Source organism: Haloarcula rara (assembly GCF_029338235.1).
GTDB lineage: Archaea > Halobacteriota > Halobacteria > Halobacteriales > Haloarculaceae > Haloarcula > Haloarcula rara.
In genome coordinates, this window is the sequence record NZ_CP119785.1 from 556,201 (window position 1) to 610,322 (window position 54,122).

The window sequence follows — 54,122 nt, forward strand, 5'->3', positions numbered from 1 at the left end:
GAAGAGAAGAATCAGGAGTGAATTTATAACGAGCCGATTGGTCCGTTGTTCTCTTTGGGCTTACGCCTATACCCCGCGAGGTAGCCGAACCGTAGAAGCTTTCTTCCTTTCGTTGCCGACCGACTCACTGGCGTTCTGCAGGTAATCGGCAGTGGATTTGGTGGTCTTCCACTGTACAGTCGACTGTCTCCTCGAAATTCCAGGCACTTCGGGTTGGAGAGACACCGGTGAGTCCCACGGAGACCTCTTCGTCGATTTTCACCTGGTCTACGTCACCGAGATAGTACGGATCGTCATCTGGGCGACTCGGAGAATGCAGTTCACAGGAGAGGTGCTTCTTCTGCCCGAGGAAAATCGCTTTCTTGTCACACCCGATCTTGTCTACGTCCATACCGAACCATACGGGCTACGTCGAAGTAAACGATCCTTGGAATCTAGTTACGGGGGCGTAACTACTTTGGATAAGTCTAGTTGTAGCGTAGTCTTCTAGTATGAACGTGGTCGGCTACGGTCGAGTGAGCACAGACGACGATGGACAGGAAAGTAGCCTTCCCAATCAACAAGGTACAGTCAAGCAATTCTGTGATGAGACGGACGAAAAAGAATACGGTGGTACTCACGATTTCTGTGGATGGTACGAAGAAGAGGTCTCTGGATCAGTGCGACCTGTTGAACGAGACCAGTTCTCTGAGTTAGTTGAACATCTCAACGAAGACAAATCGATAGATGCGATCGTCGTCAAGAACTTCAAACGACTCGGCCGTGACCCAATTGATCAGATCACGATCAAACGAGACCTGGAACTTCATCACGTCGGTCGAGAGATAGAGATACTCCAGGCGTCTCCGTGGGAAGGAGACCGACGTTCGTTGATGGACCCGCGAACCAAGAACATCCTCAAATCGAATGATCCCCGTGGTGAGTTGAATCGGGCGATGGTTTTCATCATGAACGGAATTATGGCACAGAACGATATCATCCAATCTTCAGAAGATACACGGGAAGGATTAAAATCGAAGAAGGAACGAGGTGAACATATCGGGAATACGCCGTGGGGTATCACAACGGACAAAGTCTACTACGAAGACGAGACACAATCGAAATATCGGCTTCCCGGAGAGAAGTTCCACGTGGCGATCGAGGTACTCAATCGGCAGTCCCAATTGGGAGACCCAAATGAGAAAGGTACAGCTGATGGACTCTGGTCTTATGCCGACGGCAAAGGGATGGGATCACCGTCGTCAACGATCAAACGGATGTGGGAGAACAGAGACGACTACCGGAAGGCACTAGAAAATGCGCAACGAGACGAGTTCGCCGATGACTTCACCGTTGACGATATCGAACTCGAATTCTTTGATTGAATAGTTGGACACGGGGTTCTGTACCCTTCGTCGACGGACTTCTCAAGCTCTCTCCAGTGGGGTGTTTCGCCGGGGTATAGGGCTAACGACTTCTACACCGAATCATCTAACTTCTCATTATAAATTCGATTCTGTAGTAATGGATCCATCACCCTGGGGAAGTCACTTGATGGAGTAACGGAGTACAGGTTGGGGTTGGGGCGGTATCGCGTACCGTCGCCCCGGCGCTGGGCCCTGAAAAGTACTTCTTGACTTGAAGAAGTAGTTCAACCCCCTGATACGGGCGGTTACGGGGGTAGTAGGAGTACTTCTTCTACTTCTAAAGAGGTAGTAGAGGAGTTGAAGTACTTCTAAAGAAGTAGTTCGGGAGTTCAATGGGTTCGGAAGAGTTCGTCACTCCTTCAGGTACGCTCGTTAGTACAAATACCCACCGTACCGCATACCCCGGCCCTTCCAATCGCGCGAGAAGGGGTCGGTACTATGGACTCGGGTAAAGTTTCTCACCCTGTAGTTCGAACCGATCAGGCCAGTTCGCCTCATGTGTACTATCCTCGAAGTAGGTCTCGTTCGGTGCCATCCCCAAGACCGGGATGATTCGGACATCGGGTTCCTCGTTCGGAGAGGCTCTATCTTCCAACTTGACACCATTGAGGTCATGGTCTGCTTCGAGGCAGAACTCATGGAATTTCTTCAAGTTACGGAAGGTGGCATCAGCTGACGGCTCGTTCTGCATCCGAAGCCGATACTCTCGTAGGAAGTCTTTCCACTCCATCCCGTCAGGGTCGGTGCTGATCGGTCCCTCGATTTCGAGTTCATCCTCAATAGCCTGGACTGGATTACTCAGGTCATCGAACGTTCGAGTCTCCTCGGAAGATTGGGTCTCCGACGTCTCCTGGGTCGGAGACCCATCCTCAGTGGATTCATCGTCGGAAGACCGAGGTTCAGTCCCTTCGAGGAGATCTTCCTTCATGTAGTGGGCGAGGTGAATCAGACCACGGACAGACTTCTCTAGTTCCTCAACTTGGTTCGGATACGACATCTCCTGAGCCTGTCGCTTGGGGTTCCCTTCTATCAGCGGTTCCAGGTTAGTCGTCGTCAACGCCCATCGCTTCGCGTCGATACGATTCTGGATTATGTTCTTCTTCTTAGTGGGGTGGTATTCTTCGGGGAGGTCGTTGTCTTTGACCATGGGGGAGATGACCCACCAGTTACTCACGGAGACGAAACATTTGGAGGAGAGACTCTTCAGTACCGTCCAGAAGTCATTGAGTGAGCGTTGGAGTTCCTGAAGTTCCTCACGGATGGACTTGATGTACTCGGTCTTCTCGTCCTCGTAGAGCTCAACTCCGTACTCTTGCTCTTCTTCGAGTTCTTTGGCATACTCGAAGCGGAGATCGTAGACCTCAGTGAGAGTCTCCATAATGTCCTTGATGTACTCGAAGAGACCGATGATATCGTCCTCGTTCTTGTGACCGAACCAGTCCCTCGGATCGGTACTTGTCTGGTTGAAAGTAGTCGCCTCCCAGAGACTACGTTCACGTAACTTCTCCATCTCCCAATCGTAGACCCACTCGTGACCACCGTCGGCCATCGCTTCTGGGTTGGAGAACCGTGACTGGGTAAGTCGACGACGCTTGGGACTAGATTTCGAGGTCTCCGTGGCCCAACCCTTCTTCTCGTATGTCCGTGTCGCCTTCTTGATTGTCTCGTAGTTCTCGTTCGTCAGGTCTTCGACGTCGTCATTAGTCCAATCATCGGCACCGGGTCCGTATCCCCACTCCTTCTCTATTTCGACGAAGATACCCTGTTGCTTCGGGGAGAACTCGTTCTCGAAACTCGGGTCAATCTCCGAGTTGGATTTCTCCACCTTCTCGTCCTCACCGTTGTGAGGGACTTGGGAGAGGAACGGTTGGAAGTTATCCGGAATACTTCCATCGTAGTATGAGGAGGGACGGATCTTCTGTTCCCATGGGTTCGACTCTTGCCAGAAGTCGATGAGTATCGTGGCGAACTTGTCGTTATACGGGTAGAGCGGAGCGACCTCACTCTCATCGGGCATATCTTCCACCGTAACTGTTTGCGCCATCAGAAGTACACCTCCTTGATGCCGGGCAAGAGAACACCGAACAACGCCGGGAGTGAGAGAAAGAGGATGAGTTCCGGCCAGACACCCAGGGAGAATCGGAGTATCTCGTAACCGACGCTTAACGACCCGACGATCGTCCCCATCAGGAAAACATAGACAAGCGTATCATAGTCGTCGAACCACTCACCGAAGGACTCGTACCTGACTGTCTGGATCTCGGTCTCCGTGATCCGTTCCGGTTGAGGGTGATATTGGGCAGTCACGTACCAGTGGTCGGCTTTGTTCTGTTGTTCAGTCCGTTCGACGTCGACGATGCCTTTCTCCTTGAGCTCGTTAAGATACTTGGAGATAGCTCCTCTGTTGTTGAGGTCGTTATCGCCTTCCAAGATCTCCCGTTGAGTCGCGTACTCGCGTTCGCACAGTTCCCGCCAGAGTGCCTTCCGTGGTTTACTGTCGTTAACCAGTTGCCCGACTCGGTAGTCGGCAGATGGTTCACGCGAGCTCCGGCTCTCTCGCTTTTGTGAAGGCATTCAACCACCTCCGTTCCTGGAATCCGTCGTCGTGGTCATCGATTCGAGGGACAATCATCCGGTCTTGGTGACCGAGATGGCGTTGCTCCAACTCGTCCGGTCGGCGACGGAGTTGTGCTTCGGCTTCCATCGGAAGTTTCGTCTCGTAACGACAGTAGAACCGATGAATCCGGTCGAGAATTAGATGACTTCCGTACTCCGGTCGATCCGTTACGATGTATCCTTCTTCCACTCCGTCCGGAACGAGGTCAGCTAGGAAGAACGAGTCTCGGTTATTCCCGGATTCGACGAGGAACATCGGCGTTCCTAGTGCCCCATCGATTCGTTCACTGTAGTACTCGACACCACCACCGACGTTCTGTCTCCGCTCCGAGAGCTGACCGTCTTTCACCGTGAGTGTGCCCCTCTCCTCATAGGGTTTCGCCGGGTGTTCCATCTTCCCGACGACTCTCTGGATGTAGGAGACGTCCGGGAGCGCTCTGATGACGTAGTAGAGGTGATCGAGGATTCCGTATTGTTTGATCTGCTTACAGAGTGGACAGTCCGACGCGGTGAGGACGTTCACCTTCATTGGTTGAACAGCCCCTTGATTCGGTCGAGGAGACCTCGGTCGTTAGGGCTTCTGTGTCCCGTCCGATGGCTCTTCTCGACACGAGCTGCCTCTTGTTTCTTGTCGATGATCGGTCGAGCAATGATACCAACTATGAGTGCGACAACGACGCCAGTCCCGGTCATTCCGAGGTTACCGAGGTTCGACTGTTGAATCGTCGACTGAAGTTTCTGAGATTCCCAGCGACTGTACGCAGCGATTCCACCCTGGTCGTTGAGTTCTTCTGCGACTGCTTTCAATTCGCCCTCGGTCCGAGCTTTGAACGTGCTATTCATTCCCGGTTCGGAGTAGTGGAGATCGAATTTGTAGGTCGGAAATCCCTTTGATGTCCTCGCTTCTTGGTACGTGACTTCGCAGTACTCTTTCTCGCCGTCGTTGTTGAGGTCGAACCCTTCGGCGCCGACGGCTGCGGGATTACATCGCTGGAAGAGGATCGCGTTGTTAGACTGTAGACTCGTGTTTATCGAGTCTTCTTCGTTTCTCAGGATGAGGGTCTTCGGTTCTCCGTCTCCGGAGTCGGGGTCCTCACCCCAGATGAATCCCATCTCTTCTGCGAGGCCACGGACACTCTGTGTATTGTTGACCTCATATCGGAGAGTTGCGATTTCACCCGTGAGTTCAGTATTATTCTGTTCTAACTCGTTGTTCGACTCTTGAGCCGACTCCAGCCGATCGCAGAGGTCTTGGAGACTTGCGTTAGTAGCGTTCCCCGTACATTCGTCGGGCGTCTCCTGCGCCGCTCCAACGCCTGTGAGGAAGAGTAGGCAGGCGAGGAGTAGGAGTGCCCGTTTCATGCTGGGCCTCCGTTCTTGACCTGCTCAGGATTGTCCAGTTGCCGCTTCAGGTTCTTTGCGGCTTTGGGGAGCTCGTCATCATCGGTATTCCGGAATTCCCGGATGAAGTCGACATGGTCGTACTCGTAGTCGTCTTCGGAGAGTCGAGTATGGTCGATTTCGTCGGAGACCCAGAACTCCCGAATCTTCTCCACTTTCTCAATCCGTTCCTGCTCTTTCTCGGACTTGGCCTCTTCCTCGGTAACGTGGGTACTGGACCCATTCCCAGAGGCAAGGGCTTTCTCTGCCTCACCAACCCGGTCATCGAGTATCGCTCTCTTCTGCTTTTCTCGGTGAAGTTCTTTCCCGAGAATCTCTTTCTGGTCGTTCTGGACGTGTTGTGTATGTTCGTTTGCGGCTTGCCCTTCGAGCGCTGTCCGTTCGTTCTGTCGCGCTTGTTCGAGTCGGTTTTTGAGGTTTTTGTTTTCTTTTTTAAGTAGATCGATTTTTTGGTTGAGGTCTGTTATGTGCTCTTGTTGTTCCTCGAAGTGATGATTAAGTTGATTAAACTTTCTCTCCAGATCATTGGCTTTGTTTTTGAGGACTTGTCGTTTCTCGAATCCACTATGGTGCCCACGAAGTGGAACCGGATTCCCATTGATATCGATGCCACAATCGATACTGACTTTCACATAATCGGTATCGGGTGAAACTGTCTTCCTCCGAAGTTCCTCTGCATCACCGAGGTGACCATGAATAAGGGCATTTTTGCTTGGTTCAAATTCGGGGTGTCCCGTATGTTGGAATTCGATTTTTTGGTTAATTGCCTCGTCGGGGTTCTCCCAAGGGAAATACCCCTCAATCTTTCTGATGTCGTCAAGATCCATTTGATCGGGAACAGAACCCTTCATACTCTCAATCGTCTGCTTTTCATATCCACCAACAGGAAGTGGTATATCTCCGAGAGTGTCGTGGGCGTACCAAGTGAAACCCATCGCGTAGAACGACACATTTCCAGCTTTATCCTGGTTCTCGCAGGCTGGAATGTTAATTTCCCACACTACATCTGGATCGGCTTTACCTGAAACGGGTATTACGCTAGAGGCGTTCTGATATCCTTCGACCGTGGCTTCAAGATCTTCTATACGTTCGTCTTTCCTCTCTGCTTTACTCTTCCAGTGCTTCTTCTGACTCCGTAGATCTTCTTTTTCACTTTTGATCTTCATTTTCTCATCCCAATGCTCCTCGATTCTGTCGCTGAATCCTTCTTCAGTCATAATTTCTGTGTCATCGGTTGATACCGCAGTTTCGACAGAGAGTTCCTCTTTTGCCGAATTAGAAGGCTTAAGATCGTCGCCGTATCCCCGAGCATGGGCCGTTATCCCGATTCCAAGTTTCGAAAAGAACCATTCTACCTTTGGACCAAAGGCAGGCCCCAATGTTGGGAAATATCCCTTGAGTCGGACTTTCTTGTGGAAATTCCACCAGACAGGAATTCCACCGAGAAAACCGAGGACAGCTCCTATTCCAGTGACAATCCCAATGAATCCACCATAGAGGAAGTACTCAACTCCGGCCCCGGCGACGGTGACGAGAGACATAATAGCCAAGCCCATGACGAGTGCTCCGGTCTCACCCATCCGATAACAGAAATTACAGAAGTCACCATCAAACTCTGATGCCGGACCATAGTTGTCCGGCATTGCCTCATTGAGTTCTTCCTGTGTTTTTGCCTCGTAAATAGCCCTCTCGTCCTCCGTGAGTTCTTCACCTTTCTCTTCATACTTCTCATGAATTTCACCACGAAGGTTGACATCACAAGCTGGCATGATTAGTAGAGGTCGCTCTCTTTGACCAGAGTCGTCTCTATCCCTTTCATGATATCCAGCGCCGACTCAGGTTCTAACTGGATTCCACCGTTCCGACTCGGCGTGGTCTCGTCAACGAATGGCTGGAGCCGAATGTACTCTAACTCCTCCTGTGTTTCGTCGGTGAACTCGCCTGAAACGACGATGTATTTCTCATTCCCAGACCCACTCCGTTCTGTCCGGCCGTATTCTTTGAAACGTGACACTCCGGTAACACCAAATTAGACTACCCGGCTACCGGACTTATACGGAAACTCCAATTGGACTACGCAAGAAAGAGTGCAACGAGGATAATCTCCGAACCAGACATCGCTACAGTCACCATTCGTGCTCGGTCGTCGTCAACGGTGACACCGCCTTTGGACTGGTACTCGGACTTCGACACCGGGTAGAAGAAGGCAATACCACGACGGGAACAGAGTGCGTCTAAGAGGTAGTGTGAGGCGACTCCAATTGGGAAGTAGACAAACAACGGATAGACGACGGCTCCGATACAGAAGAACAAGAGGAGGAATCCGTTGTGGAAGGTCTTCCGATGCGTTCCAACGTGGGTATCGAGGTCTGGAAAGAGTGCACCAGCAATTCCGAGTGGGACTGCAACCAAGAGATTAAGCGGCGAAATCAGAAATGCAATTGCACCGGCGACGAGCGCTCCGTTGATAACGTGGTCAATTGGGTTCATTGAGGTGCTCTATGGCTTTGTTCCAGGTGTCGAAGTCTGCCCCACAGTCACACTGGTATGAGAACAGTTCATCCGAGAGATCCGGGTGTTCCTTGTCTTTGGACCATCGTTGGACGGCCTGTCCATTTTCATACTCCCACCGCGACTTCTGCATCACCGGTTCTCTCGCGATGATTCCGTGACGAGTCATCGGTTCTCCTTGATCTTCGCGTAGGTCTTCCGGATGCTGACGACACTGACCTCAAAGATCTCGGCCAGGTCATCCTGCGTAATCGAGTCGATTCCTAGCTTTGTTGCGACAAAGTAAACCGCTCCACCGACAACGACGAGTGGTCTCCGGCCTGTGTGTATGCCCTTCTGCTTGGCGAACTCGAGAATCCGCTCGGTGAGGGTGTGGAACTCTTGATAGTCGATACCGGCTTTGGCAATCCGTCGTCGGAGATATTTGAGTTTCGGATGGATATGGTCAACGGGATCAGGTGGCGGGACTTCCAGATTGAGCTGTCGGCGGAGGTACTTCATCGCACTGGAGAGTCGCTTTTGTTCGATACGAGAGACCTCATCGACTTGGCTGATGAGAAGGGGATTCTCACCGATACGCGAGTGGATAACCAACGCCGCCGATGCGATCCCTTCGAATGACCGGCCCTTGAGGAGGTCTTCGTCAGAGGCTCGACGACAGAGTTTCGCGGCACCCTCATGGATATGGTCGGGGACATCCAGTTCCGACGTCATCCGTTGGAGTTCACCCAACATCTGCTGGAGTCCTCGTTCCTTCGAGGACCCCATATTCACCCGGGTGTCCCATTCTTTCATCCGTTCGAGCCGTTCCTTCTTTTCGGCGCCCATATCTTTTGTAGAGATGTTGCCGATGACGGTGGAGAGTCCCTTGTCGTGTAACGTCTGGGTCGAGGCTCTACCGACACGAGACTTCGTATCCTCTTCCTGAGCGCTGTACGCTCGCCACTCGGGACCGGGATCGATCTTGTCGTCTTTCGTGACGAGACCACACTCGTCACAGTACGTCTCCGAGGATGTGTTAACAAGCGTCCCGTCGCACTCTGGGCATTCGGAAATAAGGTCGGCATCATTAGTCTCTTCGGTCGATTCAGCTGTCGCTGTCCGTTGGTTCTCTTTCATGGCTGACATCGGCGTGTTAGAAGTCGACTTGTCGGTACGCAGTCTCGGGGATGCAGTTACTCATCGCCCATCACTCCGAATTCTTCGAGAATCGCTTCACGCCAGGTCCGGTCGCCCTTGACCTCTTTCAGTCGCTGATGCTCCTCGTCTTCGAATCTCTCATTAAGCTGCTTCACTGGTTACTACCCCTACATACCTACTTAGTAGCCTACTAACTTATCCGTTTCCCTACATATCTTTCGGGCGCTTTGTTCGCTCGTATTCTAGGTTGGATTCTTTGATCTTCTTCGCCAGTTCTATCTGGTCATTTTCGACGAGAATCCCATAGGCCTGAATCGTGTGATCACGGCTACACGGCTGGATATCCTTCCAATCTGCGTTGAGTCGACCGGCGAGTGTCGGCTCCGTGTCTTCGATGGTGAAAGTGGCGCTATCGATCTCGTCGGGAGTCAGTCGAAACAGTCGGAATCCCATGCATTGTCTAGGATTCCTGTCAATTTAACAATACTGGTCAAAGTAGTTACGGGGGCGTAACTAGATTTATAATCTGCAACGTGGTGACTCGGTTCGAGTTGGGTTAGCCCTATACCCCGTGATATTTCGGGACTGCTCGGACCTGTTGAGGGAGTAGAGAAGGGTTGTGAGAAGGGGAATCTTAGTTACTCAGTCACCAGTCGACGCTCTTTGACTCCGTCACCAGTGCCGACCTCAGTAGCGAGTCCTTCTTTGTCTAATATTCGCGTCACTTTCTTGATCGTATTGTAACAACCTGATCCATCCGTGACCTCCATGACCTCGTCGTTGGTCCAGGTCTCCGCGTCTGGTCCTACTCCCCATCGGTCCTGGATGTCTTGGTAGATCTCTCGTTGATATGATTCCAGTAATCCAAGTTTCACCTTTCTGGCGGCCTCTCGGTGTTCTGGGTTCGACTCGTCTGCTCCATCGACGATCTCGATATCGTGAGGAGAAATCACTGTAGCGACTCCGTCTTCGTATTCGACACAATAGACGGGGATATCGAATACGTGACGAAGCATTTCCTCAATAGCTTCTTCTGGTGAGTCATCGTCTCGTGGAGAGACCTCTATCTCACTTCGGTAGAGCGTTTGGGACATACAATATCGAATACGGTTTAGACCGACGTAAGGCGATTATCCCATACGGTCGAGGGCCTCTCGTCGGTCTTCCACAGGAGTCTGGTCGTATTTCATCGTCGTGTGACTCGATTTGTGTCGCAACTGGCTCTGCGCTGCGGCCAATCCTTCTTCCCGAGTCATGTACGTCCCGACGGAGTGACGGATGGAGTACCAACTCATCTGGCGATTCTCCACCGGGATCCCGGCCTCACCACAGAGTCGTTTGAGGAGACGGGAGAGTGATTTGCTGGCGTAGGGATTGCCGTGTGTGGTGAGCCAGAGTGCATCCGTGTCCTCGTATCGGTCGTAGTGCTCTCGTTCGGCGAGCCAGCGATCGAGTGCGTTGGCCGTTCGGTCTGTGAGGGAGACGGTCCAGTTCTCTTTATTCTTACTCGATTCCTCCCGTGGAATCCGGAGGACTCCGTTGTTGATATCGACCCAGGTGGTCTTTGCGCGACCTACTTCGATGGGACGGAGACCAGCATCGAGTGAAGTCCAGACCATACTGGTGATCTTCCACCCGTCGACTTTCTCCCAATCCTCTCGTGATGGGTTCCGAGTATCGGTGACGCGAGCGACGTAGGATTTCCATCGTGCTCGGTCGTCGGCATCGAGGTACTCGTAGGATGGGATGGAGCCGTGGTCGAGTGCCGCTTGGCGAATCTTCCGTCGTTCGTCGACAGTGAGGAAGTCTCTCGGTGCGTTACTCCCGGAGGATTGGAAGGAGAACTCCGGCTCCCACTCACTATGTCCATACTTGTGTTGGAGCCAGCGATAATAGCGACGGAGCATCTCCTCGACTTTCCCTTTCGTCGCCTGCGCCATATCGTTGTAGGCGGTCTCCTGGAGGTACGCATCCGCGTGGTCTCTGGTGGGTGGGACAGTGTAGGTCTCCTCGGTCTCCCAGACCCATCTATCGAATGCCGCTGCGCGATAGCCGGACTCGAAGACGGTGTAGGGTGAGTAGCCTTGTGCGCTCTCCGGATCTTTCCCGAGGTGGTAGAGCCAGTTGAGGAATGACTCGCGATAGGAGCGGTAATCGACTCGTTGTTTTTCGGAGAGCTGGGCATCGTTGTCTCCTGGTATGAGAACGATGTTGCGCTCGAAATCGACACCTAAGATATTGTCGTTGCTTTCTGGGTCGGGTGGTGACATGGGCTGTGGGGCAGCCCGGAATCGCAAGACGGCAGAGGGTTTGACATGCGCGGGACCGGATTTGAACCGGCGGACCCCTACGGGATAGCGTCCTAAGCGCTACGCCTTTTCCTGGCTTGGCTACCCGCGCGCACTCCCTCGTATCCGGGAGTGGTCTAAAAACCCGTCGCTTGCGGGCGAGTGTTTACAGTCCCTGGGACCCATCTCCGGGTATGTACCGCGCGAGCGACCGAATCGAACAGGACGAGTGGCTGGGCGAGATTGAGGCCACGGCGGAGACACTGGACCTGGGGACGCAGGCGCGCTCGCACGCGGTGGACCTGTTTCTCTCTACGCTGCCCGACGAGGAGCGCTCCAAGCGAGCGTCGATGGCGGCGAGCATCTACGTCGGCGCGCTGGTCGCAGGCGAGGAGCGCTCGCAGACGGCCGTCGCCGACGCCGCCGGGGTCTCGCGGCTGACGATACAAAAGCGCTGGAAGGACCTCGTCGAACGCGTCGGGCTGGACGCGCCGGACTGGTAGCCGGTAAAACTACGTTGGCTTCTCGCGACCGTCGCGCTCGGGGGTGAGGGTGCCGTGTTCGTCGATTTCGCCGTTGACGATACGCGTCGAGGAGATGATGTCGCCGTCGTCGGCCAGCACGTGGGGAACGACTTCCAGCTCCAGCGGGTCGAGGCCGCGGTCGCGGCGGATTTCATTGATGCGTTTGCCGCCGGTCTCTGTCTCGGGCGAGACGACGAGCACGTCGAACTGCGGTTCGGTCGCGATGCCGGTCGGTTCGGCCAGTTCGCGGATGTCCCACGACCGGTTCTGGCTCTCGGCCAGCCGCTCCAGTTCGGCCGAGAGGTCGGCGCGGCGCTTTGCGAACGAGCGGACGTGGCGCTCGTCGTGTCGGGTGTTCGGCGCGAGCTCGTCGCTGGTGAGTCCCACAGTCACGTCGCCGAGTTCGAACGCGCGCTCGAACAGCGCCCGGTGTCCGTCGTGGACGGGGTCGAACGTACCCCCCAGCGCCACATTCATACCCGCGCTAAAGGCGGCGCCTGATTTAGTGGTGTCGTCTCACGCAACTCGCGGTAGCGCGTCACACGAGGCCGTCGGTGGCCGGTACTCGGCTACTCGTCGTCGTCGGTCGCGTCTTCGACCGAGATGGTGACCGGCTCGTCCGCACCCTCATCCGGTCCGACGTCCCCGAGATGTGCGTCCAGGTTGAACACCGTGTTCAGCTCGGCCTGGACGTCGCCCACGATGGTCTCGACGAGTTCGCTGGGCGCGATAGCGCTGTACTCGTAGGGGTTGTTGCCGGCGCCGTCGCTCTCGCGTTTCTCCCGGGTCACCTTCCCTTCCTCGTGGAGCGCGGCCAGGGCCTCCCGGACCGTACTGGGGTACAGTCCCGTCGCATCGGCGATCTCGTCGCTCGTGCTGCCCGGATGCTGACGGAGGCTCACGTAGATACGCGCTCGGGTCTCCGTGTCGAGTACCCAGGCGAGCATCTCCACGATGCCCTCGTCGAACTGCTCGACCGCGCGGTCGGCCTCCTCTTCCAGCCGATTCCGTACGTCCTCCGCGTCCTCGAGTGGGTCGTCGTCGTCCTTCGGGTCGTCTGCGGACATATGTTGTCTCTGTGGGGACGAAAGTGACTGGCAAATAAAAACCTTGGCTCGGACCGACCGCAGGACGTCACGTCCCCGAGCGGCGCGGCCGTTCCCGTCACCAGCATATAAATTAACTCACGCCATGCAGATTTAAATATGTAGTATTTAAACGACGGGCAAAACCCGGGTCCACTATCGCCCGTGAGAGCGACCCTCTGGTATTTTACTGTAGTACCCTCTACGAATGAGTGTCGCTTGGCGGGCTGTGAGGCCGCCTACATACGATATCCGAAGCTGGGCGCGGTCGCCGTCTGGGGGCGGCGCCGCAGTCGGTCTGAGACGACCCGCGAACGGGATACGGAAGGGGAACACCGATTAGCGGGAGGGGAGGTAGTGGCAGCCAGAGCTTTCGTCGCCGCCGTCGTGGCGGATTCGTTTCAGTACTGCAATTCCAGCGCCGCGGCGAGTGATTGTGCTCCATCGTCGCGGAGCCGCCGTTGCCGTTCGGCGCCGCTCTCGGCCGCGAGTAGCGTCCGAATCCCGTCGATATCCAGCCGGTCGCAGTCGGCCTCGACGATGTCGCCCAGCGCCAGCGCCTCCTCGCCGTCGCGCGACAGGAACGACGCCGACTGGCCGTTGCGAATCGCGCGCCACTTGTTCTCGTCGAGCAGTTCCCGTCTGAGGTCGGTCCCAGACTCGCCGTCCTCGTAGCGGGCCGCGAGGTCCTCTACGAGCGCGTGGACGTATTCGACGAAAGCGAGCACGCGGTCGGGGTCGGCCTGGCCGTCCGGCGCCCGTACCTCGACGGTGCCGTGGCCAGAGTGGGGGCGCACGTCGAACCACAGCTCGCCGCGGTCGTCGATGCTCCCGTTATCGACCATGCGGCGCTCGAACCGCTCGAAGGCCGCGTAGTCCTCGAACGCCGTCGGGATGCCGGTGTTGGGTAACGCCTCAAAAATCTTCGCCCGTGCGGACTGCAGCCCGGTGTCGAAGCCGTTCCAGTACGGCGAGTTCGCCGACAGCGCCAGCATGACGGGGACGTGCCAGCGCAGCTCGTTGGCCACCCACACCGCCTTGTCCGGGTCGTCCACGCCGACGTGGACGTGCAGCCCCGCGGTGGTGTTGCGGTGCTGTGGGTACTGGATTCGGTCCAGCTGCGCTCGATAGCGGGGTTTCTCTGCGTGTTCGAGTTCCCGCCACTTCGCAAGGGGGTGGAGCCCGGCCGCGGCGATGCCAAAGCCCTCGCTCGCGGCGTACTCGACCAGCGCCTCCCGCACCGCAAGCAGCTGCTCGCGTGCGTCCGCCGGGTCCTCGATGAGCGGCGTCTGCGTCTCGATGACACACTTGAAAAGCTCGTGGTCCAGCCGGTCCTGGAGTAACTCCGGCGGCTCGCGCTCGTAGACGAGTTCGTCCGTGCCCGACGTGGGTCGGCCGTGCGCGTCGACGACGTAACACTCCTCCTCGATACCGAGCGTGCCCATCCGGGTGAAGTTCTCGGGAGACCCCGTCTCGTCCATCGACCGGAACGTCGCAATCGACCCGGTAAAGCCTTCCGTCCGCTGGCTAGGAAACTTGGGCATAACCAGGAGTGTCGACAGCCAGTCCACCGCGACTGACAACGACGACGAGAACAGTCTGAAAGCCCCCGCGCTCTCGACTACTGCGACTCGCTGCGCCCTTCGTTCGCTCCGCTCACTCCAGTGCTTGCGTCGTCTCGAACGTCGAGAGCGCGGCCCCTTTCAGTCCCACCCGTAGCGGTTGGTCAACGAACTACACGCTGCACGGAAAGCCGCCCTCCGCCAGATGTTCTACTCCAGCGGCCGCGCGACAACACCGAGGTGGTCGTCGTGGTAGGGGTCGAGTGGCTCGGTCTCCAGTACCTCGTAGTGTTCCTCCAGTTCGGCCACCACGTCCGCGAAGACGGCCTCGGGGTCGGCGGTGACGTCCTCGCTGCGGGCCTTGACCGCGGCGAGCAGGCGGCCGTCACCGTCGAGGAACCGGCGATTCAGCGCCGCGACGCGGGCCTGTCCGCGGGTGGCGACGTCCTGGACGACGACGTCGACGGGTTCGACGACGTGGGCGTAGGTCTCGGGCTTGCGGGCGTCCTTGAGCAGCGGGAACAGGTTCTCGCGGTGGTCGGCCACGTCGAGTAAGTCCCGCGCGGGCCGGGGTGCGAACTCGACGGCGTAGGTCGGGCCGCCGAAATCCGCGACGTGGCTCACCGTCGTGCCGGCGGCGGCACCGAGGTAGAGGGTTTTCTGCCCGTTTTCCAGGCCGGTATCCATCCCCAGGGCCAGCATCGCGCCGAGCTTCGAGCGGTTCGGGTCCCACCGGCGCCACTCGCCGTCGGTCGCCTCGCCGTACTCGGGGTGGCCTCGCGTGGCGATGCTGGTCGTGCCGTCGAAGTCGTGGCGGGCGACGCCGTCGGGGAGCGCAGTCATTGGTCACCTCCGCGCGAGCGGATGCGCTCGATGCGCTCGTCGAGGTCACGCTCCAGGTCGGGCCGGCGGTCGCCGCTGTAGTGGTCGATGCGAGCGGCGATGGAGAGTTTGCCGGCGAGCGCGCGGGCAGCCGACCCCCGCTCCCCACGCCGGGTGCCGCTGACGTACTCGTGGGTGAAGATGATGCCGTGCTTGGGCGAGGGCGCACCCCCGCGGAGGTGGGCGAACAGGGCGTCCTCGGCGCCCAGCACCTGAAGGGTGCCGCTTGGCTTCTTCGCGAGCGACTCCAGCCCGCCGGCCAGCGAGACCAGCCGCGCGGCGAGTACCGGCCCGGCAAGCGCCGAGAGGTTCGGCGCGACGGCTGGCGCGGTCCGTTCGATGTACGCCCGGAGCTCGTCGGCCTCCTCGGCGACCGCCACGACGCGCTCGGCCAGCGAGCGAAGGGCCCGGTCGCCGCCCTCGTCACCCTCCCCTACGTCGCCCTCGGCGATGCGCCGAGCGTAGCCGACGCCGCTGCCGGCCTCGCCGTAGCGACTGCCGCCCCACTCGGCGACCCGCTCGGCCAGCTCGTTTGCGGTGCGCTCGCAGTCGGCCATGGCCCGCACCGCGTGGACGAGCTGCTGGTCGTCGGCCCGCTCGCGCTCGGTGACGGCCGCCTCGGTAGCCGCCGTCGTCGCCGCGTGGAGCCGCTCGTAGTACGACTCGGTGTCTTCGGCAAAGCCCGCATCGACGGCCCGGGCGGGCCAGTCGTCGGGGGACTCGGCCCGCCCACTCGCGATGCGCTCGGCCGCAGCTGCCTCGTCGTCGGGGTCCAGCCCGGCGAACCACCCGTCTGTCATACTCGCGGGTGCGCGCCCGACGCGAAAAAGCCCCGTGGTTGGCCGGGCAGGCGGTCGGGGACGACAACCGCCACCCTGCTATCACACGTCCATATCTGTTTATATCTATGCTCGTCCAATATAAGGCCGTTATGAGAGAACAGCGATACCCCTTCGACGGCATGGACCGGTTCTTCGACCAGATGCGCCGGGAGATGTTCGGCGAGTGGCGTCCACAGGGACGCCGACTCGGCGACGGGCAGTACGGCGACGGGGCCGTAGAGACCGCCCACCACGACGTGGGCGGCTGGGACGCGCGCGTCTCCGTCGAGGAGACCGACGACGGCTTCGTGGTCCTCGCTGACCTCCCGGGCTTCGACCGGGACGAGCTCTCCATTCGCCTCCACGACGACGTCCTCCACCTCAGCGGCGAACACGAGGTCGGTGAGGGCGCGAGCTACCGGAGCCGACGGGTCAGCGAGCGGATTACGCTCCCGGCCCACGTCGACCCCGAGGACGTGAGCGCGAGCTACCACAACGGCGTGCTCGAAGTGCGCTTCGTGGTGGTATCCGAAGACGATGACTCCGGCACGGAAATCCACATCGAGTAGGTCATAGACTGCTCGCTGTCCGGAACGGTTGCTATCCGGTTTTCAAACGGTTTACAACGCGTCTAGTGTTAACATCCATTACATACTTGTCCGTCCTCGGTGAACGTCCATGTAATGGGTTCGCCACCGAGCTGGTTCGAGGCGGAGGCCGCCTACAGCGACGACGTCACAGAGATGGACACGCTCGGTGAACTGTTCGCGGCGACCGCGACACGCAACGCCGAACGGGACGCCCAGCAGTACAAGGGCGGCGTCTACGACCGCTCGCTGACGGGCGAGATACTGGCGAGCCCGCCCGACGGTGCGTACGGGCGGCTCAGCTACGAGCGGATGGGCGAGCTGGTGCGGTATCTCGCCGCCGGATTCCGTGAGCTCGGCGTGACCGCCGACACCCGCGTGGGCATCTTCGCGTCGACGCGGATGGAGTGGGCGCTGACCGATTTCGCCGTGCTGTCGGCCGGCGGGGTCGTGACGACGGTGTACACCGACTCCTCGGCCCAGCAGGTCCGGTATCTGCTCGACGACCCGGACGCCGAGCTGGCGGTCGTGGGCACCGACGACCAGCTAGAGCGGGTGTTGTCGGTCGAGGACGACCTCGACCTCGAGGCCGTCGTCACGATGGACGACTGTGCGCCCGAGCGCGAGGACGTCCTGACGCTTTCCGACGTCTACGACCGGGGCGAGGCCGCCTTCGAGGCCAGCGAGTACGAGTCCTGGCTCGCCGACCGGTCGCTGGACGACCTCGCGAGCATCATCTACACCTCGGGGACCACCGGCCAACCGAAGGGCGTCGAGCTGACACACCGGAACTTCCGCTCGAACGTCAACCAGACACGGCGGCGGCTGGGCCCCCGTCCGGACAAGGCCCCGGGGCTCCCGACGGTCGCGGCCGGGAAGCGCTCTATCGCCTTCCTCCCGCTGGCCCACGTCTTCGAACGGCTTGCGGGTCACTTCTTCATGTACGCCTCCGGCGTCACCGTCTGCTACGCCGAGAGTCCGGACACACTGGCTGAGGACCTCGAACAGGTGCGCCCGCACTTTGGCGCCAGCGTCCCTCGCGTCTACGAGCGCATCTTCCGACGGATGCGCGAGCAGGCCAGCGCCTCGCCGGTCAAAGAGCGTATCTTCGAGTGGGCGCTGGGCGTCGCCAGAGAGCACGCCCGTACCGACGACCCGGGGTCGCTGTTGACGCTCCAGCACCGGCTGGCCGACCGCCTCGTCTACAGCACCGTCAGAGAGGGGCTCGGCGGCGAGGTAGAGTTCATGGTCAGTGGCGGCGGGAGCCTCTCGAAAGAGCTGTGCGAGACGTTCATCGGGATGGGTATCGACATCGTCGAGGGGTACGGGCTCACCGAGACGGCCCCGGTCATCTCCGTCAATCCGCCGGAGGACCTCCGGCCGGGGACGCTCGGCTACCCGGTCACCGAAATCGACGTCCACATCGACGAACACGTCGTCGACGAGACGGAGTCCGACGACGCCAGCGGTCGGCTGGGCGAGCTGCTCGTCGCCGGCCCCAACGTCACCGAGGGCTACTGGGGGAACCCGGGCGAGACGACCCGCGGGTTCACCGAACTGGAGGGGCGGCGCTGGTTCCGGACCGGCGACGTGGTCGAGCTGACCGACGACGGCTTTCTGGTGTATCACGACCGAATCAAACAGCTCCTGGTGCTCTCGACGGGGAAGAACGTCGCCCCACAGCCAATCGAGGACCTGTTTGCGACGGTCGACCGGGTCGACCAGATAATGGTCGTCGGCGACGACGAGAAGTTCGTCGGGGCGCTCATCGTCCCCGACTTCGAGGAGATGGAACGGCTCGCGGCCAGGGAGGGTATCGACCTGCCCGACGACCCGGCTGCCCAGTGTGCACATGATGCCGTTCGCGGCTGGATTCAGGCCGCCGTCGACGAGGCCAACGCGGAGCTAGAGCGCACCGAGCGCATCAAGGCCTTCGAGCTGGTCCCCGAGGAGTGGACTGCGCGCAACGACCTCCTCACGCCGTCGATGAAGAAGAAGCGCCGCAACATCCGTCAGGAGTTCGAGGACGCCGTCGACGCGATATACGCCGAGGAGTAGTATGATTGCTGATAACTGGCCCGCGGTGTTGAAGTAGCTACTCCGCTACAGTTAGGCAATGGCAGACGGGACTCCCCGGGTCACGACCGACGGTGGCCGGTCGCATGACACCGGTCGGCCGGACCCGCTGTTCGATGTTCTCCCCGACCCAGCGGTGCTCGTGGATTTCGGTGCAGACGAGCCGCGTGTTTGTCGCATCAACGAGGCGTTCGCCCGGACGTTCGGGCACGACGCCGAATCGGTCGTCGGGGAACCGCTCGGGGAACTGCTCGCGGCACCGTCGTCCAAGGCCGTGCGTGCGGCACTCACCGGCCCGGCAGACGGCGCCTGCGAGGTGCGACGCGAGACAGCCCACGGCCGGGAGCGCGAGTACCAGTTCCGGGGCGTCCGCACCGACGACTCGGACCGGGTGTACGGGCTCTACACCGACATCACCGAACGGACAGCTCACGAGGCAAACCTGACGGCGCTGCACGAGACGGCCCGGGAGCTGATGGTTGCCGAGTCCACCGACGAGGTGGTCGACATCGGCGTCCACGCCGCCAGGGACGTCCTGGGGTACGAAATGGCGGCAATATACCGCTACGACGAGGTGACGGGCTCGCTGGTGCCCGCGGTGACGACCGACCGCACGGCGGCAATCCTGGGCGACGTGCCGACGCTCCCCGGCGGCGAGAGCATCGCGTGGCGGGCCTTCGAGACGGGCGAGGCAGTCGTCTGTGACGACGTCCGCCAGGAACCGGACGTGTTCAACGACGCGACACCGGTCCGCTCGGAGATGTTGTTCCCGCTGGGTGACCACGGCGTGTTACTGGTGTTTGCCACCGAACCGGCCGCCTTCGACGAGACGGACCGCTCGCTGGGACAGGTGCTGGCCGCGAACATCCAGTCGGGACTCCAGCAGGCCGCTCGCGAGGAGACGCTCCGAGAACGCGAACAGGCGTTGTCCCGCCAGAACGAGCGCTTAGAGGAGTTCGCCTCCATCGTCTCACACGACCTTCGGACGCCGCTCGACCTCGCGGGCGCCCACCTCGAACTGGCCGCCGAGGGCAGCCAGGCCGGCGACCACCTCGAGAACGTCGCCGCGGCCCACCGCCGGATGTCCGAACTCATCGACGACGTGCTCACGTGGGCTCGCGAGGGCGACGCCGTCGAGTCGACCGAACCCGTGTCGCTGCCCGCGCTGCTCTCGGCGTGCTGGGCCGACCGCCAGCCCGACGGGGCGACCCTCGAGGTCACGACCGAACGCACGGTTCAGGCCGACCGAAGCCGGCTCAGACAGCTCTTCGACAACCTGCTGGACAACGCCGTCACCCACGCCGGGCCGGCGGCGACGATACGCGTCGGCGACATCGACGGCGGCGTCTACGTCGCCGACGACGGGCCCGGCATTCCGCCAGTGGAACGGGACGCCGTCTTCGACTTCGGCCACGCGCTCGCCGCCGAAAGCACCGGCTTCGGACTCGCTATCGTCGGCGAGATCGTCGAGGCCCACGGCTGGTCGATTTCCCTCACGGAGAGCGAGCACGGCGGCGCGCGCTTCGAGATACGATTCTGAGCGCGGTCGTGTCCGAACCGGCCACACGACCGCCGCACTGAAACCGCTCGCGCGGGTAGGGCGCCCATGACCGACGACTACGCCGAGGAACTCCGCCGGAATCGCGCCGAGAAAGACGACTTCTTCGCCGAGCACCCGCAGTCGCCCATCCCGCCGGAAGAACGGGCGGCGTTCGACGGGCTGTCGTACTTCGACCCCGACCCGGACTACCGCGTCGAGGCGTCGGTGACCCGCCACGCCGACCCCGAGCCCGTCGAGATGGAGACGACCGACGGCCGCGTGGTCAGGTACCTGCACGTCGTCACCTTCGAGTTCGACGTCGACGGCGAGGCCGCCACCCTCCAGGGGTACCGGCAGGCCGGGGACGACCCCGGACAGCTCTTCGTCCCGTTCCGGGACAAGACGACGGGCCAACAGACGTACAAACGGGGCCGGTACATGGAGCTGGAACACGACGGCAAACTGACCGACGGGGAAGCTATCACGCTCGATTTTAACCTCGCGTACGCCCCCTTCTGTGCCTACAGCGACACCTTCTCTTGTCCGCTCCCGCCCGAGGCGAACTGGCTGGACGTGGCCGTCGAGGCCGGCGAACGGACGGACTGACCGGCCGAGAGGGAACGGCTTTTCAGGGTGTCGTTGCTACTGAGAGGTATGTCAACCGCGTCACGCGAGCGTCCGCGCCTCCAGTCGGCCATCGCGCTGGTCTCCGCGCTGGGTCTCGGGGCCGGTGGGCTCGCCCTCGGGTTCGCGCTGCTCATCCTGACGGTCGCAGGTATCGGGCTCGTCACCGGGGCGGGACTGTCGACCTTCGGCTTCCTCGTACTCAGTCTCGTCCTCGTCCAGGGTATCGGCTGTGGCGGCGTCGCGCTGAGCTACTACAAGCTCAGACCGGTCATCGGGCCGCGTGTGCGGTCCGCGCTCGACATCGGCGGCGACGGGCCGACGTTCGGAATCCCCGTCTCGGTCCCGAGTCTGCGCCAGGTAGGTATCGTCATCGCCGGCTACGCCGCGGCCATCGTCTGGGTGATGGTCTCCGGCATCATCCTGACCGTCGTCCAAGAGATTCGCGGCCAGCCACTCAACACGGGGGAAAACGCCGCCGCGGAACTCGGGCGGACGAACCCGGAACTACTCCTGTTGCTGATTCCGGCCTCGATTCTCGTCATCGGCCCGGGCGAGGAGCTGCTCTTCCGCGGCGTCGTCCAGGCGCGCATCCGGGAGCGGTTCAGCCGCGTGCCCGGTATCGCCATCGCGAGCCTCTTCTTTGCGGCGCTGCACATCGTCGCGCTCGTGGGCGGCTCGCTGGTGGGCAACCTCGTCGTCGTGAGCATCCTCTTTGGCACCGCGACGGTCTTCGGCGTCGCCTACGAGTACGCCGAGAACATCGTCGTCCCGTCGCTGATACACGGGCTCTACAACGCGACGCTGTTTACCCTCCTCTATGTCAGCCTGACACTGAGCGAGGAACTGCCACAGCAGGGACAGGCGCTGCTGGGACTCCTCCCGTAACTACTCGCGGGCCGCCTCGACGTGGACGGTTGCCTCCTCCGGCGTCATCCCGCGGACGCCACACGCACAGGCGAGCAGCTCCGGGTCGGTCAGCTCGTCGACCTGCTCCCGGCTGGCCCGCTCCAGCGACCCGCTGTCGGGGTCGTAGTCGAAGTAGACCCGGTAGCTGACCTGCGAGACCCCCTCGATGCGGTGGGTCTCCTCGGGGTCCGGGTCGTGGATGGCCGCCTCGTGTTCGGCCTGCATCGTCTCTTTCCACTCCTGTAGGTTCGATTCCGGGTCGCTTTCGTCGGTCATGGACGGACGCTGGCGATGGGCGGACAAAAAGGGCAGTGTCGAACGCACGGGACTCACGGCAGCACACGTACTCGCTGTCTTCCCCACACGACTCGCTCACTCGCGTTCTCCGCGACGGTGTGGCCTCCGACTCGACGTAAGCGATGCCTGTGGGGAAGCCCACAGCCTGCCGGCGGTCACCGCTGTGAGTCCCGCAGAATCAACGGCTCGATAGCGAGCGTTCGCTTCGCGATGGTGACGATGCGCAGCACGTACGCGGTAAACAGCAGGAACGGGGTGAGCGTCACGGTGAAGGCGGCACCGATGAGCACCGTGATGTGTGCCACGCCGAGCGTGTTCCCGGGGAGTGTCGCGGCTTCGACAGCGATGAGCATGACGCCGGCAACGACCAGCGCTGGAATCGCCGCGTACAGAATTAGCTGCGAGAGGGTGACCAGCGCCCACTCGAAGTACAGCGTCTTCACGTGCTCTCTGGCCGGACCGAACATCGAAAGGGCCGTCTTCAGCTCCGTGAGAAGCCGCTCCTCCGGTTCGCCGAGGTCCGCCGCGTGGTCGTTTGCGATGCGCTCTACCTGGAATATCTTCCAGCCGTAATTGAAGTTCAGCGCCGCGAACAGCACGTCGAAACTGCCGAATCTCGCGCCGTCGAGTTGCTCCCGGACCAGCTCGGCGTTGCCGACGAGACTCTCGGTGAACGCCTGGAGTTCCCACTGGAGCTGGGCGTTTTCGACGTCGCTCAGGCCGTCCCGCACGGCCTCCGCACGCTGTTGGGCCACGCCGACGAGGCTCCGGAGAAACGCCGACGGGTCGGCCGGGCTGGGCGCACCGACGAGTTCCGCGGTGTAGTCGCGAAAGTCCATCGCGTTCTCCATGCGCTCGCGCTGGTCACCGAGCGGGCCGTTCTCCTGGGAGAGCACCAGCTGGCCGATGGTCACCACGAGCGTGACACCGGTGATTATCGCGCCAATCATCGTCGCGAACATCGTCTCGATAGTGTCGCCCGACCTGAGCTGGGGCACCACCGGGGGCGGAAGCACCGTCACGAGGGCGACAAAGAACACGAACACGGCGAGTGCCAAAACGCCGGTCACGTGCCAGCGGTTCGCGCCGAGCAACAGCCAGATTTTGAGCTGGCTCTCCCCGGCCCGCTGGCGCATGGTGTTTTCGGTGCTGACGTCGATATCGGTGTCGACGTTCGGGTTCGCCTCGCCGTCGATATCGTCGGCGCTCACGAGGCCCCGTCCCCGCCGTCGTCTGTCGACCGCGCCGCACGCTCGAACACGAGGAACTTCGTCCCACCACCGGTGTAGTCGATGGTGTCGACGAACCGCCACCCCTCGGCGGCGAGTTCGTTCAGCGCCGCTTTGGGGTCGACCGATTCCTTCCGGGTCTCGCCGCGTGGCGGTCTGCGCGTCTCGTACTCCCAACGGTCAGTCTCGGACTGTCCCATCACTGACACATCTCTGCGGAGCTGTATAACGGTGGTCGCTCCGGATGGTGGCCATCCAGTGGCCGGAACCGTACCAGCCTGGCGAACGGTCCCGTAATCGGGTGAAACGACCCTGGAGCGAGCGAGAGTCCCGCCGGTAGGAAACGAGAAATGTCGCCCGGAACACTAACGTCCGGCATCATCCTCGGCGGTGTGCCACGTCAGCCGGCAAACCCTCGTGCCGGGCGAGCGACGACGCAGTCGTCGCTAGCTGCCGAACCGGCGTCAGCCGGCTCGGAGGTCGCCCGATAGGGCGACAGTTGCCACGACGGCGATAGCCGTCGAAGCGCGCGGTTTACGGCCGCAATCGGGTAGTTTCCGACTACCAATCGAGCGGGCTACGACCGCCAGTCGGGCAGGTAACGCCTGCCACTCAGCTGTACCGCGCCCGGGTTCTCCGGACTGTCATCGTCCCGTTGGACGGGCCTCGGCCGGGGATTAAAGGCGCGCAGTGGCTCTAGCGGCCTGCCGTACCTAAGCGTGGCGCCTCTGGGGAGCCGACAGCTCAGATCGCGTAGTCGGCTTCCCGGAGCTGGACGTAGCGATCGTCGCGGTAGCCGAACTTCCCCCACTTGTACTGTGCGACGAGCTGGACGCCGTGGACCCCGCCCCTGAGCGCGGCGTCGGCCTTGATACCGCGTCTGTCCATCAGGCTGTTTGCCGTGTCGAACGCGCGGTCCCAGTCGCGCGGGCCCCAGTCCCGGACCAGGTCCGCGAACGTGACGTTCCGGAGAATCTCGTCGCCGATGGCGGCGTGCCACTCGCGATTGTAGTTCTCCAGTGACTCCTCGGCGGCCAACCGACCCGCAATCTTCCCGGTGCGGACGGCGACGTGGTCGCCGCCCTCGTGGAACGCCGAGGTGGCCCCCATCGCACCGCCGACGACGGCGATGCCGGCGCCCGCGGGCGACTCGATGGGCCGGGTCGAGGAGATGGGGTAGGTCTCGGTCCCCTTCGCCTTGCCGCGCTCCTCGACCACGGGGAAGTCCTCGAGGTCGTAGCCGGGGAACTGGCGTTCGAGCAGTCGCTCGATGTACTGGCCGCCGCGGGGAATCCCCTCGTCGTCCTCGCGCAACAGCGCCCACTCGGCGTTCTCGTAGTCGTCGATGTCCAGCCCGATAGGCATCGTCAGCCCGATGCGTGCCACGTTGTCGTCGTTCGGGAATATCCACGGGTAGGCCGTGTGGCCGGGCATCATCCCCCACCAGAACTCGATGAAGTCGGGGTCGAAAAGCTCCTCGGGCATCCGGCGGTGTTCCTGGTAAGCGATGTGGTTGGCCTCGTTGGAGGGCAGTATCTCGCCCATCGTCCGGTCCAGCAGGAACTGGTCCAGCGTCGGCCCGGTGACGGTCCGCTGTGGACCGTCCGCGAGCACGACATAGTCGGTCTGGATATCCTCGCCGTCAGCCAGGTGGACAGTGTGACGTGGCGACGCCGAGAGCGTCGTGTCGACGCCCGTAACCGAGACGCCGACGCGATAGTCGGCGCCGGCGTCTTCGGCCCGGCCGCGGAGCCAGTCGTCGAACTTCGCGCGGTGGAACGTGAAGCCGAAGCCGTCGTAGCTGGCGCCGATACCGGTCTCGGTCATCGAAAGCTCCGAGCTGGGACCGTAGAACTTCGCGCCGTCGAGTTCGCTGAGGACGATGTCCTTGGGAATCTCGTCGGGCGCGTAGTCCATGATGTCGAGCCAGTAGTCGAGCAACCCGGCGGCGTCAGTCGAATCCGGGCCCGGACCGTCCCGGTCGGCACGGGGGACCCCCTTCTCTAAGACGACCGTGTCAGCGCCGCGGGCGGCGGCCGCCTCGGCGGCCGACGACCCCGCCGGACCACCGCCGACGATGGCCACGTCTACGTCTTCCATACCCGCTACGGTGCCCCCGGCGGCTAAAACCTATTGTCTCGGCTCGCGGGCGGCCCTGTCGAACGACCCCGCCGCGAGCGGGGGCTCCCCGCCGCCCTCGCCGGCCACGGCCGGAACCGACGTCTGTGCGTCCTCGAGGGTCGGTCCGGCACACTCCAGGTGGTCGACCGTGCGCTGGTAGTTCGGGTCCCCTGCGAGTCGGTGGCGAGGGACGGCGGCCTCGACGATTCGCCGGCGCGTGTCGAGCGCCACGAGACGACGGTGTCGCGGCGGCGACGCGGCGGTGACCGCGGCCCGCTCGATTCGTTCGAGGACCGTCTCTCCCGAGACGGGCTTTCGCAGGTAGTCGTCGACGGGGATGTCGAGCAGGTCGACGTCCGGTTCGACGCTGCTTATCATCACGACCGCCGGGTCGGCCTCGCGCCGGTCCAGTTCCCGCGCGACCGCCTCGCCGTTCCGTTTCGGCATCTCCCGGTCGAGGAGGACGACGTCGACAGTTTCGTCGAACCGTCGGAGCGCCTCCGCTCCGTCAGCTGCCGTCCGAACGTCGTCGAACTCCGCCAGCCAGCACTGATACAGCGAACGCATATCGCTGTCGTCGTCGGCGACCAGCACCGTTCCGGCGGCGTCTGTCATACTACCCACCGGGGGCGTGGGAAAGATATACACCCCCCACTGTTTGAACCGTTCAAGACCGTTCAAACGGCCATTTTCGGCAGACATGATACGCCATGCGGTTACTGCGGACAGCGCTGGTCGTCACCGTTTTTGCGCCGCCGGGCGAGTGCTCAAGCGATGCCTGACATCGTCGTCCGCCGTCACAGCGTCCACGGGATGCCCGTCGACCAGTACGCGTCGGCCCTGCGCGAGCGCTGCCCCGGCCGTGAGGTCGCGGTGGCGCGGACACCGGCCGCCGAACGCGACCTCGTGGCCGACGCGACGGTCGTCACGGGCAGCGCTATCGACGAGGGACTGCTCGGCGAGGCCGAGTCGCTTCGGCTCTTTGCCAGCACCTACGCGGGGTACGACCACCTTCCCCTCGGCGCGCTGGCCGACCGCGGCGTCGCGCTGACGACCGCCTCCGGCGTCCACGGCCCGAACATCGCCGAGTACGTTATCGGGTCGTGGCTGTCGATGGCCCGGGGCTTTCTCCGTGCGCGACGCCAGCAGCGCGAGGGGGTCTGGCAGGCCTTCCAGGCGAGCGATTTCGCCGGGAGTCGCGTCTGTGTCGTCGGTATGGGCGCCATCGGCGAGGCCGTCGTCGACCGGCTGGACGGCTTCGACGTGGAGACCGTCGCGGTCCGACATTCCCCGGAGAAAAGCGCTGGGACGGACGAGGTCTACGGCTACGACGAGATTCACGAAGCGGTGGCCGACACCCGCTACGTCGCGCTCGCCTGCCCGCTGACCGATGAGACCCGGGGGCTGGTCGACCGGACGCTGCTCCGGACGATGCACCCCGACAGCGTGCTTGTGAACATCGCCCGCGGGCCCGTGGTCGACACCGAGGCGCTGGTCGAGGCCCTCCAGCGCAACCACATCGGTGGCGCCGTCCTGGACGTGACCGACCCGGAACCGCTCCCCGGGGACCACCCGCTGTGGGACTTCGAGAACGTCCTGCTCACACCGCACAACGCCGGCCACACGCCGGAGTACTACGAGCGACTCGCAGACATCGTCGCCGAGAACGTCCGGCGGGCCGAGGAGACGGGCGCGTGGGACGGGCTTCGGAATCAGATCGAGTTGTAGCTACGGCTGTCGGCTCGCCCGGTAGCCGTCGCGGGCCTCGAACGCGAGGTAACCGAGGAAGGCCACAACCACGAACGCCCAGACGACCGTCGAGAGCGACCAGCCACCGATAGTGATGGCGCTGGCGGCGTTGCCCAGTAACAGCGCGACCACGGCGAAACTGACCAGCACGACGAACCGCCATCGAGCGGCGACCGGGATATCTTCGCCGTCGCCTCGCACGGCCAGATGAGCGTGCGAGCCCGCAAACAGGAGGACGTAGCAGGCGACGACGAACAGTCCCGAAGCGAGAGCGCCCGATGTTCCAGAGCGAATCCAGAGAGTCGCCAGCGCCATCGTCGCCACGACGACGGCGAGCTGGACTTTGCTGTCGCGGGAGACCATACGGTATCACCGCGCGAGAGCCAAAAAAGGACTGCGACGGTTACAGGTAGCCGCGCTCGTGCAGCAGTTCGCCGTTCAGAATGGACGCGCCGGCGGCGCCCCGCATCGTGTTGTGGGCCAGGCAGTTGAACTGCACGCCGTCGGTCGTCTCGCGGAACCCGCCGACGGCAACGCCCATGCCGCCCTCGGTGTTCCGGTCCAGACGGGGCTGGGGTCGGTCGGGCTCCTCGAACACCTTGATGAGCCGGTCCGGCGAGGAGTGGAGGTCGACACCGGTGACCGCTTCCATCGCCTCGGCGGCCTCCTCGGCAGTGACATCCTCGGCCGTGTCGGCCCAGACGTTCTCCAGGTGGCCGTCTAGCGTGGGAATTCGGTTACAGGAAGCGGCGACATCCATGTCGTGGAGCTGGACCTCGGCGCCGTCGAAGCTCCCGAGTAGTTTCCGGGACTCGGTCTCCATCTTCTGTTCCTCCCCGCCGATGTGTGGGATGGCGTTGTCGATAATCTCCATCGAGGAGACGCCGGAGTAGCCCGCGCCCGAGACCGCTTGCAGCGTGGAGACGCGTACGTCGGTCAGTTCGAAGGCGCGGTCGAGCGCTTCCAGTGCCGGGACCATCGTGATGGTCGAGCAGTTGGGGTTCTTCAGCAGGGCGCCGTCCCAGCCCCGCTCGTCGCGCTGGACCTCGATGAGGTCGACGTGGTCGGCGTTGACCTCCGGGATAGTGAGTGGCACGTCCTCGTCCATCCGGCCGTTCGAGGAGTTCGAAGAGACGACGTAGCCCGCCTGGCAGAAGTCGGGTTCGACCTGTTTGCCGACGCTGGAGGGAAGCGAGGAGAAGATGAGGTCGACGTCGTCGGGGACGGCCTCCGGCGTCGTCGCACCGACTTCGATCTCGGCCACGTCCTGCGGGATGGGCGCGTCGACGCGCCACTTCGCGGCCTCCCGGTAGCTCTTCCCGGCGCTCGATTCGCTCGCGGTGAGTGCGGCGATTTCGAACTCCGGGTGCGGGTCGAGTAGCTGGATGAGTCGCTGTCCGACTGCCCCTGTGGCGCCGAGGACGCCTACGCGTACAGACATAGCTTGCCGTCTGATTCCGGTGTTCAAAACCGTTTGGGTATTGTCCCGCGTTGGCACGGTCGCCCGTCGGTGTCAGACCGTCGCTTCAGTGTCTTCGAACGCCCACTGGACGACGCGGGCTTCGACGACGTCGCGCTCTTCGACGTACGGGTCCTCGCGGTTTTCGAGGATACGCTCGGCCTCGGCGCGCATCTCGGCCTCCAGGTCGGAGTGGTCCGGCTCGTCGCGGATGTCGTTGAGCAGGGCCTCGAAGTCCTCCCGCAGGTCGAAAGAGGCCCGGGCGACGTTACAGCGCGACAGCGGGCTCATGCCGGTTTCGAGCACGAGGTCTCTGACCATCTCCCAGTCCGACCGGCAGAAGTAGATGGACACCTCGCCGACGATGTCCCGCCAGGCAATCGCTTCGGAGTGCTTCAGCAGCGGCACGGCCCGCGGGGGCAGGTCCAGCCGGCTGCTGGTGTCGGGGTTCCCACAGAGGCAACACGCCTTCTCCGTCTTGCCGGTGTACATACTCGACGGTAGGACTCGACGGACTTGGGTACGTCGCTCAGATAGTGCTTAGTTGAGTGACTCGGACCTCAAACAGCCAGAAAGCCCCCGCGTTCTCGACTCGCGCGGCTCGCTGCGCGCGCTTCGCGTGCTTGCGTCGCCGTGCTTCGTCGAGAACGCGGCCCCTTTCATCCCCACCCATGCCGGCTGCCCAACCGGCTACGGGTGGAATGAAAGGGGCGGCCAGCTAAACTCGGGGGTGGTTCGAAAGACGGTGGATCCGTCTTTCGTCATCACGAGAGAGCTTCGCTCTCTCGAACGACCTCGCTGCGGTCCTCACTTCGTTGCGGTCCTTTCGGCGGCCGCCTTCGTTTAGCTGGCCGGGGCTTTCTGGCTCTCAGTCTCATTGGCTGCTAAAATAAATCCGACTACCGCTCGGGACTGACAAGGTTTTAATCGCCGGCCCCGGGAGTCGAGGTATGAACACGGCCGAGCGAGTCGACCTCGTGAGCAGACACACACAGGAGGTCGTCACGGAGGAGGAACTGACGGAACTGTTCGAGGCCGGCGACCCGACGGCCTACATCGGCTACGCGCCCACGGGCGAGATGCACATCGGCCACTTCACCACGATGCGCAAGCTCGCCGACTTCCTGCGGGCCGGCATCGAGGTCACCGTCCTCATCGCCGACCTCCACGCACACTTAGACGACAACAAGAGCCCCTTTGACCTGCTCGACGCCCGCTCTGCGTACTACGAGACGGCCATCGAAGGGATGATAGAAGCGGCCGGCGCCGACCCCGAGGACGTCGAGTTCGTCCGCGGGACCGACTTCCAGTTAGACGAGGAGTACACTCTGGAGATGTACCGTATGGCCGCCGAGACGACCATCGCGCGCAGCCAGCGCGCGGCGAGCGAAGTGGTCAGAGAGTCCGAGAGTCCCAACCTCGGCGGGCTCATCTACCCGCTGATGCAGACCCTGGACGTGAAAGCGCTGGACGCCGACATCGCCTACGGCGGCGTCGACCAGCGCGGTATCTACATGCTCTCCCGCGAGGTGCTCCCCGACCACGGCGGCGAGTCGCCCGTCTGCGTGTTCGCGCCGCTGCTTTCGGGCCTGTCTGGCGGGAAGATGAGCGCCTCCGACGCGGCTTCGAAGGTGAACCTGACCGACAGCCCCGAGGAAGTCGAAGAGAAGATCGGCCAGGCGTACTGTCCCGCGGGCGAGGTCGAGGACAACGGCGTCCTCGAATATCTGGACCACCTCGTCTTCCCAGTTCTGGCCGTCGACGACGAGCCCTTCGTCGTCACCCGACCTGAGGAGTACGGCGGCGACCTGACCTACGACAGCTACGATGAGGTCGAGGCGGACTTCCTGAGCGGTGAACTGCATCCGGCGGACCTCAAGCCAGCTGTCGCAGACGCCATCTCGACGGTCATCGACCCCGTGCGCACCCGGCTGGAAGACGAACCCGAACTGCTGGCCGAGGCCTACCCCGAGAGCTACGGCGGGGAGTAACCGACTACGACTCGTCGCGAACGGTGCTGCCGATGACGAGGGCCGCGGCGATGATAACCAGATTCTTGATGATGTACTGGCCCTCGACGGTCAACGCGTACGGGAACGCGACGTAGACGACGTCAGGGAGGAGGACGAGCGGGAGGAAGGTGCCGGGAAGCTGGAGGGCCAGTAGCAGCAGCCCCACGCGGGTGAGCGGTCGATAGAGCAGGCAGATGCCGATGAGGACCTCCCAGACGCCGAGGACGGGGACGAACAGGTCGGCCGGAACGACGTACACCGTCGACGCAACGAGGTCGGCGGCCGGCGAGACGCCCAGTACTTTCAGCCCGCCGAACCAGACGAACACGATTCCGAGTGCCGCGCGCAACGCCGGGATACTCCAGCGGTCCATCAGCGACGTGAGCGTCGCGTCGACCTCGTCGAATCGTTCGCGGTAGTTTAGCCACGGCTGCTGTCGCTCTGTGTCTCGTGCGGTCATCGTACACAGAATCGTAGGGTCTCAGCGGGCTAAAGCTCTTTCAGGGCCGATTTATCGTGGACATCGACTGGCGGGAGACAGACACCGCTCCCGAAACGATACCCCAAAGGCACGCGCCCCACTGGAGAGGGATATGGGAACACAGCTGGCCAGTCGCGAGGCGCAGGCGGAGGAAGTCGTCGACCGATTACACGAGGCGTATCCCGACTCTACGATTTCGCTGAACTACACGAGCCGGCTCGAACTGCTCATCGCCGTCGTCCTCTCGGCACAGTGTACCGACGAGCGGGTCAACGACGTGACACAGGAGCTCTTCGAGACGTACCAGACCCCCGAGGACTACGCCGACGCGAGCGAGGAACAGCTGGCCGAGGACATCTACGGTATCACCTTCCACAACAACAAGGGCAGCTACCTGAAGGGCATCGGCGAGCAGATCGTCGACGAGCACGACGGCGAGGTGCCCGACACGATGACCGACCTGACCGACCTGCCGGGCGTCGGGCGCAAGACCGCCAACGTCGTGCTCCAGCACGGCCACGACATCGTGGAGGGTATCGTTGTCGACACCCACGTCCAGCGAATCTCCCGGCGGCTGGGCCTGACCGAGGAAGAGCGCCCCGAAGCCATCGAGCAGGACCTGCTCGATATCGTCCCCGAGAGCGAGTGGCAGCAGTTCACCCATCTGCTCATCGACCACGGACGGGCCGTCTGTGGCGCGCGCTCGGCAGCGTGTGAGGAGTGCGTGCTGGCCGACATCTGTCCCTCCGAGCAGGGCGACAGCGACGTCGACCTGGCGTCGGGCGAGCCCTGGTAACGGCGCTACTCCTCGCGCATCCGGACCGTCAACACGGGCTGGTCGGCCGTCCGAACGACTTTCTCGGTGACGCTGCCCAGCAGATAGCGGTCCACGCCGGTCCGCCCGTGGGTCCCCATCACGATGAGGTCGACGTCGTTGTCATCGGCGTACTCGCGGATGCGTTTGGACGGGTCCCCACTCAGGACCGCCGTCTCGACCGGGACGCCCGAGACGCTGTCGGCCACGTCCTCGACGAGCACCAGACCCTGTTCGCGCACGGTGCCGCCCTCCGCTGGCGGTTTGTTGGTCATCCCGGTCTTGCTGGCCGCCGCTCGCTCCCGCACTATCTCCTCGCCGCCGACCATCTCCGAGCGCTCGACGCCCTCGTGTTCCTTCTCGACCATCCCCGACGGACCGAAGTCGTCTTTGGCGACAAAGAGGACGTGGAGGGTCGCGTCGTATCTGTTGGCGTGTGCGACGGCGTGGTCGAGCGCGGCCTCGGCCCCGTCGCTGCCGTCTGTCGGAAAGAGAATGTTCTGGTACATCACAGCCCGAATGTTGAATCTATGACACTATCAATGTATGTGGCCAGTTACCACGACGGTCAGAGGACGTACCGGATGACGAATCGGGCCGTGCCGACGACGTAGGCGAGCATCCAGAAGATGACGTAGCCGAAGACGCCGATTCGGAGGCGAGAGCGCCAGTGGGACATCCGGTCGCCCCCGATTTCGTCCATGAGCACGTCCTCGTCGTAGTCGTTGTAGAGGTCGTGCTGTCGTTTCGCCCGGAAGATGCGGACGATACCCGTCCCACCGAACAGCAACAGGGCGTACGCCTGCAGCCCCAGATAGGCGTGGACAGCCGAGAGTCCGCCGAGCTGGTCCGGGAGCCGTGGCACCATCCAGAACAGCATCGGTATCGTCGTCAGTGCCAGCCCCGTGCCGACGAACTTCAGGTGGTGGACGAGCACGCCCCACGTGACCGGTTCGGTCTCGATGATGTAGTACGCGCCGTACAGAAAGCAGGGGAAGCTCAGACTCACCATCACGAACACGACGGCGGCTATCAGCGCGTCCGACACCATGGCCGGCGTTAGGACAGGACCCGCTAAAACGTGCCGGATGCGACCAACCTATCGTGCCGGCTCGGCCCCGCGACGCACTCGCGGCAGTTGGTCCAGGTACTACCCACCTGCGTCCAATTTTACCGAGTATATTAATCATATAACCACTATAATGACTGAAAAACCGTGCAGATATAGACTTATATCAGTAGAACCGGTACGTTTGCCCAAGCAATGATAGGAACGGCAAGTCGTCGGACTGCTGGTAGAGGTGGCATGAACCCGCCGGCGAAACGAAGCGAATACTACTACGGCGAACTCGCGACCTGTGACATCTGTGAGGTCGAACAGCAGTGTTTCGACCGCTTCGGGATGGTGACCTGCCAGGCCTGTCAGACCGAGTACCTGCCCTCCGGTGGTGGGGTCCTCTACTTCGGCTGAACCGTCTGTTTCCGCCCCGCTAACCCACGCCGGTGAGGGGGAACGACAATCGTCACGCTAACAGGCGTTCCCGACGTAGCTGTGACTGATGAGCGATTCCTCGGACGAGCAGGTGCGAGCGGGAGAGGACCCCGAGCGTCCCACGGAACCCGATTCCGAGGACGTCGAGGCGCTCCGAAAACAGGTCGAGGAGAAGTACGACTTCGACGACTTCGGCCCGGCGGACATGGCCGAGATGACCGCCGAGGAGTGGGACGTCGCCTTCGACGAGGAGACGTGGATAACCGGCGCGGACCTGCTGGACCGGGTCGAACGCGACCTGCGAAGCCGGGTGGCCACCCGCGACGTGTTCGCGCGCATCGAGCGCCATCGGGAGCCCCAGCACGTACTGGCCTACTCCGACGAGGGGTACGCCGTCGTCTACCCGGACGGCTCTGTCGAGGGGGAGGGAACGGTCCTCCGTGACGTGAAACCGACGGTCGCGCTCTGTTCGATGGACAGCTACGACGTGCCCGAGGAGGTGCCCGACAACCCGCTGCCCGAACCCGAGACCGTGCCGGAGGGCGGGGGCGAACTCGGCAACCGGATGCTGCAGGCCATCGCCGGGGTGCAACTACTCGCTGGCCTGGCGATGCTCGCCGGCGCGGTGTTTGCCCTGCTGGACGTGTTCGGGCTGGGCGGGCCGGGGGCGAACATCGAGTTCCTCGTCGTCGGCGGGCTCGCTTTCATCGGCGTCTCGCTGGTGCTGTTTTTCACCGTCGCGAACGCGCGTCTCTCCGATAAGTTCCGGGCCGAGGAGTACCGCGACCGGCTGCGCGCCGTCGGGCTGGAGGACGGCGAGCGACCGGAGTTCGTCCCCGAGCTCACGCCCGAAGACGACGGGGAGAGCGAGGCCGAATAAGGGACCACAGCAGACACAAGCGGTGACGCCGCGAGTGAAGCGGACTGGGAGCGAGGACACCGACGAACTCGGTGCGTAACGGTTCGTGCGGGTGGTATCCGGTGGGTTTATACAAACACAGTCCTCAAATCCGGATGAACATGAACAGGCGGGAATTCGTCCAGACAGCCGGGGGTGCTACGGCCGGCATGGCCACACTCGGTGCCGCCGCCGGCCCGGCCGCTGCCCAGGAGGAGGGCGGCGACGGCGAAGGCGACGGCGAGACAGCCCCGGACTACGGCGGCTACCTCGACGACGTCGGGAACTACGATGGTCCCGGAAGCATCGAGGACGCGACGGGTCAGGACACGGTGACGGTCGAGGTCGGTGTACAGGCCAACGGTGGCGCCTTCGGATTCGGCCCGCCGGCGGTTCACGTCGACAACGGAGCCACGGTCGAGTTCGAGTGGACCGGCGAGGGCGGCGGCCACAACGTCGTCTCCGACGGCGACGGGCCGCTCGACTCGGGCGGCGCGACCAGCTCTGCCGGCGTCAACTACGACTACACCTTCGACGAGGACGGTATCTACAACTACTACTGTTCCCCTCACGAGGCACAGCAAATGAAAGGTAGTATCGTCGTCGGCGAGGACTACCCGACACAGACGCTGGAGAGCGGCGGCCCCGTCGAGGTCGACCCCCACTACGCGGGCGTCCCCATCCAGCCACACTACGTCGGCTTCGGGGCGGGCCTCGCGGTCATAATCCCGCTCATCTTCACCTTCTTCCAGCTGAAGTACGGTGAGTCGCCCCACACCAGCGGAGGGAACAACTGATGGCATCTGAAGGCTCCACCTACGGCGATATCCACCGCTACGAGCCGCCACGCGAGAGCACGGCGGCGGCGGTCGGCATCGTCTTGCTTACCATCATCCAGATCGGACTGGTCGGCCTCTTTACCTACGGGATGCTCGCCGGCTGGGCGTCCGGTATCGGGACGACACTGACGGTCAGTCTCATTGATGCCAATATGTTCCTGGGCGGCGTGCTGACGGCCATCTTCATCGACCTGGCCTTCATCATGCTGCTGTATCGCAAGGAGTTCCTCCCCGACGTGATGATCGTCAAGAAGCGCCGTCGCAAGTGGGAGGACCTCTACATCCGCCAGGACGACGTCGACGGCACGTCGATGGCCGACCAGGGCGAACTCGTCGAGACTGTCAAACGCGCCATCTACCCCTACTACAAGAAATAATATGCCACTAGACGAAGACAAATATCCGGCCGAAACCGGACGACGGCGGTTCGTATCGGGTGTCGTAGGTAGTGCCGCGCTTTCGGCCGTCGGTGTCGGCGGCGCTGCGGCGGCAGACTCGCTCACCAGTTCCTCCGGCGAGGGTGGCGGTGCGACGACGTTCGTCGGCGTCGAGAACACCGACGGCCCCGCCCCGCGCGGGATGCCCATCATCCCCATCGAAATCGACGGCGGCGAGCTATCCGGTGTCTGGCCGGAGTACGACGAAGACGAAGGACTCGCCATCGCCAAGGACTTCGGCGGCAGCGGCATCGACTACTCCTCGGCGTGGTTCCAGTACTGCGGCGTCCAGAGCAAGCCGCCGGTCTACCCGCAGACCGAAGCCGACAACGCCTTCCTCAACAAGTCCGGGACGTTCGAGTGGCAGGGAGAGTACGACGATGGCGAGCCCCTGACCGTCGACATGTTCGACGACTACCAGGAGTGGGGCAACGGTATCGGGACGGACGGAATCGGCAAACCCGCGGCCGTCGACTGGCGCACGACCGAAGATGACAGCCTTCAAGTTCAGGTAATCCGGTCGAAGCGAATCGAAGAGATGGCCAACGGGAACACCGACCTCCCCGGCCCCGTCCAGGACTTCATCTCCGAAGCGACGGACCAGGGCTTTATCGCCTGGCTCAACAAGTGCACGCACTTCTGCTGTGTCCCAGGTTTCAAGACACAGGAGGGGAGCGCGAGTTTCGGTGGCGCAGACGGCATCTACTGCCAGTGCCACCAGTCGGTGTACGACCCGTTCAGTCCCGTCCAGAAACAGTTCGTGGCACTGCCACGCCCGCCACAGGGGGATTGATAGTATGAGTTTAGAACGCAAAGACGACCACGACCACAAAGGGTGGATGAAATCGCGCGAGCTGTCGCCGCTCGAGACCATCTACCTCACGACACTCATCTGGCTCGATAAGCGCCTGCGCGTCGTTGACTACCTGGAGATCCTCGAGGATCTCTACTACAAGGTCAACATGCAGATGCCAAAGAGCCACACCGAGCAGTACAACCTCGACAACAAGTTCTGGTACTGGTACCCGCTGTACGCGCTCGGGTCGTTCTCGACCATCGCGTACATCGTCGCCGCCATCTCGGGTGCCCTGCTTGGCTTTTACTATGCCCCCGCAGCGGCGGCCGCCGACGGCTCGGCGACGGTGGCCTACGACTCGGTGCTACTCATCATGGGCCAGCTCAACCTGGGTTACTTCCTGCGGTCGGTCCACCGCTGGGCCGCCCAGATTATGGTCGCCGCCGTGTTCCTACACATGCTCCGTGTCTACTTCACGGGCGCGTACAAGGAACCCCGCGAGCTCAACTGGCTCATCGGCATCATCCTCATCAGCCTGACGCTGGTCTTTGGCTACACCGGCTACCTGCTCCCGTGGAGCCAGCTCTCCTACTGGGCGGGCCAGATCGGCGTCGAGATGTCACTCTCCATCCCGCTCATCGGCGAGTGGGTCGCACAGCTGATGTTCGGCGGGTTCACCCTGTCACAGGCCACGTTGCAGCGGATGTACATCCTGCACGTGTTCTTCCTGCCGTTCATCACGACCGCCGTCATCGCTCTGCACATCGGCATCGTCTGGATGCAGGGCATCGCGGAGCCACACTAAGACAATGAGCGACAACGAATCAGACGACGACGTTCGCACGGACGGCTCGGGCTCGGGTATCGTCGCCCCGGACGACGAGACCCCCTCGTGGTCCGAGCGCAAGCAACGCACGCAGGGTCTCTCCCGGCTTACTTACGAGTACTTCGAACGCGGTCGCCGCGAGGACCAGGACCTGCGCCAGCAATCGGACTACGTCGAACGGGACGTGCTGGCGTTCCCGGCCTGGCCCCACGAGATGATGCGCAACCTGGCCCTGACGAGCTTCTTCGTCGGGATGATTCTGTTCGTGGCGGCGGCGCTCCCACCGGAGATGCCAAACCCCGCGAACTCCGGCGTCACGCCGGCTATCATCCTGCCCGACTGGTATCTCTACTGGTCGTTCGGACTGCTGAAACTCGGGCCGCTGAACCCCGACCTGGCCATCCTCGGTGGCCAGAAGATAATGGCCGACCGGACATACGGTGTGCTGGCCAACGTCGTGGTCGTGGGCTTCGTCGCCATCGTCCCCTTCCTCAACAAGGGGTCGGCGCGACGCCCCGTCGAGCAGCCGTTCTGGGCCGCCGTCGGGATGTCCGGCGTCGTCTTCAGCCTGACCATCGCCGCGCTCTCGATCAAGAACCTCATCCCGATGGACTCGCACCTGCTGTTCGACCTGACGTTCCTGGTGCCCATCGTCAGCGCGACCATCACCTACGCGGTGCTGAAGACCATGCGCGAAGGCTACATGTTTACGCTGAACCGTCGGTACTACCGGCTCCGACCGCCGAAGTAACCGCCGCTGTCTTTTCGACGATTGCGTTTCGCGCTTGTTCTGCAGGGTTATAGAGGGATCAAGACAGCCAGAAAGCCCCCGGCCCGCTACACTCCCGCGGCTCGCTGTGCGCTTCACTCGCTCACTACGTTCGCTCTGTCTCGTTCGAAAGACGCTTCGCGTCTTTCGTGATCACGAGAGGGCTCCGCCCTCTCGGACGACAGTGCTTACTTCGCCGAGGTTCGTCTAGCGGGCCGCCTCTTTCAGTCCCACCCGAAGACGGTTGGTCAAACAGCGCTGGGTGGGACTGAAAGGGGCGAGCGGCTGAACGAAGGCAGGCGACGTAAGCACTACAGCGAGCGAAGTGAGCGAAGCGCGCAACGAGCCTCCCGAGTTCGGCCGCTCGGGGCTTTCTGGCTGTTCCAATAATTTGCCCCTGTCCCAAATGCAGTCGTTTCTGCTGGCCCATCTCGCCGCAGTGAAGTAGCTGTATGCCATAGCGACACCAATGACCGAGGCCGACCAGGAGACCGAGGACCCACCCCAGATAACCAGTTCGGGCGCGGGCAAACAGCGAGAGGTCGTCGTGCCGCTCCGACTGTACAAGACCGTCACGGTGTTCTCGACGCTGTTTGCGATACTGAGCGTCGTCGGTGGGTTCATCCTCGTCGACGTGGCGACCGACCGGGCGTCGGCCCCGGCCTCGGAGATAGACATCCCGATAGCTCTCTTCGGCATCGGACTCATCCTCGCGGGGACCGTCGTGTACGCCTTTTCCACGCGCTTTCGCACCGAGGAGATGGGAAAGTCTAAAGACGACGCTGACGAACCTACTGATAATGGCTGACGAGTTCATCAAAGGGTTCGCCGCGCTGATGGTCGGCGGGCTTGGCTGGATGACCATCGCGGGCTGGTACCGAACGCCGAGCTTCGAGGGGGCACAGCTCATCGGCGAAGTCACCGTCGAGGAGCCGACGGTGTTCGACACCACCGCTTTGCTGTTGATGGACGCGTTCTTCTGGTTCGCCATCTTCGGCTGTCTGACCTTCTGGGTCGTCATCCCGCTGTTCGGCGAACTGCGCGCGTATCTCGACGAGCGGTCGGCCTGAGCGGAAACCGACGGTTCAGGACGTCTATACCGTTTAGCCGAGCGGTCTGCCAAAGATTATAACTAGCTACTGAGCGTCAGCAGTAGTGTGTGGGGTCAACTCTCGACGTTTGCGGTGTTCTATCTCGTCGCGACAACTGTCGGTGCGGTCGTCGCGTCGGGGCTCGCCGTCGTCGCCTACCGGCGCCGTGACCAGCCCGCAGCCGCCGAGTTCGCGCTGTTGAACGTCACCGTCGCCGGCTGGTGTGGGACGGCCGTCCTCGCGAGACTGGGCGTCCCGGGCGCCGACTACATCTGGCACGTCAACAACGTCTTCGTCTTCTCGCTCATCTACGTCTGGTTCGCCTTCGTCCTCGCGTACACCGGCCGGTCGGCGTGGATTCGCCGGTGGCCGCTGCTGGTTCTCTGGTCGATTCCCGGGGCCGTGGTCCTGACGGCGCTTTACCCCCCGGCACAGTCGGTACTCGTGGTGAGCGGGCCCACGGAGACAATCGAGGGGTTGACCGTCGTCACGTGGACGATGACGGACCTCGGGGTAGCAAATCTCGTGTTCGTCTTCCTGCTTGATATCGCGGCGTTCGCGCTGTTGGCGCTGTTCATGTACCGGACCCGGTCACCGTACCGGAAACAGATCGGCGCGATAATCGGCGCGCGCCTGTTCGGGCTCGGGACCGGTATCGCCTTCTACGCGGGCCTGCTTCCCTACAGCGACCTCAGCCTGGTGCCGGCGGCCTACGCCGCCCAGAGTCTTATTATCGCCTGGGCGCTGTTCCAGTACGACTTCCTCGACGTGGTCCCGCTGACGGCCGACACTATCGTTGACCAGATGGCCGACGCCGTCGTGGTGCTTGACGCCGACGACCGGGTCGTCGACTACAACCCGGCGCTGACGGAGCTGGTCGGTCGTGACGAATCGGTGATGGGCCGCCACGTGGATACCGTTCTGCCGGGGCTGCCCGGTGCGCTGGAGCGAGACGGAACGGTCGGTCTGGTTCCGGCGGGAGCAGAGACGCCACAGCGGAGCTACCAGCCACAGAGCACGCCGCTGTACGACCACCACGACGTCTACCGCGGGCGGCTCGTGGTCCTCCGTGACGTGACCCTGCAGCAGACCCGCGAGCGGACCCTAGAGGCGCTCAGGTCCGCGACCGAGCGGTTCCTCGACGCGACCGACTCCGAGACCGTCGCCGAAATTGCGACGGAGACAGCCCAGCAGGCACTCGACTGTCCGTACTCCGGGGTCGTCCGCTACGACGAGCACGACGAGCGACTCCGGCTGGCGGCGCTGACCGACGAGCTGGCGAGGCTGGTCGAGGAGAGCGGGCTGGAGGCAAACGCCGATGGGCATCCGGCGGCGTGGTTCACAGACGAGAGCGAGCTGTGGGAGGTATTCGAGTCCGGCGAGCCGAGATACGAGGTCCCCGTCTGGGTCGAGCCCGAGGGCGACGACCCGGCGCTGACGGCAGCGCTGTTCCCGCTCGGCGAACACGGCGTCTTCGGTATCGGTCGCCGGGCCAAAGCGGGGACCTTCAGCGACGAGGACCGCCGGTTCGCCCGGACGCTCGCGGACTCCACCGAGACGGCACTGGAGCGACACAAACGCGAACAGGAGCTCGAGGCCAGCCGGCAGGCGGTCGAACAGCGCACCGAGCAGCTCCAGTTTTTCAACAGCGCCCTTCGCCACGACCTGCGGAACGCGGTGATGGTCATCGACGCTAACCTGGAGTTCCTCTCCGAGCACGTGACCGACGCGGGCCGCTCGCACCTGGAGACGGTCTCGACGTGGGTCAGCGATATGACGAGCCTCATCGAGACGGTCAGTTCGCTCACCGACGCTATCACGAGCCCCGGGCACAGCGAGCGAGCGCGACAGACGGTGGACCTCTCGACCGTCCTCGAAGCGCGGGTCCACAAGATCGCCGAGAGTCACGGGCGAGCCACCGTCGAAACCGATATTCCCGACGGACTTCGCGTGACCGGCGACGAGCTCGTTGGGCAGGTCGTCGACAACGTCGTGCTGAACGCGCTCGAACACAACGACACCGACCGACCGTGGGTTCGGGTCACAGCGCGGGCAACGGCCGACGCGGTCGTCGTCCGTGTCGCCGACGACGGTCCGGGCATCCCGGAGAAGTTCCGAGGCGAGGTGTTCTCTCCGGGCATCACCGCCGACGAGAGCGGGACTATCGGCTTCGGACTCTACTTCGTGAAGGTGATGATGGAGGAGTACGGCGGGCACGTTCGCTTCGAGACGAACGACCCCCGCGGGACCGTCGCCGTGCTCACGTTTGAGCGGCCGGTCGGAGGCGACGCGGACGGGCCGGAGCACGGGGAACGTCGAGACGTCCGAAAAGGCGAGTGAGAAGCGGCCTCAGACGACGGCGGACCAGGGGTCCTTGATGAGCCAGAACAGCGCCTGGTAGCCGGCGTACATCGCGACGAGCGCCACGGCGACGATGGCGCCCTTTGGCCGTTCCAGGGGGATATCGCGGCGCGCTTCGACCTTGCGGGACTCGAACTCGAAGAAGTCGGTGATGACCGCACCGAGGACGAGCACCGACATGACCATCCCGCCGTGGTGGGCGATGGTCATGTAGAAGAAGGCGGTGACGACCAGCAGGACGTTCGCTGCGACGTGTGCCGGATGGCGGGTGATAGCCTCCGCACCGCCCTCCTCGTACTGGGCTTCGTGTCGTCGGTGGGCCAGCAGGCGCGTCCCGAAGTTCGCGAGGACGAGCACCAGCAGGACGTACTCAATGACGAGCACGCCACCGGGAGCTTCACTCCCGAAGATGGTGTCCAGCGGCCCGAAGAGGATGACGTCTGGCTGCATACCTGCTTCTCTGTACGACGGCCATTAGTGTCTTTCCAATTTCCGCAGGTCAGACGGTCGGTTCAGGATGGTGGCGAGCCTGTGGTCGGGCCGTCACGACACCAGTTCGTGTCAGCGAAAGCGAGAACAGCTCGCTTCGAAGACGGCGACCCGAACGGTCCCCGACTGCTGGAGGCTCAGGGTCTCCCCGCAGGCCACCGTCGTCGCCTCGTTGCCGTCGGCGTACAGCGCGACGGTCGCATCGTCGCGCTCGACGGAGACCGAGAGCCCGTCGAGGGAGACCACCCAGTGGTCGGGGTTCACCTGGAAGGGGGCGATGGGGGCGACTACGCCGACCGACTCGGCGGGCGCAATCACCGGCCCGCCGATGCGTCGCGCATAGCCCGGCGACCCCGCCGGCGTCGCCAGGGTCACCCCGTCGGCGCGGAACTGGCCGACGCTGTCAGTGGCCGTCTCGACGGCGTACTCGGAGATGCGCGCCGCCTCGGCGGTGACCGCCGTCACGTCGAAGACGACTGAGCCCACGTCCTCGCCGGCCACGGTCACGTCAAAGACCGGATGGCGTTCCGTGACGGCCTCGTCCAGCCCCACGACGGTGGCGGCAACGTCGTCGCGGGAGACAGAACGGACCCCGCGACCAGCCGCGACCGGCACCACCAGTGGGTCGGTGTCAGCGGCCGCGACGGCCCTGACCGCCGGCTTGCCGACGGCGACGACCCGCTCGGTCGTCGGGACGCTGTCGACGGTCCCGGTCGTCACCGTGACACCGGCCTCGCGGAGCTGGTCGGCCACCGCCGGGTCTCCCACCACGCCCACGGGGCTGTCACTCATTGGGCGAGAGTCCCCGCCGGCCGGAGAAAAAGTTGCCGCACTCGCGCTAGCAATATGTGTCCTCTCGATTGCAGCAATCACAGCGGAGTTAGAGAGCCAGAAAGCCCCCAGTCGCTCGACTTTGGCTCGCGGGCATCGCCCGCTCGCCAAGACGAGGGACCTGCGGTCCCTCGCGAACTGCGACTCGCTGCGCGCTTCCCTCACTGGGTTCGGTCCAGTGCTTGCTTCGTCTCGAACGTCGAGCGACTGGCCCCTTTCAGTCCCACCTGTGGCCTTTTTGCCAGCCGGCATGGGTGGGACTGAAAGGGCCGGGGCTTTCTGGCCGTTCGAGCTATCGTGAGAACAAGGAGCGCCTCTGTTTCCTAGCGAGACAGCCGTCGTCTGGCGAACGTCGCCAACAGGGAGAGGTCAGAGAAGTGCGTGAGTTCCAGGATGGCCCGGCGGTCGCCCCGGTTTATCTGTTCGAGCGTGTTGCTGTCGGTCCGCCGGAGGTCCTCCATCAGCTCGTCGTAGCGTTCGTTGGGGGCGAGATACAGCAGTTCGGTCATCATCAGTCGGGCGTCGTGCTTTGGGGCCACATCGCGGTGCCAGAGCTGGTCGTAGACGGAGAGCGTGTCGGCGTCCGTCTGGGGTTCGTCGGGGGTCAGCGCCGCGTCGACGGTGGCGGCGGCGGCCCGGGCCGACTTCATCCCCTTGTGGATGCCCTCGCCCCACAGCGGGTCGATGGTAGGGACGGTGTCGCCGATAGCCATGAAGCGGTCCGTGCTCATCGACTGGGGTTTCTGTATGTGGGCCGACCCGCGGTGGGCCTGCGTGCCGCTTATTTTCACGGCATCGTCGAATCTGGGGTCCGAGTCCAGCCAGTATTCGAGGTAGTCGTCGATACCCATGCCCTCTTTGGCGTACTTGTGGTGGGAGCCGTTCTGGATGTAACAGAGGCCGACTTTCGCCGTATCCTCGCCGGTGTGGAATATCCAGGAGTAGCCACCGGGAGCGAGGTCGTGGTCCAGGCGGAGCATCATCGCGTCCCGGAGGTCGGCGTAGTCGTCGTGGTTCACGGCGACGTTCTCGAACTCGTACTCGATGCCGATGGCCTGGTGTTCCCGTTCCAGGTTACAGACGTCGAGTTCCTTCGCCAGCGGCGCGGCGGGGCCGGTCGCGTCGATGACGATGTCGGCGTAGACCTCCCTGTCTCCGTCGTATCGCACGCCCACGATTTCGCCGTCCTCCATGATGGGGGCCGACACCCGCGAGTCGAACCGGTAGGTCGCGCCCTTCTCACGGCTGTCCTCGACGAGGAAGCGCTTGAAGTCGGCGAACTCCAGCACGGCGCCGGTCTGCGTGCGAGTGTAGTGGTCGTTCGGTGATTCCAGTACCACCTTGTCGGTGTACTGCATCACGACTTCGTCTGGGATGGCGAAGGCCGTCATCGCCGACGGGAAGGTACCGGCCGTCGATTTGTTGCTCTGACGTGGGAACTCGTCTTCGGGCTCGGTCTCGAGCACCAGCACGTCGTAGTTCCGCTCGGCCAGGTCCCGGGCACACTGGCCGCCGGCGGGACCAGCCCCGGCTATCACCACGTCAAAGCGGTCGCGCATGGTCGGAAGGTACGCCGTCTGGCTAATCAGTCTTGCTTTATTGGCTGCCGGGTCCGTCTCTCGAAAGGGTAAAGAAGCCGCCAGTCACAGCAGTGTCCATACCGGGTCACGACAGATGGTTCTCAAAACAGGGGCAGCCGTTCTCGCCGAGAGACGCGGGCTGCCGACAGCGCTCCGGTCGGTGCTTGGCTACTACGCCGACACGGGCGTGTTCGACTACAGCAGCCTCTCGCTGAAATCCGAGATCGACGAGCGGACCGAGCGGATGCTCGAGGACGTCTACGACCGCATCGAAGACGCCCTCGCCGAGGAGTTCGGCCACCCCGTCGATTTCAGCTACGACACGAAGCTCATCCTGCCTGCGCGGCTGACGCTTGGCTACGTCTACCGCGCGGCCCGGCAGGACGCGGACACAGACCCCGTCGACGACAACATCGCCACCGGCGTCCCGCCGGTCGAGGACGCCGCCCTCGACGGCGAGCCCCCGACGCTCACGCCGCGCGAACAGGTCGTCCGCGCCGAGCAAATGACTCGTCTCTCCATCGAGGCGCTGGTCGACGGCGACATGCGCGATGCCATCAACGACGGGGAGTTCGAGGACTTCGATGTCAGTTTTGAGGCAGACGAAGGCGACCGGCGCCAGGTCGCAGAAGTCGCACAGGAGACCCTGCAGTCCCATCTCGACGGCCTGCTCGCCGACCTGCCCGATTCCGTGGCCGAAGCCTACCAGTGGGCAGTCGATTACTCGGAAGCGCACCAGGACCGGGACGACCACTTCCGCGAGCTGATGGAGCGTGCCGAGGCCGGCGACGAGGGGGCCATGGAGGCCATCCGTGCGGAGTACAAGTTTGCCGACTACGAGGAGCCACCGGCCACCCTGTCGTCCGACGAGCAGGCGTTGCCCTACAGCAAGACCCAGTACGCCCGTGTGGGCGTCATCTACGACGGGATGCTCGACCTCTACCGGCTCGCGGGCCTGGACATCGACGACGACTTCGCGAAGGCCATCGTGCTCGCCATCATCGGCGCGCAAGTGTGGTTAGACGACGTCGACGACTACGCCGACGACCGCGCCGAAGGACAGCTGACGCCGGTCACCGCGGAGTACCTGCTCCGGCCGGACGACCGGGCCGCCTACTACCACGTCGTCGATATCACCGAGCGGTATCTCGACCTGGCCAAGGAGTACGCCACGGCCGCCGACTCGCCGCTGACCGGGGTGGCAGTAGAGTACATCTATCGCTCCGGCGAGCCGAGTGTTTTGCCCGGGCACCGCTGACGGCCTCGAGAGCTTACTCGCGGGCCTGAGCGCAGTTCGAAGAACGTCCGATGGGACGGGAGCCCGGCTCACCGGAGCTGGTAGAACCGCCGGCCGCCCACCCAGACATCGTCGAGGTCGATAACAAGATACAGGGGCTCGACGCCGGCCTCGACTTCGAATCCGACTGCCCCCTGTTGCTCGCTGTCGGGGTCGACGGTGATGGACCCTGCCCCGTCATCGATGGTACGCAACGCGGTCTGTGAAAGGTCGTACGTCCGCCCCTCGTTGTCTTTCACCGACGTCTGGATGGCGTTGTTGAGAAAGAGCTCGTCCGAACCGGTGTTCTCGACGGTGAAATCGACGACGACGAACTCATTGCCAGGGCCCGGGCTGGCGGTATCACCGCCGGTCGACGTGCGGACTTCGGTCGCCGTAAAGCGCGTGTCCTCGTACTCGGTGGTCTCGCCCAGTTCGTGGACCGGAACCGCGAAGTCGTGGGTGAGCGTTCGGCCCGTTCCGTCCGATTCGAGGGAGATAGTCGCCGTATCAGCGCCGGCGGTTTCCGTCGTCGGCATGATATCGAGTGTCAGCCCCGTCGCGTCCACTGGCACACTCTCGAACGTGACGAAGCCGCGTGCGACTTCGCCGGGGACGAGCTCGCCGGCCTGTAACCGGGGGGTTGGACCGACGACCGTCGGGCCGTATTCCCTGGACTCGCCGTCCCGAAGCGTGAGCCCCCGGTAATAGGAGACGCTTGCGTACTCGCTTTCCTGTGTGTTCTGAACGGCCACGTCGACCACGATGTGTCCCTCGCCATCGTACGCCTCTAAGCTCTCGAAATCCGCCGACCGCCCGACACTGTAGGCGACCAGCGCGAACCGGTCGTCTTCGACGACGTCGCCCAGTGCTGGGTCCTCGGTTCCGCCCGCCGACGCAGTAGCAGTCGGCGTGGCCGCGGACGCCGAGCCAGTGGACGTGCCCGATTCGGTGGCACTGTCGCCGTCCGCGGCGCAACCGGCGAGCGACAGCGCGCCGACGGCACTGACAAGCGAGGAGAGGTACCGCCGGCGGCTCCGACCACCGGTCTGGGAGGGCATTGAATCCATCGGGAGCGTATCCGTTGCCACGGGGTACAGAACCGCTCGGTAAAATGATTGCGCCGGGGTCCCACCGGCAGCGCCGTTCAGTCGACGATGAAGGCCGAAGCGATGTCCAGGACCTCGGACCGAGACCGCGGGTCGTCGAACGCCTCTGGGAACGGAATCTGCTCGTCCAACACGCGGAGGAAGGCTGCGTGGCGGGCCTCGACGCTGTGGATGCTGAGCGCCGGCGGGACCAGCGAGTCGCCCTCGATGAAGGGCGCGGCGCCGGCGTACGCGGAGACCCCGGTGTCCTCCAGCTGGACGGCCGTCGCAATGAACTCCTCGGGCTCCTCGACGGCGGAGCCGAAGTCGAACTCCGGTTCGTCGACGGGGTCGCCGTCGAGGCTCTCGATGACCGACACGAGCGTGTCCACGTGGGTCTGTTCGTGGTCCCGTATCGTCTCGAGGTTCTCGTATGCGCTGTCCGTTACCGGGTCGCCAAACTCCGCGAGCGGGCCGTCGTCGACGAGGTCGCTCTCGCTGATGTTGTCGAGGGCCGTCTCGTAGAACGCCGCTTCGAGATACTCCAGCGTCAGCGCGTAGTTGAGGATGCCGACGTCGTCATCGAACTCGTTCTCGACGGCCTCGGGGGGAGTTTCGTCCGCCTCGTCGTCTTCGTCGTCTTGTTCGTGTGCCAGGGCCGGCGTGGCAAAGGCCCCACCGAGGGCGACACCGCCCAGAGCCCCCGCTGTCCCGGCCAGGAATCGTCGGCGCGAGTCGTCCGTTGCCGAATCTACGTTGGTATCTTCGCTTGTCACGACAGCACTTTGTGTCAATATACTATTAGTTATGCACCAGCAGGCTCGGCTTCGCTCGGGCGTTCGTCGCGGGGGTTTCGGTATGGTCTGGTGACCGAACGGGCCAGACCGGCGTCCGGGAGCGCTCTCAGCGATAAGGCCGCAGTACGCGGAGTAAGCCGCTTCTCACTCGGCTTCGACGGCTTCGACCGTCTCCGCTCCGGCCACGACCGCGCGGTCGGGGAGGTCCGTATCGGGTTTCCGGCCCAGCGTCAGCAGGCGTTCTGTGAGCGTGAGCTCCTCCGGGCTCGGGCTGGGTTTCTGGATGGGCTCGTACTCTACGGCGACGCCGTCGGGCGCCTGTGCGATGCGGACCGCCGAGAGCTGATACGAGGGGTAGAACACCGGTGGGAGGATACCGATGATGCCGTCGCGCCGGTGGAGTCGCTTGAGCCAGGTTCCGGTGTTCACCATGAGACCGCCGTCGACGGTCTGCATCGTCGGGCGGTGCGTGTGTCCATAGCAGTAGATAGCGGTCTGTGGCTCCTCGGCGAATATCTCCTTGGCGGCCGCCTCGTAGGGCGCCTCGGCGTCGACGGTGAGGCCGGTCTCGAAGATGCCAAAGCGGTTTATCGTCTGTCGGACGTCACGCCGGAGGAAGTACAGCGGGATGGCGACGAGCAACAGGATACCGGTGATGGCGACGTTGGCTGCGAGCAGAAACCAGACGGCGGTCCCGGCCGGGCCGAACTGCGCGAGAAACGTCGTCGCGACGGCTACGGGCACCGACCAGACGCCGAGGATGTCGAGCGCCGCGACCACGGCGAGGACGGCGCTGATATTAAACAGTAGGAGAAACGGGACCAGCGCGTACCGCAGTACGGGGTTCATCTCCCGGTAAAAGTACTTCGAGAGCAGCCACACCGGCATCCGCTCGGTGGGTGTCACCGCCTGAACGTCCTTCAGCCAGTTGTACCGGCCGCGGTCCGAGAGCTGGCCGGCCCGGCTCGTGACGAGCGTGTTGTAGTAGTAGCCAAGCGGTGTCGCGTTGGGGTCCCCCCAGGCCTCGATTGCGTTGTTGGGGTCGTGCTGGTGGCCGTGTTCGAAGTGGACGACCTGGTCGCCCACCACACGGGTGAGCGACTGCCCCTGAACGAGGTCGACGTTGTACTCGGCGAACCGCTCGACGTACTCGTCGTAGGCCGCCAGTTCGTGGTCGTGGTTACCCGGCAGCAGGGTGATATCGACGTTCTCCCCGGTCGTACGTAGTTGCTCGAACAGCTCCGGATAGGTGTCGACGAGGACCTCGAACTTCCCCAGTCCGTCGACCTTCGTGAACTCCCAGAGCCCGAAGGCGTCGCCGTTTATCACCAGTTCGGCGTCCTCGTCGATATCCGCCAGCCGCGCCAGGAAGTCGAGCAACTCGTCGAGGAACTCGACCTCCTCCAGTTGCTCGTCGCCGCCGATGTGGAGGTCACTGATGACGTAGTAGACGCGGTCGCCACTCTCCTCGTCCATTGCACTGGATTGGTCGGTCAACGGTATTGGTCTTTTGGCGACCCTACTGTCAACTTTCCCATCTCGTCTGCCGGTTTCGGTGGCGGTATCGACGGGGCACACACCAGCCAGGCTACCGTTTGCCCAGTGCGGTCTCGAAGACCCGCTGGGCGCGCTCGTACGCCTCGTTTCGGCCGACGATAGGGTCGGGATACTCGGGGGCGAGCGCGGCCCGCTCGTCCGCCGGGAGCGTGGGCCAGTCGACCACTTTGCCCGGTGGAACCCCCCGGAGTTCGGGAACGTACTCGGTGACGTAGTCGGCCCCGTCGTCGTACTTGCGCATCTGGGCGACCGGGTCGAAGATGCGCACGTCGACGGAGTCCGTCCCGGTCGAGGCGGTCCACTGCCAGTTGGCGGCGTTGTTCGCGGGGTCGTGGTCCAGCAGTTGCCGTTCGAAATACCGCCGCCCCTCGCGCCAGTCGACCAGCAGGTGCTTCGTGAGAAAGGAGGCGACGTTCTGACGCGGGCGGTTGTGGAGATACCCCTCCTGGTTCAGCTGGCGCATCCCCGCGTCGACGAGCGGGTAGCCGGTCTGGCCGCGTTTCCACGCGTCGAGCGCCTCGGGGTCGTTTTCCCAGGCGATAGCGTTCGGGATGGCTTTGTAGTTCTCCGACGGCAGCGTGGGGTGGTGGGCGAGCAGGGTGTAGTTCTGCTCGCGCCAGGAGAGCTCGTAGCGGTACTTCTCGACGTTGCGCAACGCGTCGCCGTCGACCGCCCGGGACCGCTCGGTCGCGTCGGCCCAGAGCTCTCGAATACCTATCATCCCCGCGGCGAGATACGGCGAGATGCGCGAGACCGCACCGACGGGGCGTTCTACGGCCGCCCGCATATCGTCACGCGTGTCGCTGTACGATTCGATGCCATCGGCCAGAAATTGCTCCCAGCGTTGCCGCGCGGCGGGTTCGCCCGCCGGGGGCAGGTCGATGTCGGCCGCGGCATCGGGAACCGGCACCTCGTCCGAGAGGTCGGTCAGCGTTCCGGTGTCGGGCGCCGGAGCCGGGTCGGGCTTCTCGTGGGTCTGCCAGTCGTCGTAGAAGCGGCTGTGGTTCTCATAGCGCGAGTCGAGGTCGGCCGGGTCGACGAGCACGAGGTCAGTGACGGCGGTGGTCGGGACGGCCTCGTCGACCGCTCGCTGGCGCTCCCGGCGGACCGGCCGGTAGTGGTCGTTGTAGAAGACCCGGTCGGCGTCGTACTCGTCGGCGACGGTCGCGAGGACCTCGGCCGGGTCGCCGACGCGGACGAGCAGGTCGCTGCCCCGCTCGCGGTAGGCGCCCTGCAGCGTCCGGAGGCCCTGCATCCAGAACGCCCACTGTCGGTCGCCCACGACGTCACGGACGGCGGGGTCGACGACGAACACCGGGACGACGGTGTCGTCGGCCGCGGCGGCCGCGAGCCCGCGGTTGTCCCGGATTCGGAGGTCCCGCTGGTGCCAGAAGACGTGCATGGGTCTGGTAGCGGCCCACAGCATAAGGGCTCGCCCCCAACCCAGTTGTGTACGCCGGCGGGCCCCGGCATAACTCACTCGCGAGCGCTGGGTACAGTTTTAGATGAGACAGCCTCGACAGAGTCGGTATGACACGAGCGGACGGCCCCTCGCGGCGGCGCTTCCTCCTCGGCACTGGCATCGCCATCGGAACGACCGGCCTCGCCGGCTGTGGCATCCCCGGTGGCGGCGGTGGCGACGAGGAGGAAGAAGACGGCGGTGGTGGGGAAGAGGGCGGTGGTGAGGGCGGCGAAGAGGAAGAAGAGGAGCTACTGCAGCCCTCGGAGGAATAGTAGCTCGCGCAGTGCGGTGGCCGGGCGCGGCCTCTGTGCCGCGCAGACGGGGAAGGGCAGGCTGTCGCAAGATATCCGCGAGCGAAGCGAGCGGTTCCCCCGGAATCGCCGCATCGCGGCGATTCCGGCCTTTTTTCATGAACGTTTTTCAAGGAGCTCTCCCGCAGCGCGCTCGGAGAGCGCGCGAGGAAGAGCGACGCAGAAAAAGGTTCAGTAGAACTCTCTGACCAGGTCCATCGCGCCCTCGGGGGCGCCGTCGGGAATCTCGGCCATCGAGCCCTCGACGCCTTCGCGCTCCTCGAAGGGAACCGAGTTCTCGTCCTGGTAGAGGACGCCCATGTACTCCTTGTCGCCTTCCAGAATCTTGTCCTTGGCCTGCTCGCGGTCGTGTCGGTCGTGGTCCGTCTCGTCTAAGTCTTCGATGGTGTCCCGGAAGTAGTCGTAGGTGTCGACGTCGTTGAACGTCACGCACGGACTGTAGACGTTGACGAAGCCGAAGCCGTCGTGTTCGATGGCCTCCTGGACGATTTCGGCGTGGCGCTGGGAGTTCGAGGAGAACGTCTGTGCGATGAAGGTCGCGCCGGAGGCAAGCGCCAGCGCCTTGGGGTTGACCGGCGGCTGGTTCGGCCCGTCGGGCGTCGTCGCCGTCTCGAAGTCCTCCCGGGAGGTCGGGGAGGCCTGGCCCTTGGTGAGGCCGTAGATGCGGTTGTCCATGACGACGTAGCTCATGTCGACGTTGCGCCGGCAGGCGTGGATGAAGTGGCCGGCACCGATGGAGTAGCCGTCACCGTCGCCACCGGAGACCATCACTTCGAGGTCGGGGTTGGCCATCTTGACGCCGATACCCACCGGCAGGGCGCGGCCGTGGACGCCGTGCAGGGCGTAACTGTGCATGTACGTCCCGATTTTGCCCGAACAGCCGATACCGGCGACGATAAACGTGTTGTCGGGGTCGTTGCCGGTCTCGGCCAGGGCTTTCATCATGCCGTTCATCGTCCCGAAGTCGCCGCAGCCGGGACACCACGTCGGTTGCTTGTCGGACTTGAAGTCCGTGAATCGAATGTCTGAGCTCATTCTGCTTGCACCTCCTGTGTGCCGGTCTCGCCGGCGATTGTCGCTTTCACTTCCGCGGCCAGCTCGTCGGCGTCGAACCGGACGCCGGTGTACTTGTTGATGCGTTCGACCCGTTCTAAGACGTCGTGTTCGATGACGTCCGCGAACTGGCCGGTGGCGTTACACTCGACGACGATGGTCGTCTCGGCGGCCTGCACTTCCTCGGTCAGGTCCGGCCGCGGGAAAATATAGGGCACAGAGATGAAGCGCACGTCGATACCGTCCTCGGAGAGGAACTCCATCCCCTCTCGCATGGCACCCTCGTTCGAGCCCCACGAGATGACGAGCGTATCGGCGTCGGGGTCGCCGAACTCGCGGTAGTCGAACTTCTCCTGTTCCTTTGCGGTCTCGACTTTCCGGTTTCGCTTGTCGACCTGTTCGACGCGGACCTCCGTGTCCTCGGTCCGGCGGCCGAGTTCGTCGTGTTCGAGGCCGGTCGTCATGTGGGCGCCGTCGGTCGTGCCAGGGAACGCCCGCGGGGAGACGCCGTCGGCGGCGGGGAAGTGCGCCTGGAAGCGGCCCTTCTCGTCGAGCCACGCGTCGATGTCGTCCTCGTCGACGACCTTCCCGCGGTCTATCTCGACCTCGTCCATATCGAAGGTGTCGGGCGAGAACGTCTGTTCGGTGACGGCCATCGCCAGGTCCGAGACGAGGAAGACCGGCGTCTGGTACTTCTCGGCGAGGTTGAACGCCTCGATAGTCTTCCAGAAACACTCCGAGATGGTAGTCGGCGCGACGACGAAGCGGGGAATCTCGCCGTGACCGCCGTACAGCGTCATGTTGAGGTCGCCCTGTTCCTGTTTGGTGGGCATCCCGGTCGATGGACCGGAGCGCATCACGTCACAGATGACCAGCGGCGTCTCGCTGGTGGCCACGAGTCCGAACGTCTCGGTCATCAGGTCGATACCCGGCCCGGAGGTGGCGGTCATCGAGCGCGCGCCGGCCCGCGCCGCGCCAAGCGCCATGTTGATGGCCGACAGCTCGTCTTCGGCCTGGACGACCTTGCCGCCGAACTGGTCGATACGCCCGGTCAGGTATTCCATCACGTCCGTCGCCGGTGTGATGGGGTAGCCGGCGTAGAACCGGCAGCCGGCGGCGATAGCGCCCATCCCGATGGCCTCGTCGCCGTTGAGCAGGACGTAGTCCTCGTCGGTGGTCTCGACGTCGTAGGGGAAGTCGTGGTCGAACTCCTCGCGGACGTACTCCTGGCCCATGCGGGCGGCCTTTTTGTTGTTCTCGACGATGGCCTCGCCCTTATCACCAAAGCGCTTCTGGAGACTCTCGTCGAGGTTCTCGATGGGGAAGTTCGTCACTTCACAGGCCGCGCCCAGCGCGACGACGTTGAGCATGATGGCGCCGCCGGCGTCCTCGGCGAGCCGTTTCAGGGGGACTTCCAGGGCGGTCGCACCGTGGGGCACCTCGACGTCCTGCATCGTCGAGCGCTCGCCGTCGTAGATGACGACGCTGTCCTCGTGTAGTTCGTCCTCGTTCTCGTGGACGGTGCGCTCGGTCAGCGCGATGAGGATGTCCAGCCGGTCGACCACGCTCTCGACGCGGTCGACAGACGTTCGAATCTTGGAGGCGGTGTAGCCGCCGCGTATCCTGGAGGCGAAGTCCTTGGAGGTGAAGACGTGTCGACCCGCCCGGGAGAGAGCCTGCGCGAAGATTTTCCCGGTAGAGTCGATTCCATCGCCGGCTTCGCCGCCGATGGCCCAGTTGAGGTCGTCTGGCATACTACCACACGAGTAGCCTGTGGTCGGTGAAAAGGCTTCTGTGTGCGGGCGCGCGCGTGCTACCGCCTCGGAGCGCCGACGACCGAAATTCCCTTGTCTCCGTGTTCCAACGGCCATGATATGGACGAACGTTCACTCACTGTGGCCGCTGTTCGGACAGTCGGCCCCGACGCCGTCGCTATCGACGTCGAGACCCCCGACGAGTTTACCGCCCAGCCCGGCCAGTTCGTCAAGCTCACGCTCTCCGTCGACGGCAAGGACGAATCTCGCTTCTACACCAT

60 protein-coding genes and 1 tRNA gene (1 of these 61 running past the window's edge) are annotated in these 54,122 nt (G+C 63.1%); 23 read left to right on the top strand and 38 right to left on the bottom strand.

Going from position 1 to position 54,122, the window contains the following annotated elements; genetic code table 11:
- Window positions 1-124 precede the first annotated feature (124 nt).
- Complete coding sequence (locus P1K32_RS02925; protein WP_276251227.1) at window positions 125-391, bottom strand: hypothetical protein; 267 nt, start codon at window positions 389-391, stop codon at window positions 125-127.
- 100 nt (window positions 392-491) lie between these two features.
- On the opposite strand from P1K32_RS02925, the gene P1K32_RS02930 reads away from it, so the two are divergent.
- On the top strand, window positions 492-1,364 hold the full coding sequence (locus P1K32_RS02930) for a recombinase family protein (RefSeq protein WP_276251228.1): 873 nt from the start codon (window positions 492-494) through the stop codon (window positions 1,362-1,364).
- A 478-nt stretch (window positions 1,365-1,842) separates the two neighbouring features.
- Here the strand turns inward: P1K32_RS02930 and P1K32_RS02935 are convergent, their stop codons facing one another.
- The 12 genes from P1K32_RS02935 to P1K32_RS02990 all read right to left on the bottom strand — a co-directional run bounded on the left by P1K32_RS02935 (window position 1,843) and on the right by P1K32_RS02990 (window position 11,474).
- Window positions 1,843-3,450, bottom strand: a complete 1,608-nt coding sequence (locus P1K32_RS02935; protein WP_276251229.1) for a hypothetical protein — start codon at window positions 3,448-3,450, stop codon at window positions 1,843-1,845.
- On the bottom strand, window positions 3,450-3,980 hold the full coding sequence (locus P1K32_RS02940; RefSeq protein WP_276251230.1) for a hypothetical protein: 531 nt from the start codon (window positions 3,978-3,980) through the stop codon (window positions 3,450-3,452). The genes P1K32_RS02935 and P1K32_RS02940 overlap by 1 nt, the downstream gene beginning before the upstream one ends.
- On the bottom strand, window positions 3,943-4,551 hold the full coding sequence (locus P1K32_RS02945; protein WP_276251231.1) for a hypothetical protein: 609 nt from the start codon (window positions 4,549-4,551) through the stop codon (window positions 3,943-3,945). The genes P1K32_RS02940 and P1K32_RS02945 overlap by 38 nt, the downstream gene beginning before the upstream one ends.
- The gene (locus P1K32_RS02950; protein WP_276251232.1) at window positions 4,548-5,384 is read right to left on the bottom strand and encodes a hypothetical protein; all 837 of its coding nucleotides are present in this window, start codon (window positions 5,382-5,384) and stop codon (window positions 4,548-4,550) included. The genes P1K32_RS02945 and P1K32_RS02950 overlap by 4 nt, the downstream gene beginning before the upstream one ends.
- The gene (locus tag P1K32_RS02955) at window positions 5,381-7,192 is read right to left on the bottom strand and encodes a hypothetical protein (protein WP_276251233.1); all 1,812 of its coding nucleotides are present in this window, start codon (window positions 7,190-7,192) and stop codon (window positions 5,381-5,383) included. The genes P1K32_RS02950 and P1K32_RS02955 overlap by 4 nt, the downstream gene beginning before the upstream one ends.
- A 2-nt stretch (window positions 7,193-7,194) precedes the next feature.
- Window positions 7,195-7,437: a hypothetical protein gene (locus P1K32_RS02960; RefSeq protein ID WP_276251234.1), complete on the bottom strand. Its 243-nt coding sequence runs from the start codon at window positions 7,435-7,437 to the stop codon at window positions 7,195-7,197.
- Window positions 7,438-7,496: 59 nt separating this feature from the next.
- Window positions 7,497-7,913 carry a metal-dependent hydrolase gene (locus P1K32_RS02965; RefSeq protein WP_276251235.1) on the bottom strand — a complete coding sequence of 139 codons (417 nt, stop codon included), beginning with the start codon at window positions 7,911-7,913 and terminating at the stop codon, window positions 7,497-7,499.
- 186 nt (window positions 7,914-8,099) lie between these two features.
- Window positions 8,100-9,053: a transcription initiation factor IIB gene (locus tag P1K32_RS02970; RefSeq protein ID WP_276251236.1), complete on the bottom strand. Its 954-nt coding sequence runs from the start codon at window positions 9,051-9,053 to the stop codon at window positions 8,100-8,102.
- Between the two features lie 228 nt (window positions 9,054-9,281).
- Window positions 9,282-9,527, bottom strand: coding sequence for a hypothetical protein (locus P1K32_RS02975; protein WP_276251237.1), 246 nt, complete (start codon window positions 9,525-9,527; stop codon window positions 9,282-9,284).
- A 185-nt stretch (window positions 9,528-9,712) separates the two neighbouring features.
- On the bottom strand, window positions 9,713-10,168 hold the full coding sequence (locus tag P1K32_RS02980; protein ID WP_276251238.1) for a hypothetical protein: 456 nt from the start codon (window positions 10,166-10,168) through the stop codon (window positions 9,713-9,715).
- 36 nt (window positions 10,169-10,204) lie between these two features.
- The gene (locus tag P1K32_RS02985; protein ID WP_276251239.1) at window positions 10,205-11,344 is read right to left on the bottom strand and encodes a tyrosine-type recombinase/integrase; all 1,140 of its coding nucleotides are present in this window, start codon (window positions 11,342-11,344) and stop codon (window positions 10,205-10,207) included.
- Window positions 11,345-11,390: 46 nt separating this feature from the next.
- Window positions 11,391-11,474, bottom strand: a tRNA-Leu gene (locus P1K32_RS02990).
- A gap of 82 nt (window positions 11,475-11,556) precedes the next feature.
- Here P1K32_RS02990 and P1K32_RS02995 point away from each other — a divergent pair.
- Window positions 11,557-11,865 (top strand): cyclin family protein, encoded by a 309-nt coding sequence (locus P1K32_RS02995; RefSeq protein WP_276251240.1) that lies wholly within the window; start codon window positions 11,557-11,559, stop codon window positions 11,863-11,865.
- Window positions 11,866-11,874: 9 nt separating this feature from the next.
- On the opposite strand, the gene P1K32_RS03000 is transcribed toward P1K32_RS02995, so the two are convergent.
- The 5 genes from P1K32_RS03000 to P1K32_RS03020 all read right to left on the bottom strand — a co-directional run bounded on the left by P1K32_RS03000 (window position 11,875) and on the right by P1K32_RS03020 (window position 16,215).
- The gene (locus tag P1K32_RS03000; protein WP_276251241.1) at window positions 11,875-12,363 is read right to left on the bottom strand and encodes a phosphopantetheine adenylyltransferase; all 489 of its coding nucleotides are present in this window, start codon (window positions 12,361-12,363) and stop codon (window positions 11,875-11,877) included.
- A gap of 92 nt (window positions 12,364-12,455) precedes the next feature.
- Window positions 12,456-12,953 (bottom strand): helix-turn-helix domain-containing protein, encoded by a 498-nt coding sequence (locus tag P1K32_RS03005; protein ID WP_276251242.1) that lies wholly within the window; start codon window positions 12,951-12,953, stop codon window positions 12,456-12,458.
- A 419-nt stretch (window positions 12,954-13,372) separates the two neighbouring features.
- Window positions 13,373-14,452, bottom strand: a complete 1,080-nt coding sequence (locus P1K32_RS03010; RefSeq protein WP_276252157.1) for a glutamate--cysteine ligase — start codon at window positions 14,450-14,452, stop codon at window positions 13,373-13,375.
- 291 nt (window positions 14,453-14,743) lie between these two features.
- Window positions 14,744-15,376 (bottom strand): fibrillarin-like rRNA/tRNA 2'-O-methyltransferase, encoded by a 633-nt coding sequence (locus tag P1K32_RS03015; RefSeq protein WP_276251243.1) that lies wholly within the window; start codon window positions 15,374-15,376, stop codon window positions 14,744-14,746.
- A complete protein-coding gene (locus tag P1K32_RS03020) occupies window positions 15,373-16,215 on the bottom strand; it encodes an NOP5/NOP56 family protein (protein WP_276251244.1) in 843 nt (280 codons plus the stop codon). Before P1K32_RS03020 ends, P1K32_RS03015 begins: the two co-directional genes overlap by 4 nt.
- Window positions 16,216-16,346: 131 nt before the next feature.
- Here P1K32_RS03020 and P1K32_RS03025 point away from each other — a divergent pair, with 131 nt between their 5' ends.
- The 5 genes from P1K32_RS03025 (at window position 16,347) to P1K32_RS03045 (ending at window position 21,951) form a co-directional block, all read left to right on the top strand.
- Window positions 16,347-16,805 (top strand): Hsp20/alpha crystallin family protein, encoded by a 459-nt coding sequence (locus tag P1K32_RS03025; protein ID WP_276251245.1) that lies wholly within the window; start codon window positions 16,347-16,349, stop codon window positions 16,803-16,805.
- Between the two features lie 114 nt (window positions 16,806-16,919).
- Window positions 16,920-18,881, top strand: coding sequence for an AMP-dependent synthetase/ligase (locus P1K32_RS03030; protein WP_276251246.1), 1,962 nt, complete (start codon window positions 16,920-16,922; stop codon window positions 18,879-18,881).
- Window positions 18,882-18,939: 58 nt separating this feature from the next.
- Window positions 18,940-20,439, top strand: a complete 1,500-nt coding sequence (locus P1K32_RS03035; RefSeq protein ID WP_276251247.1) for a PAS domain-containing sensor histidine kinase — start codon at window positions 18,940-18,942, stop codon at window positions 20,437-20,439.
- A 66-nt stretch (window positions 20,440-20,505) separates the two neighbouring features.
- On the top strand, window positions 20,506-21,045 hold the full coding sequence (locus tag P1K32_RS03040; protein WP_276251248.1) for a DUF1684 domain-containing protein: 540 nt from the start codon (window positions 20,506-20,508) through the stop codon (window positions 21,043-21,045).
- Window positions 21,046-21,093: 48 nt separating this feature from the next.
- Window positions 21,094-21,951, top strand: coding sequence for a CPBP family intramembrane glutamic endopeptidase (locus P1K32_RS03045; RefSeq protein ID WP_276251249.1), 858 nt, complete (start codon window positions 21,094-21,096; stop codon window positions 21,949-21,951).
- On the opposite strand, the gene P1K32_RS03050 is transcribed toward P1K32_RS03045, so the two are convergent.
- The 5 genes from P1K32_RS03050 to P1K32_RS03070 form a co-directional block, all read right to left on the bottom strand.
- A complete protein-coding gene (locus P1K32_RS03050) occupies window positions 21,952-22,248 on the bottom strand; it encodes a hypothetical protein (RefSeq protein ID WP_276251250.1) in 297 nt (98 codons plus the stop codon). It lies immediately after the preceding gene.
- A 176-nt stretch (window positions 22,249-22,424) separates the two neighbouring features.
- On the bottom strand, window positions 22,425-23,405 hold the full coding sequence (locus tag P1K32_RS03055) for a DUF7972 family membrane protein (protein ID WP_276252158.1): 981 nt from the start codon (window positions 23,403-23,405) through the stop codon (window positions 22,425-22,427).
- 71 nt (window positions 23,406-23,476) lie between these two features.
- Window positions 23,477-23,698, bottom strand: a complete 222-nt coding sequence (locus tag P1K32_RS03060) for a DUF4177 domain-containing protein (protein ID WP_276251251.1) — start codon at window positions 23,696-23,698, stop codon at window positions 23,477-23,479.
- A gap of 544 nt (window positions 23,699-24,242) precedes the next feature.
- Window positions 24,243-25,598, bottom strand: coding sequence for an NAD(P)/FAD-dependent oxidoreductase (locus P1K32_RS03065; RefSeq protein ID WP_276251252.1), 1,356 nt, complete (start codon window positions 25,596-25,598; stop codon window positions 24,243-24,245).
- A 30-nt stretch (window positions 25,599-25,628) separates the two neighbouring features.
- Window positions 25,629-26,234: a response regulator transcription factor gene (locus P1K32_RS03070; protein ID WP_276251253.1), complete on the bottom strand. Its 606-nt coding sequence runs from the start codon at window positions 26,232-26,234 to the stop codon at window positions 25,629-25,631.
- 159 nt (window positions 26,235-26,393) lie between these two features.
- Between P1K32_RS03070 and P1K32_RS03075 the strand changes: the two genes are divergently transcribed.
- Window positions 26,394-27,347 (top strand): D-2-hydroxyacid dehydrogenase, encoded by a 954-nt coding sequence (locus tag P1K32_RS03075; RefSeq protein ID WP_276251254.1) that lies wholly within the window; start codon window positions 26,394-26,396, stop codon window positions 27,345-27,347.
- Here P1K32_RS03075 and P1K32_RS03080 read toward each other — a convergent pair whose 3' ends face one another.
- From P1K32_RS03080 to P1K32_RS03090, 3 genes are all read right to left on the bottom strand, one after another.
- On the bottom strand, window positions 27,348-27,731 hold the full coding sequence (locus P1K32_RS03080) for a hypothetical protein (RefSeq protein WP_276251255.1): 384 nt from the start codon (window positions 27,729-27,731) through the stop codon (window positions 27,348-27,350). It lies immediately after the preceding gene.
- Between the two features lie 40 nt (window positions 27,732-27,771).
- Entirely contained in the window at window positions 27,772-28,809 is a 1,038-nt protein-coding gene (gene asd, locus P1K32_RS03085; RefSeq protein WP_276251256.1) for an aspartate-semialdehyde dehydrogenase, read from the bottom strand.
- 72 nt (window positions 28,810-28,881) lie between these two features.
- Entirely contained in the window at window positions 28,882-29,319 is a 438-nt protein-coding gene (locus tag P1K32_RS03090) for a DUF7960 family protein (protein ID WP_276251257.1), read from the bottom strand.
- Window positions 29,320-29,777: 458 nt separating this feature from the next.
- On the opposite strand from P1K32_RS03090, the gene P1K32_RS03095 reads away from it, so the two are divergent.
- Complete coding sequence (locus P1K32_RS03095; protein WP_276251258.1) at window positions 29,778-30,818, top strand: tyrosine--tRNA ligase; 1,041 nt, start codon at window positions 29,778-29,780, stop codon at window positions 30,816-30,818.
- Window positions 30,819-30,822: 4 nt separating this feature from the next.
- Here the strand turns inward: P1K32_RS03095 and P1K32_RS03100 are convergent, their stop codons facing one another.
- Window positions 30,823-31,299, bottom strand: a complete 477-nt coding sequence (locus P1K32_RS03100; protein ID WP_276251259.1) for a hypothetical protein — start codon at window positions 31,297-31,299, stop codon at window positions 30,823-30,825.
- A gap of 133 nt (window positions 31,300-31,432) precedes the next feature.
- On the opposite strand from P1K32_RS03100, the gene nth reads away from it, so the two are divergent.
- Window positions 31,433-32,116 carry an endonuclease III gene (nth, locus tag P1K32_RS03105; RefSeq protein WP_276251260.1) on the top strand — a complete coding sequence of 228 codons (684 nt, stop codon included), beginning with the start codon at window positions 31,433-31,435 and terminating at the stop codon, window positions 32,114-32,116.
- A 5-nt stretch (window positions 32,117-32,121) separates the two neighbouring features.
- Here the strand turns inward: nth and P1K32_RS03110 are convergent, their stop codons facing one another.
- Together P1K32_RS03110 and P1K32_RS03115 are read right to left on the bottom strand one after the other, a co-directional pair.
- Window positions 32,122-32,643 (bottom strand): universal stress protein, encoded by a 522-nt coding sequence (locus P1K32_RS03110; RefSeq protein WP_276251261.1) that lies wholly within the window; start codon window positions 32,641-32,643, stop codon window positions 32,122-32,124.
- A gap of 59 nt (window positions 32,644-32,702) precedes the next feature.
- Window positions 32,703-33,185: a DUF7321 family protein gene (locus P1K32_RS03115; RefSeq protein WP_276251262.1), complete on the bottom strand. Its 483-nt coding sequence runs from the start codon at window positions 33,183-33,185 to the stop codon at window positions 32,703-32,705.
- Window positions 33,186-33,398: 213 nt separating this feature from the next.
- On the opposite strand from P1K32_RS03115, the gene P1K32_RS03120 reads away from it, so the two are divergent.
- From P1K32_RS03120 to P1K32_RS03165, 10 genes are all read left to right on the top strand, one after another.
- Window positions 33,399-33,605: a hypothetical protein gene (locus tag P1K32_RS03120; RefSeq protein WP_276251263.1), complete on the top strand. Its 207-nt coding sequence runs from the start codon at window positions 33,399-33,401 to the stop codon at window positions 33,603-33,605.
- 88 nt (window positions 33,606-33,693) lie between these two features.
- Window positions 33,694-34,506, top strand: coding sequence for a DUF7319 domain-containing protein (locus tag P1K32_RS03125; RefSeq protein WP_276251264.1), 813 nt, complete (start codon window positions 33,694-33,696; stop codon window positions 34,504-34,506).
- A gap of 140 nt (window positions 34,507-34,646) precedes the next feature.
- Window positions 34,647-35,321 (top strand): halocyanin domain-containing protein, encoded by a 675-nt coding sequence (locus P1K32_RS03130; RefSeq protein ID WP_276251265.1) that lies wholly within the window; start codon window positions 34,647-34,649, stop codon window positions 35,319-35,321.
- Entirely contained in the window at window positions 35,321-35,740 is a 420-nt protein-coding gene (locus tag P1K32_RS03135; protein ID WP_276251266.1) for a DUF7318 family protein, read from the top strand. Before P1K32_RS03130 ends, P1K32_RS03135 begins: the two co-directional genes overlap by 1 nt.
- Window position 35,741: 1 nt before the next feature.
- The gene (locus P1K32_RS03140) at window positions 35,742-36,593 is read left to right on the top strand and encodes a ubiquinol-cytochrome c reductase iron-sulfur subunit (protein ID WP_276251267.1); all 852 of its coding nucleotides are present in this window, start codon (window positions 35,742-35,744) and stop codon (window positions 36,591-36,593) included.
- A gap of 4 nt (window positions 36,594-36,597) precedes the next feature.
- On the top strand, window positions 36,598-37,401 hold the full coding sequence (locus tag P1K32_RS03145; protein ID WP_276251268.1) for a cytochrome b: 804 nt from the start codon (window positions 36,598-36,600) through the stop codon (window positions 37,399-37,401).
- Window positions 37,402-37,405: 4 nt separating this feature from the next.
- The gene (locus tag P1K32_RS03150) at window positions 37,406-38,173 is read left to right on the top strand and encodes a cytochrome b family protein (protein WP_276251269.1); all 768 of its coding nucleotides are present in this window, start codon (window positions 37,406-37,408) and stop codon (window positions 38,171-38,173) included.
- 487 nt (window positions 38,174-38,660) lie between these two features.
- Entirely contained in the window at window positions 38,661-38,999 is a 339-nt protein-coding gene (locus tag P1K32_RS03155) for a DUF7315 family membrane protein (protein WP_276251270.1), read from the top strand.
- Window positions 38,992-39,261, top strand: a complete 270-nt coding sequence (locus P1K32_RS03160) for a DUF7314 family protein (protein WP_276251271.1) — start codon at window positions 38,992-38,994, stop codon at window positions 39,259-39,261. Before P1K32_RS03155 ends, P1K32_RS03160 begins: the two co-directional genes overlap by 8 nt.
- 87 nt (window positions 39,262-39,348) lie before the next feature.
- A complete protein-coding gene (locus P1K32_RS03165; RefSeq protein ID WP_276251272.1) occupies window positions 39,349-41,622 on the top strand; it encodes a sensor histidine kinase in 2,274 nt (757 codons plus the stop codon).
- Between the two features lie 9 nt (window positions 41,623-41,631).
- Here P1K32_RS03165 and P1K32_RS03170 read toward each other — a convergent pair whose 3' ends face one another.
- From P1K32_RS03170 to P1K32_RS03180, 3 genes are all read right to left on the bottom strand, one after another.
- Window positions 41,632-42,093 (bottom strand): DUF7313 family protein, encoded by a 462-nt coding sequence (locus tag P1K32_RS03170; RefSeq protein ID WP_276251273.1) that lies wholly within the window; start codon window positions 42,091-42,093, stop codon window positions 41,632-41,634.
- Between the two features lie 111 nt (window positions 42,094-42,204).
- Entirely contained in the window at window positions 42,205-42,924 is a 720-nt protein-coding gene (locus P1K32_RS03175) for a diacylglycerol kinase catalytic domain-containing protein (protein WP_276251274.1), read from the bottom strand.
- A 362-nt stretch (window positions 42,925-43,286) separates the two neighbouring features.
- Window positions 43,287-44,522 carry a digeranylgeranylglycerophospholipid reductase gene (locus P1K32_RS03180; RefSeq protein WP_276251275.1) on the bottom strand — a complete coding sequence of 412 codons (1,236 nt, stop codon included), beginning with the start codon at window positions 44,520-44,522 and terminating at the stop codon, window positions 43,287-43,289.
- A gap of 115 nt (window positions 44,523-44,637) precedes the next feature.
- Here P1K32_RS03180 and P1K32_RS03185 point away from each other — a divergent pair, with 115 nt between their 5' ends.
- On the top strand, window positions 44,638-45,801 hold the full coding sequence (locus P1K32_RS03185; protein ID WP_276251276.1) for a hypothetical protein: 1,164 nt from the start codon (window positions 44,638-44,640) through the stop codon (window positions 45,799-45,801).
- A 68-nt stretch (window positions 45,802-45,869) separates the two neighbouring features.
- Here P1K32_RS03185 and P1K32_RS03190 read toward each other — a convergent pair whose 3' ends face one another.
- The 4 genes from P1K32_RS03190 to P1K32_RS03205 all read right to left on the bottom strand — a co-directional run bounded on the left by P1K32_RS03190 (window position 45,870) and on the right by P1K32_RS03205 (window position 50,663).
- Window positions 45,870-46,880 (bottom strand): DUF4352 domain-containing protein, encoded by a 1,011-nt coding sequence (locus P1K32_RS03190; protein ID WP_276251277.1) that lies wholly within the window; start codon window positions 46,878-46,880, stop codon window positions 45,870-45,872.
- Window positions 46,881-46,966: 86 nt separating this feature from the next.
- Complete coding sequence (locus tag P1K32_RS03195; protein ID WP_276251278.1) at window positions 46,967-47,683, bottom strand: ferritin-like domain-containing protein; 717 nt, start codon at window positions 47,681-47,683, stop codon at window positions 46,967-46,969.
- 165 nt (window positions 47,684-47,848) lie between these two features.
- Window positions 47,849-49,180 (bottom strand): metallophosphoesterase, encoded by a 1,332-nt coding sequence (locus tag P1K32_RS03200; RefSeq protein WP_276251279.1) that lies wholly within the window; start codon window positions 49,178-49,180, stop codon window positions 47,849-47,851.
- A gap of 112 nt (window positions 49,181-49,292) precedes the next feature.
- Entirely contained in the window at window positions 49,293-50,663 is a 1,371-nt protein-coding gene (locus tag P1K32_RS03205) for a cryptochrome/photolyase family protein (protein WP_276251280.1), read from the bottom strand.
- A 128-nt stretch (window positions 50,664-50,791) separates the two neighbouring features.
- Between P1K32_RS03205 and P1K32_RS03210 the strand changes: the two genes are divergently transcribed.
- Window positions 50,792-50,995, top strand: a complete 204-nt coding sequence (locus P1K32_RS03210) for a hypothetical protein (protein WP_276251281.1) — start codon at window positions 50,792-50,794, stop codon at window positions 50,993-50,995.
- Between the two features lie 210 nt (window positions 50,996-51,205).
- Here the strand turns inward: P1K32_RS03210 and P1K32_RS03215 are convergent, their stop codons facing one another.
- The gene (locus P1K32_RS03215; protein WP_220586872.1) at window positions 51,206-52,069 is read right to left on the bottom strand and encodes a 2-oxoacid:ferredoxin oxidoreductase subunit beta; all 864 of its coding nucleotides are present in this window, start codon (window positions 52,067-52,069) and stop codon (window positions 51,206-51,208) included.
- Complete coding sequence (locus P1K32_RS03220) at window positions 52,066-53,841, bottom strand: 2-oxoacid:acceptor oxidoreductase subunit alpha (protein WP_276251282.1); 1,776 nt, start codon at window positions 53,839-53,841, stop codon at window positions 52,066-52,068. Before P1K32_RS03220 ends, P1K32_RS03215 begins: the two co-directional genes overlap by 4 nt.
- A gap of 120 nt (window positions 53,842-53,961) precedes the next feature.
- On the opposite strand from P1K32_RS03220, the gene P1K32_RS03225 reads away from it, so the two are divergent.
- A protein-coding gene (locus P1K32_RS03225; protein ID WP_276251283.1) for an FAD-dependent oxidoreductase crosses the window boundary here: on the top strand, window positions 53,962-54,122 show its 5' end (the start). 475 nt of this gene lie beyond the right edge of the window; only the first 161 of its 636 coding nucleotides appear in the window; it begins with the start codon at window positions 53,962-53,964; its stop codon lies off the right edge, out of view.

Bases quoted from the DNA above. Each gene is read 5' to 3' on its own strand.
- P1K32_RS02925 (WP_276251227.1), bottom strand. From the start codon at position 391: ATGGACGTAGACAAGATCGGGTGTGACAAGAAAGCGATTTTCCTCGGG.
- P1K32_RS02930 (WP_276251228.1), top strand. From the start codon at position 492: ATGAACGTGGTCGGCTACGGTCGAGTGAGCACAGACGACGATGGACAG.
- P1K32_RS02935 (WP_276251229.1), bottom strand. From the start codon at position 3,450: ATGGCGCAAACAGTTACGGTGGAAGATATGCCCGATGAGAGTGAGGTC.
- P1K32_RS02940 (WP_276251230.1), bottom strand. From the start codon at position 3,980: ATGCCTTCACAAAAGCGAGAGAGCCGGAGCTCGCGTGAACCATCTGCC.
- P1K32_RS02945 (WP_276251231.1), bottom strand. From the start codon at position 4,551: ATGAAGGTGAACGTCCTCACCGCGTCGGACTGTCCACTCTGTAAGCAG.
- P1K32_RS02950 (WP_276251232.1), bottom strand. From the start codon at position 5,384: ATGAAACGGGCACTCCTACTCCTCGCCTGCCTACTCTTCCTCACAGGC.
- P1K32_RS02955 (WP_276251233.1), bottom strand. From the start codon at position 7,192: ATGCCAGCTTGTGATGTCAACCTTCGTGGTGAAATTCATGAGAAGTAT.
- P1K32_RS02965 (WP_276251235.1), bottom strand. From the start codon at position 7,913: ATGAACCCAATTGACCACGTTATCAACGGAGCGCTCGTCGCCGGTGCA.
- P1K32_RS02970 (WP_276251236.1), bottom strand. From the start codon at position 9,053: ATGAAAGAGAACCAACGGACAGCGACAGCTGAATCGACCGAAGAGACT.
- P1K32_RS02975 (WP_276251237.1), bottom strand. From the start codon at position 9,527: ATGGGATTCCGACTGTTTCGACTGACTCCCGACGAGATCGATAGCGCC.
- P1K32_RS02980 (WP_276251238.1), bottom strand. From the start codon at position 10,168: ATGTCCCAAACGCTCTACCGAAGTGAGATAGAGGTCTCTCCACGAGAC.
- P1K32_RS02985 (WP_276251239.1), bottom strand. From the start codon at position 11,344: ATGTCACCACCCGACCCAGAAAGCAACGACAATATCTTAGGTGTCGAT.
- P1K32_RS02995 (WP_276251240.1), top strand. From the start codon at position 11,557: ATGTACCGCGCGAGCGACCGAATCGAACAGGACGAGTGGCTGGGCGAG.
- P1K32_RS03000 (WP_276251241.1), bottom strand. From the start codon at position 12,363: ATGAATGTGGCGCTGGGGGGTACGTTCGACCCCGTCCACGACGGACAC.
- P1K32_RS03005 (WP_276251242.1), bottom strand. From the start codon at position 12,953: ATGTCCGCAGACGACCCGAAGGACGACGACGACCCACTCGAGGACGCG.
- P1K32_RS03010 (WP_276252157.1), bottom strand. From the start codon at position 14,452: ATGGACGAGACGGGGTCTCCCGAGAACTTCACCCGGATGGGCACGCTC.
- P1K32_RS03015 (WP_276251243.1), bottom strand. From the start codon at position 15,376: ATGACTGCGCTCCCCGACGGCGTCGCCCGCCACGACTTCGACGGCACG.
- P1K32_RS03020 (WP_276251244.1), bottom strand. From the start codon at position 16,215: ATGACAGACGGGTGGTTCGCCGGGCTGGACCCCGACGACGAGGCAGCT.
- P1K32_RS03025 (WP_276251245.1), top strand. From the start codon at position 16,347: ATGAGAGAACAGCGATACCCCTTCGACGGCATGGACCGGTTCTTCGAC.
- P1K32_RS03030 (WP_276251246.1), top strand. From the start codon at position 16,920: ATGGGTTCGCCACCGAGCTGGTTCGAGGCGGAGGCCGCCTACAGCGAC.
- P1K32_RS03035 (WP_276251247.1), top strand. From the start codon at position 18,940: ATGGCAGACGGGACTCCCCGGGTCACGACCGACGGTGGCCGGTCGCAT.
- P1K32_RS03040 (WP_276251248.1), top strand. From the start codon at position 20,506: ATGACCGACGACTACGCCGAGGAACTCCGCCGGAATCGCGCCGAGAAA.
- P1K32_RS03045 (WP_276251249.1), top strand. From the start codon at position 21,094: ATGTCAACCGCGTCACGCGAGCGTCCGCGCCTCCAGTCGGCCATCGCG.
- P1K32_RS03050 (WP_276251250.1), bottom strand. From the start codon at position 22,248: ATGACCGACGAAAGCGACCCGGAATCGAACCTACAGGAGTGGAAAGAG.
- P1K32_RS03055 (WP_276252158.1), bottom strand. From the start codon at position 23,405: ATGCGCCAGCGGGCCGGGGAGAGCCAGCTCAAAATCTGGCTGTTGCTC.
- P1K32_RS03060 (WP_276251251.1), bottom strand. From the start codon at position 23,698: ATGGGACAGTCCGAGACTGACCGTTGGGAGTACGAGACGCGCAGACCG.
- P1K32_RS03065 (WP_276251252.1), bottom strand. From the start codon at position 25,598: ATGGAAGACGTAGACGTGGCCATCGTCGGCGGTGGTCCGGCGGGGTCG.
- P1K32_RS03070 (WP_276251253.1), bottom strand. From the start codon at position 26,234: ATGACAGACGCCGCCGGAACGGTGCTGGTCGCCGACGACGACAGCGAT.
- P1K32_RS03075 (WP_276251254.1), top strand. From the start codon at position 26,394: ATGCCTGACATCGTCGTCCGCCGTCACAGCGTCCACGGGATGCCCGTC.
- P1K32_RS03080 (WP_276251255.1), bottom strand. From the start codon at position 27,731: ATGGTCTCCCGCGACAGCAAAGTCCAGCTCGCCGTCGTCGTGGCGACG.
- asd (WP_276251256.1), bottom strand. From the start codon at position 28,809: ATGTCTGTACGCGTAGGCGTCCTCGGCGCCACAGGGGCAGTCGGACAG.
- P1K32_RS03090 (WP_276251257.1), bottom strand. From the start codon at position 29,319: ATGTACACCGGCAAGACGGAGAAGGCGTGTTGCCTCTGTGGGAACCCC.
- P1K32_RS03095 (WP_276251258.1), top strand. From the start codon at position 29,778: ATGAACACGGCCGAGCGAGTCGACCTCGTGAGCAGACACACACAGGAG.
- P1K32_RS03100 (WP_276251259.1), bottom strand. From the start codon at position 31,299: ATGACCGCACGAGACACAGAGCGACAGCAGCCGTGGCTAAACTACCGC.
- nth (WP_276251260.1), top strand. From the start codon at position 31,433: ATGGGAACACAGCTGGCCAGTCGCGAGGCGCAGGCGGAGGAAGTCGTC.
- P1K32_RS03110 (WP_276251261.1), bottom strand. From the start codon at position 32,643: ATGTACCAGAACATTCTCTTTCCGACAGACGGCAGCGACGGGGCCGAG.
- P1K32_RS03115 (WP_276251262.1), bottom strand. From the start codon at position 33,185: ATGGTGTCGGACGCGCTGATAGCCGCCGTCGTGTTCGTGATGGTGAGT.
- P1K32_RS03120 (WP_276251263.1), top strand. From the start codon at position 33,399: ATGATAGGAACGGCAAGTCGTCGGACTGCTGGTAGAGGTGGCATGAAC.
- P1K32_RS03125 (WP_276251264.1), top strand. From the start codon at position 33,694: ATGAGCGATTCCTCGGACGAGCAGGTGCGAGCGGGAGAGGACCCCGAG.
- P1K32_RS03130 (WP_276251265.1), top strand. From the start codon at position 34,647: ATGAACAGGCGGGAATTCGTCCAGACAGCCGGGGGTGCTACGGCCGGC.
- P1K32_RS03135 (WP_276251266.1), top strand. From the start codon at position 35,321: ATGGCATCTGAAGGCTCCACCTACGGCGATATCCACCGCTACGAGCCG.
- P1K32_RS03140 (WP_276251267.1), top strand. From the start codon at position 35,742: ATGCCACTAGACGAAGACAAATATCCGGCCGAAACCGGACGACGGCGG.
- P1K32_RS03145 (WP_276251268.1), top strand. From the start codon at position 36,598: ATGAGTTTAGAACGCAAAGACGACCACGACCACAAAGGGTGGATGAAA.
- P1K32_RS03150 (WP_276251269.1), top strand. From the start codon at position 37,406: ATGAGCGACAACGAATCAGACGACGACGTTCGCACGGACGGCTCGGGC.
- P1K32_RS03155 (WP_276251270.1), top strand. From the start codon at position 38,661: ATGACCGAGGCCGACCAGGAGACCGAGGACCCACCCCAGATAACCAGT.
- P1K32_RS03160 (WP_276251271.1), top strand. From the start codon at position 38,992: ATGGCTGACGAGTTCATCAAAGGGTTCGCCGCGCTGATGGTCGGCGGG.
- P1K32_RS03170 (WP_276251273.1), bottom strand. From the start codon at position 42,093: ATGCAGCCAGACGTCATCCTCTTCGGGCCGCTGGACACCATCTTCGGG.
- P1K32_RS03175 (WP_276251274.1), bottom strand. From the start codon at position 42,924: ATGAGTGACAGCCCCGTGGGCGTGGTGGGAGACCCGGCGGTGGCCGAC.
- P1K32_RS03180 (WP_276251275.1), bottom strand. From the start codon at position 44,522: ATGCGCGACCGCTTTGACGTGGTGATAGCCGGGGCTGGTCCCGCCGGC.
- P1K32_RS03185 (WP_276251276.1), top strand. From the start codon at position 44,638: ATGGTTCTCAAAACAGGGGCAGCCGTTCTCGCCGAGAGACGCGGGCTG.
- P1K32_RS03190 (WP_276251277.1), bottom strand. From the start codon at position 46,880: ATGCCCTCCCAGACCGGTGGTCGGAGCCGCCGGCGGTACCTCTCCTCG.
- P1K32_RS03200 (WP_276251279.1), bottom strand. From the start codon at position 49,180: ATGGACGAGGAGAGTGGCGACCGCGTCTACTACGTCATCAGTGACCTC.
- P1K32_RS03205 (WP_276251280.1), bottom strand. From the start codon at position 50,663: ATGCACGTCTTCTGGCACCAGCGGGACCTCCGAATCCGGGACAACCGC.
- P1K32_RS03210 (WP_276251281.1), top strand. From the start codon at position 50,792: ATGACACGAGCGGACGGCCCCTCGCGGCGGCGCTTCCTCCTCGGCACT.
- P1K32_RS03215 (WP_220586872.1), bottom strand. From the start codon at position 52,069: ATGAGCTCAGACATTCGATTCACGGACTTCAAGTCCGACAAGCAACCG.
- P1K32_RS03220 (WP_276251282.1), bottom strand. From the start codon at position 53,841: ATGCCAGACGACCTCAACTGGGCCATCGGCGGCGAAGCCGGCGATGGA.